This window comes from Stappia indica (assembly GCF_009789575.1).
Taxonomy (GTDB): domain Bacteria; phylum Pseudomonadota; class Alphaproteobacteria; order Rhizobiales; family Stappiaceae; genus Stappia; species Stappia indica_A.
On sequence record NZ_CP046908.1, the window covers coordinates 111,521 to 167,672 of the forward strand.

Genomic DNA, 56,152 nt, shown 5'->3' on the forward strand with positions numbered 1-56,152 from the left:
TCTCCTCCCTCAGAGCCAGTTGATGTCGTCGAAGCCCCGGTCGATGTAACCGCCCTGCGAGTAGCTCTCCCCCTCGTATCCGAACAGCGGCCAGACGGCCTTCTGGTTGTAGAGCCCCGTCACGAGTCCGCCGCGCACGGCCTGGAAGAAGGCGCTGTCTTCCATCCCCCGGAGCAGGTCGACGCGCTCGCGCTCCCAGCCGATAGCGAGGTAGCCGGCATGTCCCTTGCCCTGGGCGGCCGCGTCGAGCGCGGCGACGCCTGCCTCGACCATCGCTGCCTTCTCCGCTGTGTCGTATCCCTTGACCGCGACGACGTAGTGCTCGTCGGGAATGCGGTCGTGCGGATAGATGTCGCGCGCCATCTGCACGAGCGTCGCCAAGGTCTGGGGCTTCAGATGGGCGACCTCCATTGCCCATGCCGCATTGCTGGCGGCGAAGAAGCCTGGTCCGATGACGAACGCCGCGCTTGCTGCCGCGCTGCGCGCCAGCAATTGCCGTCTGGTCATGTTCCTGTGGGTCAGTGTTTCGGTCATTTTTCCTCCCTCCCGAAACGGTTGCCCCGTTCAGCGGTAGCGGCCGTGGCGCTGCAGCACCTCGATCTGGTAGCCGTCCGGATCCTGAACGAAGAAGAAACGGGCCAGCAGCGCGCCGTCGCGGTTGAACTCCACGATCTTGCGCGGAGCGAGCCCCGCCTGTTCGAAGCGGGCGTGTTCCGCATCGAGGTCGTCGACACAGAAGGCGAGGTGCCCATAGCCGTTTCCGAGGTCGTAGGGCTCGGTGCGTCCCTTGTTGACCGTCAGCTCGACCTCGAAATCCGCGTCGTCGTTTCTGAGATAGATGAGAGTGAAGTCGTCGAACTCGAACCGGTCGGCGATGTCGAGCCCGAAAGCGGTTCTGTAAAAGCCGATGGAACGTGCTTCATCGATCACGCGGATCATCGCGTGTATGCATTTCGCCACGAGTGTTCTCCCGGATCAGTCCTGACGGCAGTGCCGGCAGGTTTCTTCAATCGGACAGCGCAGGCCGCAAGACCGCGGCCAGCAGGCTGGCGCCCAGTTCTTCCGATGGAGAAAGGATGCGTCCGGGATTCACTTCGCGGGTAGTAAAGTTTTACTACAGGCGATTTTTTACTCTGCCGCCTCCAGATGCAGCTGGGGCAAGGTCTGCCGAAGCCGCACAAGGCAGGCGCACCGCAGCAGGGAGGTGAAGTTGCGCGTTTCGCCGCGCAGCTCCAGCACCTCGGAATGAAGCTTCGAGATGAAGGCCGGCGTGCTGACGCCCTCGCTCTGCGCGATCTCGTCGATGATTTCCCAGAACGAGCGTTCGAGCCGGATGCTGGTGCTTTGGCCGTTGAGTCGCAGGCGCCGCGTTTCGGGCTCGTAGTCGCCCGGATCCTGTCCGGCAAAGAGATGGCACATGTGCAGTCCTCCCACATGACGGCCGGACTTGAGTTTTCCCGGTCCTTGGCAAACATGGTAGCGCCGTTCGCGCCCTGCACAAGTAGACCTCAGCACAAGCTGCGAGGCGCTCAGTGGACCGGGCCGCCTGTGGGGAGGTCGAGGTCGTCGCGCTCGGGGCGGGTGATTTCCGCACCGAGCAGATAAGAGAAGGCCGTCACCCCCATCAGGTCGCTCGCAACCTCGCAGCGGAACGCCAGGTCGTACCAGCGCTCGCGCCCCTGGATGGCGGCTCCCTTGGCCTCGAGTTCGAGCCCGGACAGCGTCGCCTCTTCGCGCGCTTCGGCGATGGCATATTCGAATCGCAGCTCGGGGTGTTCCCGCCGCAACTGCTCGACGGCTTCATAGGTGCACAGCTGGAAGATCCGCTCCTCGGGATCGGCAAGGGCCAGGTCGGCCAGCGAGGCGCGGCCGAGCGCAGTGTCACGAAGTCGCGAGGTGTAGAGCGTCCGGGCCTCGATCAGGTTCCGCTCGCGTGAAGGCGCCTGGGAAAGCCGGTCGGTCGCTTTGCCGGACGGACTGGCGGGCACACGGGGCTCGGGCAAGGTCTCGGGGCGCGCCGCCGGCTCCGGCTGAGCACGGGGCGACGCAGGGGCGGGAGCAGATGGTTCGTTGGTGGAAGCATCTGTTTGGGGCAGGGGCTCTTGCGGCACTTCGGGCGCGCGCTGCTGCGGCACAGGGCGCGTGTTGGGTGGTACCAGAACGACGTCCATCGCCTCGTCGCCGGCAACGCCATAGGGCTCCGGCGGATCGGCGAACAGGATCAGAATGAGCGCAGCAGCAACGTGAAGCGCCAGCGACAATGCCAGGCCGACCGGATGACGGTGGCTCTCCAGCGGGCTGTCTGCGTCCGCAAGAGCGCTTGCCGGGAGAGCCTCGGTGCCGTCCGTCAGACCGCGGGACGGTGCTGAATTATCGGGAGATCCTGGAATATTTGGCTTCACACCGCGCGCTCGCCAGGATCCCGGCCGCTGCAGGCATGTCGTGCAATCGGCTGGATTGCAAAAAAATGGTCGGGCAGGCCGGATTTGAACCGACGACCCCTTCACCCCCAGTGAAGTGCGCTACCAGGCTGCGCTACTGCCCGACTGCCCGCTGTCGCGAGCCCGTTCTCTCTATCCGCTTCGCAAGAGGCGCGCAAGCGCTTAAGGCCACGCACTCACTGCTGATGCCCGACCCTTGCGCCGGCTGTGGAGAGACGCCGGCCGGCCGAGCTTCTCCAGGCGTATTCGCAGGCGATGAGCCCCCAGGCGAGGCCGTAGAGCAAGTAGAGGTGACGCCAGCGGTCGGTGTCGATGATCGCGGACATCAACATGTGGCCGAGCAGGACGACGAACACGCATTGGGCCGCCCAGGTCCAGGGGCGCCGCTGGAACACCAGCGGAAACAGACGGATGGCGGTGAAGACGACAAGCGACAGATAGGCGACGCCGCCGAGCCAGCCATAGGTGGTGAAGGCCTTCAGATAGGTGTTGTGCTCGTCTTCCGGAAAGAAATTGCGGAACTGCAGAGGCCCGAGACCGAAGGGATTGTCGAGCACCATCTGGAAGCCGAGAGAGTAGCGCGCGAAGCGTCCGAGGCGCGCGGTGTCGTAGTCCTGCACGAGCTTGGCGCGCTGCAGGAGCATGCCGGAGATCGAATCCACCGACAGCGCGATGGCGATCATGGCAAGGAGCGCAAGGGTGCCGGCGATACCGAACAGGATGAGCCGGCTACGCTCGCCCCGATCCTGCGTCATGCAGAACAGGATGGCGTAGAGCCCGGCTCCGGAAAACGCGGCGAGGCCCCAGGCCGCACGCGAGAAGCTGAGCAGGATGCCGAAGCTGAGCACCGCAAGGACGGCAATGGCGATGAGCGCGCGGCCAAGCGGGCGGGTCAGGACCGCATGCAGGGCGACCGCCCAGGGCAGCACCAGAAAGGGGCCGAAGACGTTCGGGTCCTGGAAGGTACCCTTGGCACGGCCGTACAGCGTGAAGAGGCTCAAGGGCAGCACACCGAAATAACCGCCGATGCCGAGAATGGCGACGATCACCGCACTCGCCGTATAGGCGTTGGCGATGGTCGCAAGGCGCGTGGGGTCGCTGGCGGTGACAGCCGCGAAAAACACGGCGGTAAGCGCCAGAAAGCCGGTCACGGCGATGTACATGATCGCTTCGCTGAAATCGTCCGACATCAGCGTCGCCATCAGGCCGCCGCAGATGAACAGGACGATCAGCAGAAGGAGTGGGCCGACGGCCGGGGAGAATCGCGGACCGGCGAGCAACCAGCCGGAGAGCACCACCACCATCGCCAGCTCATACGGCGCCGGCTCGCGAAGCACGAAGCCGCCGAGAAACGTCACCACCCACAGCGCGATCGTGCCGATGACGCGCGCGTCGATGCGCAGGCCCGCGCCGCCGGCAAGACCGGTATGGGCGGCCGTGTTCAATAGGCGTTCTCCGACTTGAACAGGGCCAAGGGCGTGGCCAGCAGAATTTTGATATCGAACAGGATCGACCAGTTCTCGATGTAGTAGACGTCGTACTCGACGCGTTTCTGGATCTTCTCGGGCGTGTCCACTTCGCCCCGCCAGCCGTTGATCTGGGCCCAGCCGGTCACGCCCGGCTTGACCTTGTGGCGGGCGAAGTAGCCGTCGACCACCTCGTCCCAGAGCTTCTCGTTGGTGTGGGCATTGACCGCATGCGGACGCGGCCCGACAAGCGACAGATCGCCCTTCAGCACGTTGAAGAGCTGAGGCAGCTCGTCGAGCGACGAACGACGGATGAAGCGGCCGACACGGGTGACGCGCGGGTCGTTGCGGGTCACGACCTTCTTGGCCGCCGGATCCGCCATCTCGTGATACATCGAGCGGAACTTCAGGACCTCGATCACCTCGTTGTTGAAGCCATAGCGCTTCTGTCGGAACAGGGCCGGTCCCTTGCTCTCCAGCTTCACTGCAAGCGCGGTCGCGATCATCACCGGCGACAGAAGCACGATCATCAGGCTGGCGACTGACAGGTCGAAGGCGCGCTTGGCGATGCTGTCCCAATCGGCCAGCGGCTTGTGCACCACGTCGACGATCGGCACGGTGCCAATGAAGGACGAGGCACGATCGCGGAAGGTGAGCTTGTCGGTATGGGCCGACAGGCGGATATCCACCGGTAGCACCCACAAGGTCTTCAGGAACTCGAGCAGCCGCTTTTCGGCCCGCAGCGGGATTGTCACGATCAGCATGTCGATGCGCGCGATACGGGCGAATTCGACAAGGTCGCTGACGGTTCCGAGCTTCGGATAGCCCGCGACGATCTCGGGCGAGCGGTCGCCCTTGCGGTCGTCGAACAGGCCGCAGATGCGGATGTCGTTGTTGGGCTGGCGCTCAATCTCGTGAATGAAGTCGGCCGCCACCTGACCGCCGCCCACGATGACCGCACGGCGCTCCAGCCGGCCTTCCCGCGTCCATTTGCGCACGAAGATCGTGACCAGCGTGCGGGTCGTCAGCAGCGTCGCGAGGCCAAATCCGTACCAGATGATCAGCAGATCTCCCGGCAGTCCGCGCATGACATTGCCGAACGTCTTGGCCATGAACAGGGTGACGAAGACCAAAGTCCAGGCGATGGTGATGCGTGCGGCCTGCGCGACCATGTTGCGCATCAAGGGGATCTGGTAGCAGTCCGAAGCCTGGAAGAAGGCCGAGGCCAGCAACAGCGCGGTGCCCACAGGCAGCAGCGCCGTCGAGGACGCCAGCGGTATGCCTCCGGAATGCAGCGACGCGAAGCCGAAGGCTGTCACGATGGCGAGGTCAGCAAGGCGCACGGTGCCGCCAAGCACGCTCGGCGAGATGACCGAGGTCTGCAGGCCGTTGGCAATCTTGACGGCAAGCGGCGACAGCTTGCTGTTGCTGTGCTGCGCGGCGTTTTCAGCCTCCATCTCGGCGCTGCTGGGCATGACGTTGTGCAGCAGTTGTGCTGTGTGGTGCGGCGGCACGTCCTTTGCCTCCTTCATTCATGCCTGCCCGGCGAGCCGGCTTCCCGGTTCGCCAGCGCGCTGGCAGAAACCAGCGTCGACGTCTCCGGGCTCCGTCCAGCCTTGTCTGTCCGCTTCACGCCTCGGGTCTCCAGATAGAGCGAGGTGATGCGGTCGTTCATCAGTTCGACATTGAAGGTTTCCGAAAGGCACTTGCGCTGCCCCTCTGCCCGTCGGCGCATGGCATCGGGATCGCTGAAGGCGGCGGCCATGGCGGCGGCCAGTTCTTCGGCATTTCCCGGTGTCACCAGCTTATCGGAAAACCGTCCGAAGATCTCGGGAATGCCACCGACTCGCGTTGCGATCAGGGGTACTTTCGCAGCCACCGTCTCCAGGACGATATAGGGCATGGCCTCGGCGCGGGAAGGCACCACGACGCAGCGCGCCTGGCGGAAGGCGACACGCGCGGGCATCGCCCCGAGGAACGTGACGCGCTGGTCCAGACCGAATTCGCGCACCATCGCCTCGTAGCGCGGGCGATCCTCGCCTTCGCCGACGATATGTGCACGTGCGGTCATCCCGTAGGTTCGTTCCAGCTGTGCCAGCGCCTGGATGAAAAGATCCGGCCCTTTCAGGTCGCGGAGCATGCCGATGAACATGAAGTCGGCCGCATCCGCCTGGGGTGGCACCTCGGAGAACTCTTCCGGCGCAAGCCCGTTATAGACGACGCGCGCGGCAACCTTCGGCTGCGCGACCTTCGATTCGTATGCGGAATATTCGTAATCCGATACGAAGACGAGACCGTCGGTGAAGCGCTCCTGCAGCCGTTCCAGCGCAAAATAGATGCGCCCTTCGAGTCGCTGCGGATCGTAGTGAAGGCTGCCGCCGTGCGGGCAATAGATTCGCGTGACCTTGCGTCCGCGCAGCCGCAGCAGAGTTCCGATCGAACGCGCAAACACCCCGCCCTTGGCGCCGTGGCCGTGCAGGACATCCGGCTGCAGGTCGCGCACATGGCGGAAGAGAGAGAGGGCAGCTCCGATGTCTGCGGCCGTAACATGCCGGCGCATCGGGAAGCGTGCGATGCCGAGCGCGAGTTGCGGGGCGAGGCGGGCAATGGCCTCCGCCTCGAAAGCGCCACCGGTGGAGGCATCGCAGATCACCCCTACCTGGTGTCCGGCACGGGTCTGGGCCAGCGCGAGGTCCGAGATGTGGCGAAAGATGCCGCCGATCGGGGCGCGGACGATGTGAACGATGCGCAAGGGCGCGGCGGTCATCTGGAAACTCCCTGGCTCAACGCTTCGGCATGCCTGGATTATCTTCCAGGTCACGCTCGAAGAACGTTAGCAGACAGGGATGAGTCGCTGGTTAATCCATCGGCCGGGAGAAAGCCGTGGGATGATTAGAAGAATCGCTCTCGGACGTAGATCGTGTCGCCCGGCCGAACGGGGTCGGTGATCGGAACGCGGCCGCTGATCACTTCGCCGTTGATCTGGCGCGTGATGTCGACCGAGTTTTGCTGCCCGCGAGGCGTGAAGCCGCCGGCGGTTGCGATCGCGTTCTGGGCCGTCATGCCCGCCACATACGGATACTGCCCGGCATTCGTGACCTCGCCCATGACGAAAACAGGGCGGTAGGTCGCAACCTCCACGGACACGTCCGGGTCACGCAAATAGCCGTTTTTCAAGCGGTTCGTGATCTGCGCTTCGAGTTCGCGGACCGTCAGGCCGCGCGCCGCGACGCTGCCGATGAGCGGCATCGCGATATAACCGGCCTGATCCACCGTGTAGGTGTTGTTGAGGTCCTGCTGGCCGAAGACGATGACCCTCAGCACATCGCTTGAATCGAGGCGATACGGCTTGGTGAGGATGTCGTGGAATGCCGTGGGAGGCTGGCGGTATCCGCTGCAGGCGGCGACCGTCAGAGCCAGGCAGAGGACGGCGATGAGGCGCGTGAACATTCCGATCTCCTGAAGCGATTGCACCATTCTTTTCCGCAACGTGGTTAACTTGCGGTGAATCCCGGCGCCGTCGGCATCGTCTTGCAGGGGTATGATATCGATCGGAGGTTAACTCTACGCTTACCATGAATCGTCATCATCCTCGCAGATACCCTTCCGGAGTAGCGAGCATGAATCAGCCGCACGCACCTGACGTCCGCCCGCCCGGCGTCGACGAGCGCGTCGAGATCGACCTTTCGGCGATCCTTTCGGCACTGCGTCGTTCTCTGCGCTGGATCGTGCCGCTCGTGGCCGCGGTGGTGATCCTCACCTTTCTCATTCTCCAATTTGTTCCTGCGCGCTATCGCGCCGAATCGAAGGTGCTGATCGAGACTTCGAACATCGTCTATCCCGGCGACGTGCGCGGCGCGGAAGAGGAAAGGGCACTGCTGGACACCGAGGGTGTCGCCAGTCAGGTCGAGCTGCTGCAGTCTCGCGACCTGATGCGGCGTGTCGCCCAGCGACTGGATCTTGCCAGCGTTGCCGAGTTCGAGGCCGGCTCCAGCAGCCTGGTCCGCGACATGTTCGTGGCGCTGGGGCTCATGCGCGACGCCGGCAGCAACACCCGCGAGGAGCGGGTGCTCAAGGTCTTCTACGACAATCTCGAGGTTTTCCGCGTCGACGGCTCGCGCGTCATCTCCGTTCGCTATGTCTCCCGCGATCCGGAGCTCGCTGCCCGGATCGCAAATGCGGTCGTCGAGGAATATCTGGACCTGCAGTCGTCGGTGAAGCGTGAGACGACCGACATTGCGGCCGCCTCCCTGGAGCCGCAGATCGAGCGGCTGCGCGAGGAGGTCCAGGCGGCCCAGAAGCGGGTCGAGGAGTTCCGGTCGCAGAACGATCTGCTGCTCGGTGCCGACAACCAGACGCTGGATCGCCAGCAACTCGGGGAGATCGGCACTCAGCTGTCCGACGCGCGCGCTGCCCAGTCGCAGGCCGAAGCTCGGGCCAAGCTGATCCGCAGCCAGCTTGCCGGCGGCGGCTCGCTCGACGGCATGCAGGACGTGCTGAACTCGCAGCTCATTCAGCGCCTGCGCGAGCGTCAGGTGGAGCTGCAGGCCCGCATCGCCGAACTGTCGACGACGCTGCTACCCAACCATCCGCAGATTCGTGCGTTGCGATCGCAGCTCGACGATTTCGAGCGCCAGATCCGCCAGGAGGCGGGGCGTGTGGCTGCCGGCCTGGAAAACGAGGCAGGCATCCAGCAGGAGCGAGTCGCCTCTCTGCAGGCGACTCTGGAACAGCTGAAGACACGTGCAGCCCAGTCCAACGACGACCAGGTTCGGCTGCGTGACCTGGAGCGGGAAGCGGCGGTCAAGACGACCCAGCTGGACCAGCTGATGACCCGCTATCGCGAAGCGGATACGCGGCGCAACGCCACAGCCATCGGCGCCGATGCCCGCGTCATCTCTCGCGCCACAGTGCCCGTGGAGCCATTCTCTCCCAAGGTGCCGCAGACGGTCGCCATCGCTGCATTCGTGGCGCTCATGCTCTCCGCCATTGCCGTCATTCTCGGCGTGTTCGTTTCTGGCCGGGCGTTCGTCACCCGCGTCATCGAATCGGGCGAAGGCACAGGTTCGCCATATGCAGGGGCCGACACACAGGCGGTGGCCCAGACCGGGGCCGTGCCGTCATACGGCGCCGGTGCCTCGACCTTCTCCTATGGCTGGTCTGCCGCTGCTCCTGCTTCGGCACAGCCGGCTGCCGCGACCTCGGCAGAAGACGATGTCGACGAGGGACCGCAGGACGCCGCCGGGGCGCCTGCAACTGTGTCCGGGCTGGACGGCCCTGTCGCGCCTGTCTCCTCCGTACGTCCGCGCCGTGTCGCGGTGCTCAGTGTCGATAGCGACGAGATCTCGCAGAGCGTCACTTTCCGCCTGGTCCGCACAGCGGCAGAGGAGGGCGTGATGCCGCTGTTTCTCGAGGTGCGGCCCGATCTCGCCGACCCGGAGGCCGTTCCCGGTTTTGCTGAGCTGCTCGACGGCACGGCTTCCTTTGCCGGCGTCATCTACCGCGATGCGGCGTCTCGCGCTCACGTGATCGAGGCGGGGCGTCGTGCGATCGATGACGAACTTGCGCAGAACGAGCGGTTCGAGATGCTGATGGAAGCGATCGACCACACCTATGACCAGGTGTTCTTCGATCTCGGCCTGATCGACGACTCTCTCATCAGCGCCCAGATCCTGGCCATGGCAGACCAGGTCGTGGTCGCGTCGGGTGGATCGCCCGCCGATCCGGAGATGGAAGACGCCATGCGGATGCTCGAAGACCAGACCGGCGCGCCGGTGATCGTCGAGACGGTGAACGACGGAACCAGGGCGAGGGCAGGGCGGACCGACATGGCCGCCTGACCCTACCGAAGAAAAGCCGACTTGAAACGAAGAAGGCCAGGCGAAATGCCTGGCCTTTTTTTGTTGGGCAGTCGATTGGGTGGCTGCTCAGCCCTTCAGCTTGCGCATGGCGCGAACCACCTGCCAGAGCGCCGGCGTGTTGCGAATCCGGCGCTTGAGATTTCGCACCTGCTTGATCCCGCGTTGAGCAAGGTGCCCCTTGAGCGTCACGGGAATCTCGACATCCATCAGCACTTCCTTGTCGGCCCAGGCCGTCTTGTAGCGCTCTGCACCAAGGCCGAAGTCGAACGTATGGGCACCAAGCCGGCAGGCATCCGCAATCACATGATTGAGCAGGATGTCGCCAGGGCTGCAGGCCGCGACGTCCTCGTCGATGCTGTTGGTGTAGGCGTGGTAGCGGCCGTATTGCACACCGCAAAGGTAGGTCGCGCGGATCCGCCCTCCCGCTTCGAGCGCGTGGATGGTGACGTGCTCCGAGTGATCGCGGATCGCGCCCTTCAACTGGTCGGCAAGAAAGCCGCGCACGTCCGCCGGCTCGAACACGTTGGGAATGCCCTGCGAGGCCTGGCGTGCGCTGCGCTGCGTCACGAGCGTGTCGAGAAAATGCATGGCCGTTTCCTCGTCCGCCGCCTTGCGCCAGACGAGACCGCCGAGTTCTGCGAGCTTCTTTTCCTTCACCCGCAGCTTCTTGCGGGCGCTGGCGCTGCGGCGTTGCTTGTAGAGGGCGTCGAAATCAGGCCCGAGCGCAAAGGCGTGGACCGCGTTCAGGCTTTCGGTCGCATGGCGGTCGATCAGCGGGTGCACGCGCTCGTCCATGGTCGCCGGAACGTATTTGAGGTCGAAAAGGTCGATCCGGTGTTCGCGCCCGATGCGCAGCAAGGCCTTCCGCAGGCTCTTGCCGTGGATGCCGGCGAACACGTCCCGCCGCCAGAGGCCGCTGTTCTGGTTGCCGTGAAAATCACCCAGGAAGCGGCCGAGCCGCAATGTGCCGCCGCCTGCCTTCATCACGGCAAGGGGCAGCAGAAATGCGGGTTCGCCGTCGATTTCTCCAACGACGATGACTGCCTCGATGCCACGGGGCCGTCCTACATGTTCGTACCAGGAAGCGAGCCACTCGTAGCTGGTGAACAGCGTGCCGAAGGCGTTCTCCTCCAGATGGCGCCAGGCACAAGCTGCATCCGCCGGATCTCGATGCGTATGCACGGCGAATTCGCCATTTTCGAGCATGGCATCCAGCCTCATCGCTTCAATGTCCATCGTATCCCAGTCATCAGACTGGAACAATCCGACCGACCTGATCATTGCGTTCCCCATCCGCCATGTTCTCGTCGTTGTTGACCTGATTGCCACTCGTTCGATTACCGTTCTGACTAGCAAGGAGTTCTAAAGAAAACGTCGATATGCTCCCGCCAGTTGAAAAACCGGTGAGTGTTCGCCGGAAAGGGGCGTTTGGCGAAGATGGATCTGCGGCGTCACCTGCTGGCTGGAGGCTGCAAGCTCCTGCACTGGAGCGGGGTGGGCCGTCTTTTGTCGCCATTGACCGGCGGTCGGGGCGTCATCTTCACGCTGCACAGCGTGTGGCCGGCAGAGGCCCCTAAGGGCTTTGCTCCCAACGCCCATCTTACTGTGACGCCCGAATTCCTTGATCGCACGATACGGCAGATCCGCGCGTCGGGGCTGGAGATCGTCTCGCTGGAAACGGCCGTGACGCGCATGCGCGAGCCGAATTACGACGGCAAACGCTTCGCAGCGCTGACCTTCGACGACGGCTATCGCGACAATCTCATCCACGCCTTGCCGGTGCTGAAACGCCATTCTGCGCCTTTCACCATCTTCGTGACGTCCGGGTTTGCCGATCGCAGTTCGGAAATCTGGTGGGAAGCGCTGGAAAGGATCGTCGCGACGGCGGATGAGGTGGAGGTTCCTGTCGGTGCCAGCATGCGCCGCTTCTCGGCCCGCAGCGACGCCGACAAGGAGAAGGTCTTCTGCCATCTCCTGCACTGGTTCACCCGGGAACTGGGCGAGGATTCGCAGCGCCTCGAATTGCGCCGGCTGGCGGCCATCCACGGTATCGACCTGCCTGGTCTTGCCGAAGAGCTGATCCTGAGCTGGGACGAGTTGCGCGAAATGCTGCGCGACCCGCTTTTTTCGGTCGGGGCGCACACCCACGATCACTATGCGCTGGCGCGGCTGACGCGCGAGCGGATGCGACGGGATGTCGCCAAAGGGCTGGAGCGGCTGGAGCAGGAGCTCGGTGTTCGGCCCTGCGTCTTCGCCTATCCCTATGGCTACGAGGCTGCCGTCAACGTGCAGTCTATGGAAGTGATCCGCGAACTCGGCTTTTCTGCCGCCGTCACGACGCGTCCGGGGGTCCTGTCACCGGGCCTGGAGCCGATGGCGCTGCCGCGCATCTCGCTGAACGGCTATTTCCAGAACGAGGCGATTGTGTCGCAATACCTCACTGGCGCGCCGTTTCCCGTCTACAATGCGGCGCGCCGCCTGCGAGATACGATCAATCCGCATCCTGCCTGCGGCTGATCCGGAAACCGTGCTCCATCCACCAGATGATGGCGCCTGCCGGGATCGTCCAGGCGATGCCGGCGATGCCGAAATACAGCATCTGCACCACGCGGGACGACTGCTGCAAAGTCATGTCGCCGATGACCATCGCCGTGAAGGCGTAGGAGATCACGAAGATGACCAGCACCAACATGCCGATGAATTTGCGCAGCGGATTTCGCATCTCGTCTCCGGATCGGTAGGGGCAGGGGCGTCCGGCCCGCTGACTGAAGCTGAGCAACTGGAACCGGCCCTTGCCAGGGTCGCATGTGTGCATGTGTCACAGCGCCCCCGCTCGTCAAGTCCTTGTCTTCCGATGCCGGTGCCTATAACCCCGCTCAGGCTTGCGGCACGCCCCGTGCCGCCTTCACGTAACATGGCACGGTAACTCCCCATGTCCGACACGACGGCAGCCCCGCTCTCAGCTCCGCTGGATGATGCCACCGCTCGTATCGCGTCCGACCGCAAGGCGATCCGCCTGTGGCTCTACGCCATCTGCGTCCTGATCTTCGCCATGATCGTCGTCGGCGGCGCAACGCGGCTGACCGACAGCGGTCTTTCCATCACCGAGTGGAAACCGATCCACGGCGTCATCCCTCCGCTTTCCGTTGCGGAGTGGGAGGAGGAACTGGAAAAATACCGCCAGATCCCCGAATACCAGCTCATCAACAAGGGCATGTCGCTGGAGGAGTTCAAGTTCATCTTCTGGTGGGAGTGGGGACACCGCCTGCTCGGCCGCGTCATCGGTCTTGCCTTCTTTGTTCCGCTTGTCTGGTTCTGGTGGCGCGGGCGGATCGAAAAGTGGCTGCTGCCCTGGCTCGTCGGCGGGTTCGTGCTCGGCGGCATGCAGGGCGTTGTCGGCTGGTGGATGGTCGTGTCCGGTCTTGCCGAGCGGGTCGACGTAAGCCAGTACCGGCTGGCAACCCATCTGACGCTCGCCTGCCTGATCTTCATCTACCTCTTCGCCTTGGCGCGCTATCTCGCGTTGATCCCGGCGGCCCGTACCTCGGCACGCCCGCAGGCCTCTCGGCCGTTTTCCGGGGCTGCCAAGCTTCTGCTCGGCCTTCTGGTGCTGCAGATCTTTCTCGGCGGGCTCGTCGCGGGCCTCAAGGCGGGCCTCTCCTTCAACACATGGCCGTTGATGGACGGGGAATTCATCCCGTCCGGGCTGTGGACCATGGCGCCGGCCTGGATCAATCACTTCGAGAACGTTCTGACGGTCCAGTTCCAGCACCGCATGACTGCCTATCTGATCGTCGGCTTTGCGCTGTGGGCGATGTGGGCGGTCTATCGGAGCGACGCCGCGCGCCATCTGCGCGGAGCCGCCCATGCCGTGGTCGCTGTCCTCTTCGTGCAGATGGTGATCGGCATCGGCACGCTGCTCGGTCACGTGCCTTTCTGGCTGGCGCTCTCCCATCAGGGCTTCATCGTGATCGTGATGATGGCGGTCGTTGAGTTCTGGGCGCGGGCGCGCTTTGCCGAGCCCGTTCGCACCTGAACCACACCACGATGAAACAAAAAAAGCCGGGCAATTCGCCCGGCTTTTTCGTTTCTAGGAACCGCGGTTCAATCAGACCGAGGCCAGTGCCTGGTCGAGATCGGCGATGATGTCTTCCGCGTCCTCCAGGCCGATCGACAGGCGCACCACGTCCGGGCCGGCTCCCGCCGCCGTCTTCTGCTCGTCGGTGAGCTGGCGGTGGGTGGTGGAGGCCGGGTGGATGATAAGCGAACGGGTGTCGCCGATATTGGCGAGATGCGACAGGATCTGGCAGTTCGAGACGAGCGCAACGCCGGCGTCATAGCCGCCCTTCACACCGAAGGTGAAGACCGCGCCCGCACCCTTCGGCATGTACTTCTGCTGCTTGGCGTGGTTTGCATCGCCCGGAAGGCCGGCATAGGACACCCACGCCACCTTGTCGTGACCGGCCAGGTGCTGCGCCACCTTCAGCGCGTTGTCGCTGTGGCGCTGCATGCGCAGTGGCAGCGTTTCGATGCCGGTCAGGATCATGAACGAATTCATCGGCGAGATCGCAGGGCCGAGGTCGCGCAGGCCGAGCACGCGGCAGGCGATGGCGAAGGCGAAGTTGCCGAAGGTCTCGTGCAGCACCATGCCGGAATATTCCGGACGCGGCTTCGACAGCATCGGATAGCGGTCGGTCGACGACCAGTCGTAGCTTCCTCCGTCGACGATCACGCCGCCCATCGAGTTGCCGTGCCCGCCCATGAATTTGGTCAGCGAGTGCAGCACGATGTCGGCGCCATGCTCGATCGGCCGGCACAGGTACGGCGTGGCCAGGGTGTTGTCGACGACGAGCGGGACGTTGTGGGCCTTTGCGACCTTCGAGATGGCCTCGAGATCGACCACGACACCGCCCGGATTCGCCAGGCTCTCGACGAAGATCGCCCGGGTGCGGTCGTCGATCAGCGCGGCGAAGCTCTCCGGATCCTGCGCGTCGGCCCACTTCACTTCCCAGCCGAAGCTCTTGAACGAGTGGTTGAGCTGGTTGATCGAGCCGCCATAGAGCTTGTTGGCAGCGACGATGTTGTCGCCCGGCGTCATCATCGTGTGGAAGGTGAGGAGCTGCGCCGAGTGGCCCGAAGCCACGGCAAGCGCTGCTGTGCCGCCTTCCAGGGCCGCAACGCGCTCTTCGAGCACCGCTGTCGTAGGGTTGGTGATGCGGGTGTAGATGTTGCCGAAGGCCTGCAGCCCGAACAGCGACGCCGCGTGATCGACATCGTCGAAGACGAAGGACGTGGTCTGGTAGATCGGCGTCACCCGCGCGCCGGTGGACGGATCGGGCTGTGCGCCGGCATGAATGGCCAGCGTCGAAAAACCGGGAATGCGGTCGCTCATGAATTCCTCCTGGACTGCAAATCGGCGGCATACTGGCCGATGCCCGCAGACAGGTCAAAGGAAAGCGATTTCGTTTAAGGGGACTGAGGGGAATGGGTTTTGCATTCCCGTGGTGCAGTTCCTGATTTGGCCTGCCGGTCTCCACCGCGGCGACCCCCTGCGCTTCCGAACGAAGAGAGTTCAGGCCGTTTCGAGCGGCCGGATCTGCTCTATCTCGTCAGCCAATGTCTCACGTGCTGTCTGCAGATCGAATTGAGTCTGCAAGTTCAGCCAGAATTCGGCACTGGTACCGAAGAACCGTGAGAGACGCATGGCCGTGTCGATCGTGACTGGAGTTTCCTCCCGAACGATACGCTCCAGTCGCGTACGCGGGACGCCGAGTGCCTTGGCAAGGGCGTAAGGCGACAACCCGTACTCCGACAGAAACTCCTCTCGGAGAATTTCTCCGGGATGGACCGGGGCGAGCATAGTGACGCTCCTCAATGATAGTCGGTTATTTCCACATTCTCTGCTCCATCATTCCAGATAAAGCAGATCCTGTACTGGTCGTTGATCCGGATCGAGTGTTGACCGGCTCTGTTTCCTTTAAGTGCCTCCAAGCGGTTTCCAGGAGGAATGCGCAAATCAACAAGAGAAATCGCAGCGTTCAGCATGGCAATCTTGCGTTGCGCGATCCTTAAAATTTCGGTTGGAAATTTTTTAGGTACGTTTCCTTGAAAAATAATTCGAGCGCGCTCGTCCTTGAAGCTCTTGATCATGCGTCAAAGCCTGACAATCAATATAATATACTGAGTTGGTATCATGGCGAGATACCAAATGTCAAGTCTCGGGGTAGCTTCAGTCCTTCCGCAGTCCGCGGTGCTGGAAGCCGCCTTTCAGCGCCGGGCGCTTGGCCGAAAGCGTGCGCGAGTTGACGCCCGTCCAGCCGATTTCGCCCGACAGGCGGCCGTACTCGATCTTCGGGCAGCGGTTCATGATGACGCGCACGCCGGCAGCCTCTGCGAGCCTGGCCGCTTCGTCGTTCTTCACCGAAAGCTGCATCCAGATGACCTTGGGAAGCGGTGAAAGCTGCAATGCTTCCTGCGTCACGGCCAGCGCGGCGTCCGAATTGCGGAAGACGTCGACCATGTCGATGGGCGAGCGCACGTCCGCGAGGCTGGCATAGACCGTCTGGCCGAGGATCTCCTTGCCGGCGTGACCCGGATTGATCGGGAAGACCTCGTAGCCCTTCGACAGCATGTATTTCAGGACGAAATAGGAAGGGCGGACGGCATTCGGGCTCGCGCCGACCATGGCGATGGTCTTCACGTCGTCGAGGATCGCCCGGATATAGCTATCCGGATAGGTGTCGTGCTGGGTCTCGCTCACGGCTTTCTCACTCACCGGTCCACTCGGGCGTGCGCTTCTCGATGAAGGCGCCGATGCCTTCCTCCGCGTCGCGCGCCAGCATGTTCTCCACCATCACCTGCGCGCAATGACGATAGGCATCGGCGAGCGACATCTCCGCCTGCGCGTAGAAGGCTTCCTTGCCGTACTTCAGCGTCAGCGGCGACTTGGAGGCGATGGTCTCGGCATATTTCGCCGTCACCTGGGCAAGGTAGTCCGCCGGCACGACCCGGTTGACGAGGCCGAACTCGCGCGCCGTCGAGGCATCGATGATCTCGCCGGTGAGCAGCATCTCCATCGCCTGCTTGCGCGAGACGTTGCGCGACAGGGCCACCATCGGCGTCGAACAGAACAGTCCGATATTGACGCCGGGAGTGCAGAAGCGGGCGCGGTCGCTGGCGATCGCAAGGTCGCACGAGGCGACGAGCTGGAGCCCGGCCGCGGTCGCCATGCCGTCGACCTCGGCGATCACCGGCTTGGGATGCGTGACGATGGTCTGCATCAGCCGGGCGCAGCGGTTCATCACCTCGGTGAAATAGATGCGCCCGCGGTCCGAATGGCTGCGGGCTGCGGTCATCTCCTTGAGATCGTGCCCGGCGCAGAACACATTTCCGTCGGCTCGCAGCACGATCACCCGGACCGCGGCATTCTCGGCTGCGGCGTCGAGCGCGTCCTGTAGCGCAGCCATCATCTCTTCGGAGAGCGAGTTGCGCCGCTCGGGGCGATTGAGCGTCAGTCGCAACACTCCAAAGGACAGGTCCTGGGCGATCGGCCCGCTCTCTCTGGTCGCCGCGGCTTTTGCCGCTGTTGCATCGGTCATGGCGCTGTCTCCCTGTTTGACCTCGTTATAGGGCAAGCCGCAGGCCCGACAAAGCGGACCTTCGTTCCCCCTTGGGACTTGTCGGTTTTTCCAGCTTACGTTAACGAAAGCGTCAAAAGAGAAAGACCACCAGGGAAGGAACCGGATCCGTGCAGCCCATCATGACCGTCGCCGAGCTCAATGCCTTTCTGGATCGCGAGTTTCCGCAGATCCATGTGGATGGACGCATTTACGAAATCGAGTCGGTGGCGCCGGGAGAGGCTGTGCTGTCGGTCAAGGCGTCCGAGAAGCACCTGCGTCCTGGCGGGACGATCTCCGGGCCGACGATGATGGCGCTCGCGGATCTCGCCGCCTACGCGGCAATCCTGGCGCATATCGGGCCGGTGGCGCTGGCCGTCACCACCAATCTCAACATGAACTTCCTGCGCAAGCCCGAGCCGGGCGATCTCGTCGGCACATGCCGGTTGCTCAAGCTTGGCAAGCGTCTCGCCGTCACCGAATGCGGTATTACCGGCCGGGCAGGGGGCGATCTGGTGGCTCATGCAACCGCCACCTACTCGATCCCGCCCCGCTGACGAGGCGAAAAACACCTGTTTGTGTGTGGTATATATATACCGTTTTTGTAACATACTGTTTTTGAAGAACAATTTTAGACAATGTGGTTTTCAAATGCGTTGACAGTGCGTGCGAAGGCGCGTACATCCTGCGCCGACAGGAAGCGGGCCCGTTTCGGGGCCCGTTTTGCTTGACCTCGGGTGTTCCGCAATGATCGCGGCGCCCGCGACCAAAAACGGACCACAGCCATGAAGACCTATTCTGCCAAGACGGCCGAGGTCGAGAAGAAGTGGATCTTGATCGACGCAGAAGGCGTTGTCGTCGGCCGCCTGGCCGCCTTCATCGCCAACACGCTGCGCGGCAAGACCAAGCCGACCTTCACGCCTCACATCGACTGCGGTGACAACGTCATCGTGATCAACGCCGACAAGGCGGTGCTGACCGGCAAGAAGTACTACGACAAGAAGTACTACTGGCACACCGGCTTCCCCGGCGGCATCAAGGAGCGCACCGCCCGCGCCATTCTCGAGGGTCGCTTCCCCGAGCGTGTGCTTGAGCAGGCCGTGAAGCGCATGATGCCGGGTGGCCCGCTGAGCCGCGCCCAGCTCAAGAATCTCCGGATCTATTCCGGTGCCACGCATCCGCATGAGGCCCAGTCGCCGGTTTCCGTCGACTTCAAGGCCTTCAACGCGAAGAACGACGGAAAGAGGGCCTAATCCATGGCTGAGCTCCAGTCCCTCGAAGAACTCGGCGGCGCCATGGGCACTGCCCAGGCCGAAGCCCCGGTGCATGTCCAGAAGCTGGACTCCCTTGGCCGCGCCTACGCCACCGGCAAGCGCAAGGACGCCATCGCGCGCGTCTGGATCAAGCCGGGCACCGGCAAGATCACGATCAACAAGAAGGACTACTCCGCGTATTTCGCGCGTCCGGTCCTTCAGATGATCCTGCGTCAGCCGATCGTTCTGACCGACCGCGATGGCCAGTACGATGTGATCGCTACCGTTTCCGGTGGCGGTCTCTCCGGCCAGGCCGGCGCGCTGCGCCACGGCATCTCCAAGGCTCTGACCCACTATGAGCCGGAGCTGCGCGGCATCCTCAAGAAGGAAGGCTTCCTGACGCGCGACAGCCGCGTCGTGGAGCGTAAGAAGTACGGCCGCCGGAAGGCTCGCCGGAGCTTCCAGTTCTCCAAGCGCTGATCGTCACCGATCACCTTGCGACACTCTGCGGCCCGCCTCTGGCGGGCCGTTTTGCGTTCGGGGCTATCCCTTGCGCGACGACAACAGGATGCTGGTTTCCGAGCCGGCGATCCCATCGAGCAGGCGGACGGTGGAAAGCAGCCGGTCGAACGCTTCCAGCGTGTCGGTCTCCAGTTCGGCGACCACATCCCAGCGACCGTTGGTCGTGTGCAGGGCTCGCACCTCCGGGAACCCCTGAAGCCGCCGCACGACGGTCTCCGCCCGGTGCCCCTCGACCTCGATCATCATGATCGCACGCACCCGTCCGCCCGCCTCGTGGCTGCGCAGGCGTATGGTGAACCCCTGGATGACGCCTGTTTCCGTCAGCCTGTCGATCCGCGCTTTCACCGTTGCCCGCGACACGCCGAGATCGGCCGCAAGCGAGGCGACGGGCAGCCGCGCGTCGTGGCGCAGCAGGGCGATGAGTCGGCGGTCCAGGTCGTCCATCTTGTCACTTTGCTAAATTCTGCTTTTCAGACTGGCGGATCATATCGACAAACTGACGAATTATCACCTGTTCGCTCACTCTTCATCCGGACATCATCCGTCCTGAGCTACGCTGTTGCCGGCGGCCGCCGGATCCATTTTCCCGACGGATCGTTGATGGATGAGACAGCAAGGCAGGAGACAGACGCATGTCGACGGACAGGACCCAACCGATTGCACTTCTCGGCGTACCGCTCGAGGCTGGTACTGGACGACGCGGCGCGGCCATGGGGCCGGCGGCACTGCGTGTCGCGGGTCTTGCCGAGCGGCTCGAAGCGCTCGGCTGGTCGGTCAGCGACTTCGGCGACGTGACGCAGCTTCCCCTGGAGACGATTGCCCCGCTGCACCTGCCGGGTAGGGCGCATGTGCCGGAGGTCGTCGCTTCCTGGGTGCGCCCTCTGGCGCGCGAGGCGCGGCGCCTGTGCGACGAGGGCTATCTGCCGGTGTTCATGGGCGGCGACCATTCGCTCTCCATGGGGTCGCTCTCCGGCGTTGCCAGCCATTGGCAGGAGAAGGGTCGTCCCCTGTATGTGCTCTGGCTGGATGCCCATGCCGACTTCAACACGCCGTCCATCTCGCCCTCCGGCAACCTGCATGGCATGTCGCTGGCGCTCGCCGCGGGTGAAGAGGAGCTCTTTCCCGTGATGGCGGACGCGCCCCGCGTCGTTGTAGATCCGTCTCGCATGTGCGTCTTCGGTGCCCGGTCCATCGACCCGCAGGAGCGCGAACTTCTGCGCCGCCGCGGCGTTACCGTCTGCGACATGCGGCAGATCGATGAGAATGGCGTGTCGCTTCTCATGCGCGACTTTCTCAAGAAAGTCAGGCGAGACGGCGGCGTCCTTCATGTATCGCTTGATGTGGATTTCCTCGATCCCGGCATTGCACCGGGCGTGGGAACCACCGTGCCCGGCGGGGCCACCTACCGCGAGGCCCATCTGGTGATGGAGCTGCTGGAGGACGCCGGCGTTACCGTTTCGCTCGATATCGTCGAGCTCAACCCCTTCCTGGACGAACGCGGCCGCAGCGCCATCGCTCTTGCCGAGCTGGTTGCCAGCCTCTTCGGCCAGGATGTCATGGACCGCCCGACCCAGGCCTTTGCCTGACGGGCCCCGATCAATGGAGATGGATGTGACCCGCCTGCCCGAAGACTATATCGCCGCCGAACACGAGCTCGGTGCGCACAACTATAAGCCGATCGACGTCGTTCTGACCCGCGGCGAGGGCGTCTGGCTGTGGGATGTCGACGGCAACCGCTACATGGATTGCCTCGCGGCCTATTCGGCGGTCAATCAGGGTCACTGCCATCCCAAGATCCTCGCGGCGATGACCGAGCAGGCAGCGAAGCTGACGCTGACCTCCCGCGCCTTCCGCAACGATCAGCTGGCGCTTCTTTACGAAGATCTCGCAAGGCTCACCGGAGCCCACAAGATCCTGCCGATGAATTCCGGCGCGGAGGCAGTGGAGAGCGCCGTCAAGGCGGTGCGCAAGTGGGGCTACGAGGTCAAGGGCGTGCCGGCCGGCAAGGCCGAGATCATCGTCTGCGCCAACAATTTCCACGGACGTACCCTCGGCATCGTCGGTTTCTCGACCGATCCCGTGGCCCGGACCGGTTTCGGCCCCTTCGCTCCGGGCTTTCGGGTTGTGCCCTTCGGCGACATCGACGCGCTCGAACAGGCCATCACTCCGAACACCGTCGCCTTCCTCGTTGAGCCGATCCAGGGCGAGGCCGGCATCCTGATCCCGCCGGCCGGCTATTTCGCCCGGGTCCGCGAGCTTTGCACGCAGCACAACGTCACGCTGATCCTCGATGAGATCCAGACGGGCCTGGGGCGGACCGGCAAGCTGCTTGCCGAGGAGCACGAGGGCATCGAGGCCGATGTCACGCTGGTCGGCAAGGCGCTTTCGGGGGGCTTCTATCCCGTCTCCGCGGTGCTCTCGAATTCCGAGGTGCTGGGCGTTTTGCAGCCCGGCGAGCACGGCTCGACCTTCGGCGGCAACCCTCTGGCCTGCGCGGTGGCACGGGCGGCGCTCAAGGCGCTGATCGAGGAGGGAATGATCGAAAATGCCGAACGGCAGGGACAGCGGTTCATCGAGGGCCTGCGTTCGATCCGTTCGAACGCGGTGCGCGACGTGCGCGGGCGCGGCTTGATGCTCGCTGTCGAGCTGCATCCCGAGGCCGGCGGCGCCCGTGCCTATTGCGAAGCGCTGAGGGAGCAGGGGATCCTTGCGAAGGATACCCACGACCACACGATCCGCATCGCCCCGCCGCTGGTCATCAAGGCGGATGAGGTCGATTGGGCGCTCGAGCGCTTCGACAAGGTGCTGACCCGCACGGCTCACTGACCGGCGGCACGGCCGCCACGGCAATCGCAATGGGGGGGTCGGCTCCCCCATTGCGGTTGACCGGCCCGGTGCCCGGAAATCAGGACGCCGTACGGCGGTCGAGTTCGTGGCGGGAGGTGTTGTCGTTGTCGGGAACGACGGTCCAGGAGCGGTAGACAGGATGTGCATCGCGCATCCGGTCGTAGAGCACCACCATGCCGGCCAGAAACGCCATCTTAGCCGCGTAGGTGACCACCGTGCCGACGATGACCAGCGAGAGGTTCAGTGTCAGCGCCCCCCACATGCCCAGCGCAAAGCCCACGGAAGTGGCAAGAGACAGTGCGATGGCCCGGCGGTTGTCTTCCGAGGGGATCGGTACGATGGCGCGGTTGAGCCAGACACGCTCGCCGAAGGTGGCGCGCGCATGCCAGGTGTCCAGGCGTCGGGGCGGAGGGAAGATGCGGGGATTGAGCCAGAGCCAGAGGCACACAGTGGCAATGGAGAGGCCGGCCAGCGGCCAGCCGAACCAGCCGTGCGACCACACTGCCAGATAGAGAAAGGGCAGCGTTGCGAAGCGTGTCCACACGCTCCAGCCGCTCGCGTGGCGGTGCCATACATCCGCATCCATGCCGAGCATGCGCAAGCGGCCGGCATTCATCGGCCGGTAGACCGAATAGCGCGCAGGTCTCGGCCGAGACGTGACCTTTTGCTGTTGCATCTCTCGCATCTCTTGCGAAGTCCGGGGCGACGCTCCCTCTTGCAGGGGGCTGGCACGATCCGGCAGGCGTTTCCTCAAGCCAGACAGTTTAGCCTAGCCGCCGGTTCCTCGCCACCCGAGATGCCTGACATGGTTTGCAGGCGGTATGCGATCAGGAGGTCGCCTTGACGTAGCTGCCCGGCGCGTCCTCGACGATCTTCATCCGGTTGGCACCGGGCTTGCGCGGCTTTGCCGTGGTGCCCTCGTGCTTGCGGATCCAGCTGTCCCAGTGCGGCCACCAGGACCCGGGATGCTCTTTCGCCTTGGCAAGCCACGCTTCGTACTCGCCCTTGGGGCGCGGGCCGGTCCAGTACTGGTATTTGTTCCGAGCCGGGGGATTGACGACGCCGGCGATATGGCCGGACCCCGACAGAACGTAGTCGACGGGTCCGCCGAAGAACTGCGAGCCGAGGAACACCGACTGGGGCGGGGCGATGTGATCCTCGCGGGTCGCAAGGTTGTAGATCGGGATCGTCACCTTACCGAGATCGAGCTTCTCGCCGCCGATTTCCATCGAGCCCTTGCTGAGCCGGTTCTCCAGGTAGCAATTTCGCAGATAGAACGAGTGGTTTGCCGCGGGCATGCGGGTGGAGTCGGAATTCCAGTAGAGGAGGTCGAAGGGGAAGGGTTCCCGCCCCTTGAGGTAGTTGTTGACCACATAGGGCCAGATGAGATCGTTCGAGCGCAGCAGGTTGAAGGCGGAGGCCATCTTCGAACCGTCGAGATAGCCTTTCTCGCCCATCCGCCGCTCGATGGCCTGGATCTGCTCCTCGTCCACGAAGACCTTCAGGTCGCCCGCATGGGTGAAGTCGACCTGCGTGGTGAAGAAGGTCGCGCTGGCAATGCGCTCGTCGCCCTTGGCCGCCATGTAGGCGAGCGTCACGCCCAGCAGTGTTCCGCCGACGCAATAGCCGATGGCGTTGACCTGCTCCTCCCGTGTCGCCTTCCGGATCACGTCCAGCGATTCCAGAATGCCTTCGCGCATGTAGTGCTCGAAGCCCTTTTGCGCCTGCCGCTCGTCCGGGTTCGCCCAGGAGATGACGAAGACCGTGTGTCCCTGATCCACCGCCCATTTGATGAACGACTTCTCCGGCGTCAGGTCGAGAATATAGTACTTGTTGATCCAGGGCGGGACGATCAGCAGCGGCCGCTTCAGCACGGTTTCCGTCGTCGGCTCGTACTGGATCAGTTGGCGCACGTCGTTCTGGGCGATCACCTTGCCGGGGGTCAGGGCGAGGTTGGTGCCGACGCGGAACTTGGTCGGGTCGGACTGGCGGATCTTCAGGTCGCCCTTGCCGGCCTCGATGTCCTCGGCAAGCAGCTTCATGCCGCGCACCAGGTTCTCGCCGTTGGATTCCAGCGTCTCGCGCAGCAGCTCGGGATTGGTCAGCACGAAGTTGGAGGGCGACAGCGCGTTGGCGATCTGCTTGACGTAGAAATCCGCCTTGTGGCGGGTGTGCTCGTCGAGATCGGCCGCCTCCACCACCATCTGCTCGGCCCATTGCGAGGTGATGAGGTAGAGCTGCTTCACGAAGTCGAAGAACTGGTTCTCGCTCCATTCCGGATCGCCGAAGCGCTTGTCGCGCGGATCGGGGCTGGCGGCGGGAAGCGACTGCTCGCCCATCATGCGCTTCAGCGACGAGTTCCACAGGTCGATATATTTGCCCCAGAGCCGTGTCTGCGCTTCGAGCGCGCGCTGCGGGTCGGACATCCAGTACTCGCCGACCTGGGCCAGCGTCTTCAAGATCACCGTAAGCTCGTCGCTCGTCTCCGGCTTGATCTCGCCTTTCTCGCGCGGCTCCACATAAGCCGCCATGGCGCGCCCGGCATTTTCGATGATGCGGCCGAAATTCTGAGCAAACGCCTCTGGATTCTTGACGATATACTGCAACAGCGGACTGGTTTTTTCGTCAGTCATCCCTGGCGTATCCTCCACTCTCGTACCCGGTTGCCGTCAGCGACCGCACCCTCGCGCGGATCGTTTGCGGCGACCATTTCAGACCCCCGTTTGCACACCTTGTCCGCTTGACGCCATAATAGGGCTTGATGACGACCAACTGACAAGTTGGACAAAGCGCTTACAATGTCGTACGTCCCCATCAGCTTGCAAGCGGTGACGTTCGGGAAATTCGTGCAGGACCACGGTTACATGCGTGCAACGGTCTTCACCACCTTTTTGGTCTCGACGCTGGTCGCCGGGTGCGCCTATGCGCCCTCCGGCACGCTGATCGACGCGCTGGAGCCGGAAGGTTCTCCGCGCGCGGCAGCGACGTCCCCCGTGAAGTCCCAGACAGGGACGGCTCAGCCGGCAACTCCATCCTCCACGACGGCCGAGGCTGCAGCGCCCCTGACACCGCCCGTCGCTTATGGGCCGACCGGCGTGCCCGCCATGTCGGGACCGGTCGCAGCGCAGGGAATCGCGGCGACACCTTCTGTGCGCGATCCCGACGGGTTGCTCACCGAGGATGCGGCAGCGGCCACGCGCAGCCGTCTTCAGGAGATTGCACGCTCGCGCGGCGGCGCAAGGCCTGCCGTGGCCAGCAGCGTTTCCCAGCTGAAGAAGCTCGGAGAGAGCCATGGCGCCCGTGCCATTTCAGAGATCGAGGCGGACGGCGCGAGCCAGTGATCTCCTTGTGCCGTTTCAGGCGCGGATATTTTGGCCTCAACGCCTTTTTGCCGATGCGCGGCGGCCCGGCCACTGGTATGTAGCCGCCGTTTGGCATCGCGCCTCGGCCGATGCTTGTATGCGCCTGGATACGAGGCGCGCGCAGACCACGCTTTGCGGGTGAGGATTGGACCATGGAAGAGTTCTACCAGACGCGGCGCTTGCCGCCCTATGTCTTCGAACAGGTCAACCGGCTCAAGGCAAAGGCGCGCGCGGCAGGCGCAGACATCATCGATCTCGGCATGGGCAATCCCGATCTGCCGACCCCCAAGCATATCGTCGACAAGCTGACGGAGACCGTCCAGAACCCCAGGACCCATCGCTATTCGGCGTCCAAGGGCATTCCGGGCCTGCGCCGGGCGCAGGCGGCCTATTACGAGCGCCGGTTCGGCGTGAAGCTCAACCCGGAGACGGAGGTCGTTGCGACCCTCGGTTCCAAGGAAGGCTTCGCCAACATGGCGCAGGCCATTTCTGCGCCGGGCGATGTGGTGCTGGTGCCCAACCCCAGCTATCCGATTCACGCCTTCGGCTTCCTGATGGCCGGTGCGGTGCTGCGCTCGATTCCCTCCGAGCCGGGACCGGAGGTGTTTCACGCGCTGGAGCGTGCGCTCATCCATTCGGTGCCGAAGCCGATCGCGATGATCCTGTGCTATCCGGCCAACCCGACCGCCTATGTCGCCGACATCGAGTTCTACCGGGACATCATTGCCTTCGCGAAGAAGCACGACATTTTCGTGCTGTCCGATCTCGCCTATTCCGAGATCTATTTCGGCTCCACGCCGCCGCCCTCCGTGCTGCAGGTACCGGGAGCCATCGATGTCGCGGTCGAGTTCACCTCGCTCTCCAAGACCTTCTCCATGCCCGGCTGGCGCATGGGCTTCGCCGTCGGCAACGAGCGGCTGATCGCGGCGCTGGCGCGCGTGAAGTCCTACCTCGACTACGGTGCCTTCACGCCGATCCAGGTGGCCGCCTCCGCCGCGCTGAACGGCCCGGACGACTGCATCGTCGCGGCGCGTGAGACCTACCGCAAGCGGCGCGACATCCTGGTCGAATCCTTCGGCCGGGCCGGCTGGGACGTGCCGGCACCGGAAGCGTCCATGTTCGCCTGGGCGCCGATCCCGGAGAAGTTCCGCCATCTCGGTTCGCTGGAATTCTCCAAGCTCCTGATCGAGCATGCGGACGTCGCCGTGGCTCCCGGCCTCGGCTTTGGCGAGTATGGCGACACCCATGTGCGCATCGCCCTGGTGGAAAACGAGCAGCGCATCCGTCAGGCAGCGAGAAGCCTGCGCCGCTTCCTTGAAACCGCGGACGAAAAATTGCACAACGTCATCCCCATCGGAGCCTCGGGTTAAGGGCGTGCCGCCTCGCGCGGCGCGTCACTCCTCAAACGGATCGCGATCTTCATGAAATCTGAATTGCGCGTCGGCGTTGCCGGCCTCGGAACGGTTGGTGCCTCCCTCGTTCGCCTGCTTCGCCGCAAGGCGGACAGTTTTGCCGCTCGTTGCGGCCGCCCCGTCACCGTCACCGGCGTTTCGGCGCGCGATCGCTCCCGTGATCGCGGTGTCGATCTTTCAGGGATCACCTGGCATGACCGGGCCGAAGATCTTGCCGTCTCTCCGGATATCGACGTCTTCGTCGAACTGATCGGCGGAGACAACGGCCCGGCGGAGGCGAGCGTGCGTGCAGCCCTTGCCGCCGGCAAGCACGTGGTGACCGCCAACAAGGCGCTGCTCGCCCGCCACGGTGTCGAGCTCGCCCGCCTTGCCGAGGAAAACGGCGTCAGTCTCGCCTTCGAGGCCGCCGCCGCGGGCGGTATCCCCGTCATCAAGGCGGTGCGCGAGTCCCTGGCCGGCAACGATATCTCGCGGATCTACGGCATCCTCAACGGCACCTGCAATTACATCCTGACCCGGATGGAGCAGGAGGGACTGGACTTTTCCGAGTGCCTCGCCGACGCCCAGCGACTGGGCTATGCAGAGGCCGACCCGACCTTCGATATCGAAGGCTTCGACACCGCCCACAAGCTGGCGCTGCTGACGTCGCTCGCCTTCGGCAACGAGATCGACGCCGACGCGATCTACATCGAGGGCATCTCCTCGATCACCCGCGCCGATATCGAGGCGGCGACCGAGCTCGGCTACCGCATCAAGCTGCTGGGTGTTGCCCAGAAGACCGACAGCGGTATCGAGCAGCGCGTGCACCCGACCATGGTGCCTCGCGCCTCGGCTATCGCCCGGATCGACGGTGTGCTGAACGCGGTCGCCATCGATGGTGACGCGGTCGGCGAGGTCGTACTTGTCGGCCCCGGTGCCGGTGGCAACGCCACTGCCTCGGCCGTTCTGGGAGACCTCGCCGATATTGCGCGTGGCCTTGCCATTCCAGCCCTCGGCCGTCCGGTCGACAAGCTCACCCCCTATAAGGCCGCGCGCATGCGCATGCATGAGGGCGGCTACTATATCCGCCTCGCGGTCTACGACCGTCCCGGCGCCTTTGCAGAGATCGCACGGATCATGGCCGGCGAGGGCATCTCGCTGGAATCCATCGTCCAGCGCGACCGGACCCGCCGCGTCGGCGACCAGGCCCCGCATGGCGACACGCCGCAACCGGTGATCCTGATCACCTACGAAACCACCGAGGCCGCGGTGAAGCGGGCCCTTGCGACGATTTCCGCACAGAACGTCGTCGCCGGGACCCCGCAGCTCATCCGTATCGAGAAACTCGGCTGACCCGATCCGCCCCTGTCACGCGCCCTTCGAGGAACCCTGATGCCCAGCAACGCAGACCTTCATAGCGAAGCACTCGACCGTATTCTGACCCTGGAGCTCGCCCGCGTCACCGAGCGTGCCGCCGTTGGCGCCGCCCGCCTGCGCGGCCGCGGCGACGAGAAGGCTGCCGATCAGGCCGCAGTCGACGCCATGCGCCGTGAACTGAACCGCCTGCCGATCGACGGCACGGTCACCATCGGCGAAGGCGAGCGCGACGAAGCGCCGATGCTCTATATCGGCGAGAAGGTCGGCACGGGCGAGGGGCCGGAGGTCGATATCGCGCTCGATCCGCTCGAGGGCACCACGATCTGCGCCAAGAACCTGCCGAATTCGCTGGCCGTCATTGCCCTGGCCCCGAAGGGCGGCCTGCTCAATGCGCCGGACAGCTACATGGAAAAGATCGCCATCGGTCCGGGCTATCCGGCCGGTCTGGTCGATCTCGATGCGCCCGTGGCCGACAACATCAACGCGCTGGCCAAGGCCAAGGGCGTTCCGGTTGCCGAGATCACCGCTTGCGTGCTCGACCGTCCGCGCCACGCCCGCCTGATCGAGGACCTGCGCGCCACCGGCGTCGCGGTGCGTCTGATCGGCGACGGCGATGTGGCAGGCATCATTCATACGACCGATCCGGACGAGACCGGCATCGACATCTACATGGGTATCGGCGGTGCGCCGGAAGGCGTGCTGGCCGCGGCGGCGCTGCGCTGCATCGGCGGCCAGATGCAGGGCCGCCTCGTGATCACCCGCGACGAGCAGGTCGAGCGCGCCGGCCGCATGGGCATCGACGACATCCATCGCAAGTACACGATGGAAGAGATGGCGCGGGGCGAGGACGTCCTGTTCGCCGCCACCGGCGTTACCGATGGCAACTTCCTGCAGGGCGTGCGCTTCGGGCGCGGCGAGATCACCACCCACACGGTGGTGATGCGCGCGGCAACCGGCACGGTACGCTATATCAAGGCGCGCCACACCCAGCTCGACAAGTTCCACCTCGGCTGAAGGATGGAGGCCGATCGCGCCAGATGACCGGCATCGACCAGACTGCTTCGACGGATGACGGGCGCCGCCGTGTTCTCGGCGTCGTCCGCTCCGCCGGCGAGCGGACCTGGCGGGAGCGGCTGACGCAGCCGCAGGCCGCAACGGCGCTGGCGATGGCACAGCGCCTCGGCGTGCCGGAGGTCGTCGCCCGGGTGATGGCCGCTCGCGATGTCCAGCTGGAAGCGGCCGAGCGGTTTCTCGATCCCGCCATCAAGGACCTGATGCCGGATCCTTCGTCGCTGCGCGACATGGATCCGGCCGTTGCCCGGGTCGCTGATGCCGTGGCCGCTGGCGCACGAATCGCGATCTTCGGCGACTATGACGTGGACGGCGCCACGTCCTCCGCGCTGCTGTCGCGCTATCTCTCTTCCCTCGGCATCGCCAGCCGCATCCACATTCCCGACCGCATCATCGAAGGCTACGGGCCCAACGGGCCGGCCATCCGCATGCTGCGGGAGGAGGGGGCGGGGCTCCTCGTCTGCGTCGATTGCGGAAGCGTCTCCTTCGAGGCCTTCGCCGAGGCCCGCGCCGTCGGCCTTGATGTCGTGGTGCTCGACCATCACCAGGTGGGCGAGGAACTGCCCGCCACCGCTGCCCTGGTCAATCCCAACCGGCAGGACGACCTTTCCGGTCTTGGCCATCTCGCTGCCGTGGGTGTCACCTTTGTCTTCCTCGTCGGGCTGAACCGAGAGCTTCGCCGCCGCGGGCTGTTCCGCGGCAGGCGGGAGCCGGACCTGCTGGCGCTGCTCGATCTTGTTGCCGTCGGCACGGTCTGCGACGTGGTGCCGCTGAAAGGGCTGAACCGGGCTTTCGTGCGGAAGGGCCTGCTCGCCATGCACGGCCGTGCCAATGCCGGCCTTGCCGCGCTCGGCGACGTGTCGCGCGTCCACGGCCGGGCAACGCCCTATCATCTCGGTTTCATGATCGGCCCGCGCATCAATGCAGGCGGACGCATCGGCGATGCCGCGCTCGGCGCGCGGCTTCTCACCACCGACGACATGGACGAGGCGCGCACCATCGCAGAACGGCTCGACGGACTGAATACCGAGCGCCAGGCCATCGAGGCCGAAATGCTGCTGGAGGGCGATGCCCAGGCACTGGTCGCCACGCAGCAGGACGACCCGGCTGTGCTCTTCACCGGCTCGCCCGGGTGGCATCCCGGCGTTGTCGGTCTTGTCGCGTCCCGCCTGAAAGAGCGGTACCGCCGTCCGGCCTTCGCCATCGCCTATGACGTCGACGGCAAGGGGACAGGCTCCGGGCGCTCGATCCCCGGTGTCGACCTCGGCGCTGCCGTGCGGCGGGCCGTTGACGAAAAGATCCTGGAGAAGGGCGGCGGACATGCCATGGCCGCAGGCCTTACCGTGCGCCGCGAGCGGCTGGACGATCTTGCCGCCTTCATGCAGGCGACGCTTTCCGATGCCGTTACGGCGGCCCGATCGGCGACCGAGCTGAAGATCGACGGCGCCATGACTGCAGGTGCGGCAAGTGCCGAGCTGCTGCACATGCTGGAGACGGCCGGCCCGTTCGGTGCGGGCCACCCGGAGCCGGTCTTCGCCTTTCCCAGCCACCGCGTGACCTTCGCCGATACGGTCGGCAAGGGGCATGTCCGCCTGACGCTGGCCGATGGCGGCGGAAGCACGCTCAAGGCCATCGCCTTCAAGGCTGCCGACACCCCGCTCGGCCAGGCGATCCTTGGAGCCCGGGGTAGCGCCCTGCATGTTGCCGGGGCGCTGTCCCTCGATACATGGCAAGGGCAGGAGCGCGTGCAACTGAGGGTGATCGATGTTGCCGATCCGCAGCGTTCCCGCCTCTAGGCGCGGATCGGACGCCCCGGAATCTTCTGCCCATCGGCATTTCCTGCCTCGTTAAGGAAGGCGAAACTCCGCCCGCACTACTGTGTTCCCGGATGGAATTGCGGGATGGAATCATGACTCCTCGGGCCCAGTTGCGTCATTTGATGGCCGAAGTCGACACTGCTGCGGACAATGCAGAGCGCGCCTTGCGCCGCCTGCAGGCGCAGGGCGTTTCCGCCGCTGTTCCCGAGCGCGCTCCCGCCGTCACGCCACTGCGGGCCGGGCTGGTGCTCGCCAGCCTGCTGATGGCGGCCAAGGTCATCGTCTCCAACGATTGACGAGTTCGCGGCACCAACCTCGCTTCGCTGCGGCGCTTTTTGGTTGGTCGCGCGATTTGTCGCCTTGATTGTGGCGGTCGATGGGGCCAGCATCCGGCCTCATGAACATCTCTTCCTCTCCCGAAACCTTTCGCTTGGCGCTATGCGCCTTCAACCTCGGCATGGGCGGACGCAGCCGCGAGGCATTCCTCGCCGGCATCTCGCAGCGTCTCGCCCGCGCCCATGCCCAGGGCGCCGAGCTCCTGGTCCTTCCCGAATATCTCAGCGAGGCGTTTCTCGCCTGGAAGCCGAAGGGCCTGAAGCCGACGGCGGAACTTGCCTTCATGGCGGCAGAGGCGGAAGCCTTGCTGCCGGAAATGGCGGCTCTCGTCGCCGAACACGGGGTCTCGCTCGTTGCCGGCTCCGTACCTTGGGCCGACGGCAAGGGCGGCTTCGTCAACCGCGCCGTCGCCATGCTGCCCGATGGACGCAGTATCGCCCATGACAAGCTGGCCCTGACGCCGTTCGAGCTCGACCGCGAGAGCTGGTATCTCACCCCGGGCGACAAGGTGATCCGCTTCGAGTTCGCCGGCCTGTCCATGATGATGCTGATCTGCCTCGATATCGAGATGCCGGCGCTCTCCAGCCTTATCGCTCGCGATGCACCCGACCTGCTGATCGTGCCGTCGATGACCTCGAGCCTTGCCGGCTATCACCGGGTCTTCGGCTGTGCCAAGGCGCGTGCCGTCGAGCTCATGTGCTCGGTCGCCGTCTGCGGCGTCGTGGGGGCGGCGCCCGGCACCACGCAGAACGACAGCAACGTGTCCGGCGCCGCGCTCTACATCCCGTGCGAGCCCGCACTCGGTTATCGCGGCGTAGCGGCCGAGATGCCCCCCGTCGACGGCACGAAGGGCCAGGAGCCGTTCCTGGTGACCGATGTTCCGGTCGCAGCCATTCGCGCGTTGCGCGCCGGCGGTGCCGAGGTATGGCCGGGCGCGTGGTCGGCAGAACATGTCACGTTGTCGAGCGGGTGACACGATGAGCGTTCCCGATGTTTCCGAGACCCTTGGCAGCGACCGCGCCTGTGGTGCGGTGGTCCTTCTCGGTGGCCTCAGCGGCGGGCTGGGCGTTGCACTTTCGGCGATGGCGGCTCATCTGCCGGGAGGCGAGTTGCTGGCTAATGCGGCCAACATGCTGCTGTTCCATGCGCCGGCCTTCCTGGCATTGGCGGCGCTGAGGGGCACCGGCCCGCGCGGTGTCCTGGCGTTTGCGACGCTGGCCCTCGCCATCGGCCTGGCGCTTTTTGCCGGCGACCTTGCTTCGCGGGTCATGCTGGGAGACCGCCTGTTCGCAATGGCGGCGCCCACTGGCGGCAGCCTGATGATCCTCGGCTGGGCCGGCATCCTCGTGGCTGGTGTCGCACGGTTGATGCGCCGGGCTTGAAGCCCGCCTTTGCCGTGGCCGTCGCAGGTGCGACGCAAAGCCTCGACGGAATGTCGTTTTTCGGCAAGACCGGTCGTGGGATCGGTAGCACAACGGGAGAGAAGGCGTTCGAAAGGTCGGCCCCATGTATGGGGCTGCCTCCCGTCCGCGAGAACGCCGTCGGCAAGAGGATCGCATGACACGTTTCTCCTTCTGGGACCTGGCCTTGAAGGCCGTCAACGCCCATCAGGACTGGGGTCACCAGTGGCGCAAACCCGATCCGAAGCCCGAATATGATGTGATCATCATCGGTGCCGGCGGCCACGGTCTTGCCACGGCCTATTATCTCGCGAGCGAACACGGCATCACCAATGTCGCCGTGCTGGAAAAGGGTTGGCTTGGCGGCGGCAATACGGGCCGCAACACCACCATCGTGCGATCCAATTATCTCTGGGAGGAGAGCGAGGCGCTCTACGACCACGCGATGGACCTGTGGCAGGACCTGTCGCAGGAGCTGAACTACAACGTCATGTACTCCGCCCGCGGCGTGATGATGCTCGCCCATACGGTGCACGACATCCAGGTCTTCAAGCGGCACGTTCATGCCAACCGGCTGGCCGGCGTCCAGAACGAGTGGCTGAGCGCGGAGGAGGCCAAGGAGTTCTGCCCTCCGCTTAATATCGGCCGTAACATCCGCTATCCCGTGCTCGGCGCCGCGCTCCAGCGCAAGGGCGGCGTAGCCCGTCATGACGCAGTGGCCTGGGGCTACGCGCGCGGCGCTGACCGGCGCGGCGTCGACATCATCCAGAATTGCGCCGTCACGGGTATTCGCCGCCATGCCGACGGATCTGTGGCCGGGGTCGAGACCTCGCGCGGTTTCATCGGCGCGAAGAAGGTCGGCGTTGTCGCGGCCGGTCACACCTCGGTCGTGATGGACATGGCCGGCGTTCGCATGCCGCTGGAGTCCAACCCGCTTCAGGCGCTGGTGTCCGAGCCCGTGAAGCCGTGTTTCCCCTGCGTGGTGATGTCCAACACGGTGCACGCCTATATCTCGCAGTCGGACAAGGGCGAGCTGGTGATCGGTGCGGGCACCGACCAGTATGTCTCCTACAGCCAGACCGGCGGACTGCAGATCACCACGCACACGGTCGATGCCATCTGCGAGCTGTTCCCGATGTTCCGCCGCATGCGCATGCTGCGCAACTGGGGCGGCATCGTCGACGTGACGCCGGACCGCTCGCCCATCATCGGCAAGACCCCGGTGCCGGGCCTTTACGTCAATTGCGGCTGGGGCACGGGCGGGTTCAAGGCAACGCCCGGCTCGGGCCATGTCTTCGCCCACACCATCGCGCGGGACGAACCGCATCCGATCAACGCGCCGTTCACGCTGGACCGGTTCCGCACCGGCCGGCTCATCGACGAGGCGGCAGCCGCCGCCGTCGCGCATTGAGGCCCGACATGACGCATCAGCCTGTGAACCTTGCCGGCAAGCTCGCTCTGTTCTCCGACCACTGGTCGCCGAAGATTGTCGGCTCGTTCAACGGTCACGATCTTATGGTGGTGAAGGTCAAGGGAGAGTTCACCTGGCATTCGCACCCCGACACGGACGACTTCTTTCAAGTCCTGTCCGGTAGGTTGACCATCCGCATGCGTGATGGCGACGTTACGCTCGGGCCCGGCGAACTGTTTGTCGTTCCCAAAGGCGTGGAGCATTGCCCGGTTGCCGAGGTCGAAACCCACCTGTTGCTGATCGAGCCTTCCGGGACGCCGAACACCGGCGACCCGGATACCGCCGCACGCAAGATCGAGATCTAGGGGCAAGCCGATGCTGTTGATCCACTGCCCCTGCTGCGGCGTCGACCGCCCGGAGATCGAATTCCGCTATGGCGGCGAGGCGCATATCGCCCGTCCCGCGCAGCCGGCGGATCTCGACGATCATCAATGGGCCGAGTTTCTCTACATGCGAACCAACCCCAAGGGCGTGATGGCCGAGCGCTGGCGCCACGTCCATGGCTGCGGCCGCTTCTTCAATGCGCTGCGCGACACGGTCAGCGACCGCTTCATCGCCGTCTACAAGACCGGCGAGCCGCGCCCGGATAGTGCCGCCGCCAGCGGGGAGGGCGCCCGATGACCGCCTCCTTCCGCACTTCGAAGGGCGGGCGCATCGACCGCGCGAAATCCGTCACATTCACCTTCGACGGCAAGACGCTCACCGGCCGGGCCGGCGACACGCTGGCCTCGGCGCTGCTCGCCAACGGCATTCATCTCGTCGGCCGCTCGTTCAAGTACCACCGCCCGCGCGGCATCGTGACCGCCGGCTCAGAGGAGCCGAATGCGTTGGTCGGGGTGGCGAAGTCCGCGGCGGCCGCCGCCGGCCAGAGCGTGCCGAACCTGCGGGCCACCCAGGTCGAGATTCACGACGGGATGGTCGTCGTCAGCCAGAACCGCTGGCCTTCGCTCGACTTCGACATCGGCGCGGTCAACGACCGCCTGTCCCCGTTCTTCGTTGCCGGCTTCTATTACAAGACCTTCATGTGGCCGAAGAGCTTCTGGAACCGGGTCTACGAGCCGTTCATCCGCGCCGCCGCCGGTCTCGGAAAGGCGCCGACCGCGCCGGATCCGGACCGCTATGCCAATCGCTATACCCACTGCGACGTGCTCGTGGCTGGCAGTGGCCCGGCGGGTCTTGCTGCCGCGCTTGCGGCGTCGCGCGCTGGCGCCCGGGTGATCCTTGCCGACGAGCAGGGGGAGCCCGGCGGCTCGCTGCTGCACGAGGCAGGTGCCGAGATCGACGGCCGTCCCGCGACCGCGTGGGTCGCCGCGGCGATTGCCGAGCTTGCCGGCAACGACCGTGTCACGCTCCTGCCGCGCACCACCGTCTTCGGCTACTTCAACCAGAACTTCGTCGCGCTTGCCGAGCGGGTCACCGACCACCTCGCCGATCCGGACCCGTCGCTGCCGCGCGAGCGTCTGTGGCAAGTTCGCGCGCGCCAGGTGGTGCTTGCCACCGGCGCCATCGAGCGTCCGCTGGTCTTCCCCGAGAACGACCGTCCGGGCGTGATGATGGCCGAGGCAGGACGCATCTACGCCAACCGCTTCGGTGTCCTGCCGGGCCGGGCGATTGCGGTCGCCACGGCCTGCGACAGCGCCTGGCATGCGGCCTTCGACATCAAGGCGCTCGGCGGCAACGTGGTCGCCATCCTCGACATGCGCAGCGAGGTTGACCCGGCGCTGAAGGAGCGCGCCCGCGCGCTTTCGATCCGGGTGGAAACCGGCTGCACAGTCACCGGCGTCAAGGGGTCGAAGCGCGTCCAGGGCGTCATGATTGGCCGGCTGGCAGGCGACAAGGTTTCGCCGGCTGGCAGTCTCGCCTGCGATTGCCTGCTGATGTCGGGCGGCTGGACGCCCAATGTCAGCCTGCATTCGCAGGCGCGCGGCAAGCTCGACTGGAACCCGGACAAGGGCGCTTTCCTGCCCGGCGACCCGGTACAGGCGCAGCGCTCGGCCGGCAGCTGCCGCGGCATCGACGGACTGGCGCAGGTGCTGGCCGACGGTGCCCGTGCCGGCGCGGAAGCGGCGGAAGCCGCAACCGGGACTCCGGCCGATATTCCGGCCTTTTCCGCAAGCGGCGGCGAGGTCTCATCCGGCTGGTGGCTGGGGGCCGTGCCGCATGACCGCGATGCATCCCGCGTGCGCGCCTTTGTCGACTTCCAGAACGATGTCACGGCAAAGGATGTGAAGCTTGCCGTGCGCGAGGGCATGCATTCCATCGAGCATATCAAGCGCTACACCACGACCGGCATGGCGACCGATCAGGGGCGCCTCTCCAACATGAATGCGCTCTCCATCGCCTCCACGGCACTCGCCAACGAGGTTCCGCAGGTCGGTCTCACCACCTTCCGCCAGCCCTATACGCCGGTGACCTTCGGCACGCTGGCGACGACCTCGCGCGGCGATCTGTTCGATCCCGTCCGCCGAACGCCGATCCACGACTGGGCGGCGGCGCAAGGCGCGGCGTTCGAGGATGTGAGCCTGTGGAAGCGCGCCTGGTACTTCCCGAAAGGCGGCGAAGACATGCACGCGGCGGTGCTGCGCGAATGCCGGACCGTGCGCGAGAGCGTCGGCATCTTCGATGCCTCGACCCTCGGCAAGATCGAGGTGGTCGGACCGGATGCGGCAGAGTTCCTCGAGCGGATCTACACCAACCCCTGGAAGAAGCTCGGCATCGGGCGGCTGCGTTACGGGCTGATGCTCAACGAGGCCGGGTTCATCATGGATGACGGCGTCGTCGGCCGTATAGCCGAGGACCGCTTCCACGTCACCACCACGACCGGCGGCGCCCCGCGCGTCCTCGCCCATATGGAGGACTATCTCCAGACCGAATGGCCGGACCTCAAGGTCTGGCTGACCTCCACCACCGAACAATGGGCGGTGATCGCCGTGCAGGGACCGAAGGCACGCGAGGCGATTGCTCCTCTTGTCGATGACATCGATCTTGCGACCGAGGTCATGCCGCACATGTCGGTGCGCGAGGGGCATGTCATGGGCGGCATCCCCTGCCGGCTGTTCCGCATGAGCTTCACCGGCGAGTCGGGCTACGAGATCAACGTCCCGCCATCGCGGGCGCGTCAGGTCTGGGACGCAGTCTTCGCCAATGTCGAGCGGCTCGGCGGCTGCGCCTACGGCACGGAGACGATGCATGTCCTGCGCGCCGAAAAGGGCTACATCATCGTCGGTCAGGAAACCGACGGTACAGTGACGCCGGACGATGTCGGCATGTCCTGGGCCATCGGCAAGAACAAGCCGGACTTCGTCGGCAAGCGTTCGCTCGCCCGCCCGGATCTTGTGGCGCCGGGGCGCAAGCAGCTCGTCGGCCTGCTGACGAAAGACGGCAAGGCGCTGGTGGAGGAGGGGGCACAGGTCACCGCCGAGGCTGACCCTGCACCGCGCACGCCCGCACTCGGCCACGTCACCTCGTCTTACATGTCCGCCGCTGCCGGCCGGCCGATTGCGCTGGCGATGATCGCCAACGGCCGTGCCCGCCTCGGCGAGATCCTCCACGTCCCGATGCCGAATGGCGCGATTGCCGTCGAGGTCGTCGCGCCGCTCTTCGTCGATCCGGAAGGAAGCCGGCTCAATGCCTGACGCCCTGTTTCACACGCCCGCCGAGACGCTGGCACTGCCGCGGCTCGCCGGCACCGGAACCACGCTCCACCGCGCTGCGCCGCTGGTGCGCTTCGTGTTTCGGGGCGATGCCGCCGCCGCGGAGAAAGCGGGAGCCGCGTTCGGTGTGCCCCTGCCGCAATCGCCGCTCGCCGCCGAGACGTCCGGCGAACGCGCCGCACTCTGGCAGGGGCCGGACGAGTGGCTTCTGCTTGCCCGGCCGGCCGGCGATGGGCCGCAGGCGGTCGATGCACTCGCTCGCAGCCTCGCCGGCGAGATCGCCGCGGCACTCGGCGATACACCGCATTCGCTGGTCGACGTGTCGGAGCGCAATGTCGCGCTGCTGATTGAAGGGCCGGGCGCTTCCGACCTCCTCAACACGCATGTCTTTCTGGATCTCGACCCCGCCGCTTTCCCGGTCGGCATGGTGACGCGCACGCTCTTCACCAAGGCGGAGATCGTGCTCTGGCGCACGGGTGGCGACGCCTTCGCGCTGGAATGCTGGTCGAGCTTCGCGCCCTATGTCGAGGCGCACCTCGCCGAGGCGTGATCCGGGTAACGCGTCCGCTCATCAAAAAAGAGCAGGGAAAACGGCGGCGACGCGGCCGCCGCCGTTGTTTGTTTCTGGAGCGGCTCTTGCGCGGCGGCAGCGGTCGTGGTGAATGTGCAGGTCGTCGCCCCTGACCGATGGGAGGGGCCGGCAAGCCGTCTGGAGCTGGTTGCTGAAGGGACGGTTTCCGGGAAACGGCGCGCTATGGCGACGGGTGAACACCGTTCAGGACAAGTGATCCGCCATGGTGTTGGTAGGCTGTTCGGCCTGCCCAGGAATCCTGCTGGTTCCGACCCTTCGGCCATTCCAGTGCTATTGTCGTCAGCTCGGCTCGCCAGCGAGCGATGATCCCCGCAAACTATCGCTGCCCAATGTGCACACGCTATGATATTCGGCAGCTCGCAAAGATGGTGACCATGACGCCGAATATCGATCCCGACTCCGCATCCCCGATCTCCGGGATACATCCGGCCCTTGCATCCGCCCTGGACGCCAAGGGATACAACCAGCTGACGCCGGTCCAGCTGGAGATGACGAACGAGAAGTACGGCCAAGCGGACCTGCTCGTCTCGGCACAGACCGGGTCGGGAAAGACGATCGCCTTCGGTATTGCCATCGCGTCGACCTTGCTCGGCAGCGCAACACGCTTTGACGTCGCTGCCGCGCCGCTGGGGCTGATCATCGCTCCGACGCGCGAGCTTGCCATTCAGGTTCAGCGGGAACTCGCCTGGCTCTATGCGGAGACGCAGATCAGAATCGCGACCTGCGTGGGCGGCATGGACATCCGCAACGAGCGCCGCGCGCTCGAACGCGGCGCCCATCTCGTCGTCGGCACGCCCGGGCGCCTGCGCGATCACATCACGCGCGGGGCGCTGGATCTTGGCGGCATTCGCGCGGTGGTGCTCGATGAAGCCGACGAGATGCTGGATCTCGGTTTTCGAGACGACCTGGAATTCATCCTCGGCGCGTCACCCAAGGAGCGCCGGACACTGCTGTTCTCGGCGACCGTGAGGCGAGGCATTGCCGAGCTGGCCAAGACGGTGCAGACCGACGCGGTGCGTGTCGCGACAATCGCGACCACCGAACAACATGCCGACATCGAATATCAGCTCATGCTGGTGCGGCGCGACGAGCGCGAACACGCCATCATCAACACGTTGCTGGAGTCCGACAGCAAGAGCGCCCTGGTGTTCTGCCACACGCGCGAAGCGGTTCGCCACCTCACGGCGCGCCTCGTCAATCGCGGCTTCTCAGTGGTGTCGCTGTCCGGTGAGATGGCGCAATCGGAGCGGTCGAATGCGCTGCAGGCCATGCGCGACGGACGCGCGCGCGTCTGCGTGGCGACCGATGTGGCGGCACGCGGCATCGACCTTCCGAACCTCGACCTCGTGGTCCATGCCGACTTGCCGAGCAAGCCGGAGACCCTGCTGCATCGTTCCGGACGCACCGGGCGCGCCGGCCGCAAGGGCGTCTGCGTGCTCATCGTTCCGGAAAACAGGCGCGGTGCCGCTCAGCGCGTGCTGGCATTTGCGCAGCTGACAGCGACCATGCGCTCGGCTCCCGGCATTGCGGAGATCGAGGCGCGCTACCGCCGGCAGATCCTCGATGCTGCCGGCTCGGCGGCGCTTCCCGATGACCTGGAGGCAGATTTCGTGGCCGAGTTGCTGGAGCGGGCCGGGCCGCAGCGCATTGCGGCCGCCTTCCTCCGCCAGAATTTGGCCGCGCATCCGGTTCCTGAAGACCTCTTGCCGCTGCCTGTCGAAGCACTGCAGAGCCGTGGCCCCAGCCGTGCCCATCGGTCTGGCGAGGACCGTGCACCGACCCGCGAGCCGCGCGGCCCGAGCATGGAGAACGGCGTCTGGTTCACCATTTCGCTCGGGCGCAGGCACCGCGCCGACCCGAAATTCCTGTTGCCGATGATCTGCAACGCCGGCGGTGTGACAAAACGCGATGTCGGCGCGATCAGGATCGACGAAAGCGAAACCCGTTTCGAGATTTCCGGCGACAAGGCCGGCAGTTATGCTTGGCAGATCATGCAGCCTGGCAGCCTCGAGAAGGGCATCAGGATCGCCCCGGTCGGCGAGGTACGCATGGCACCGAGGCAATTCAAGCCGAAATTCAAGCAGGATGACAAGCCTGCCCGCAAGGGCCGGCCCGCGGCGGCCGAACGCGGCAAGCCGCCCAAGCACAAGGGCCGCAAGCCGAAGCGCCCTGATTGATCGGGGCGCGCCGCAGCGCTCGCTTGTCGAATGGCCGGGCGCTGCCGATCCCTTGAACGCTGATGTCTTCCAAGATCCGCCGGCCTTTCCGGTCGGCAGGATGACGCGCGCGCTTTTCACCAAGGCCGAGTGTCGGCGCCCTGAGTGAAGGGCTGGCTGGCATAGGGGGCATCCGGCACGCGCGTTGTCGCAGGCGGATCCGTGTCTCAGCCATTTCCGGCAACACGTTGATGCGACTTTGCATTGTATTGTTTGTGCGGTGTTTATCTTTCGTTGAGGGACTTCGTGCGTAGGTGCTGCGGTTGAACCGGCAGCCCCGGCGCGGCCCCGTTCGGGGGCATGCATCGGAAGGGCCCGGGGGGAGGCCTGCCGATGCGGCAGGCCAGAAAGAAGGATGCCGGAATGTGCAAGGACCATGACTATGCCGTGTCGCGGCGCGGCCTGCTCGGGCTCGGTGCGGCGGCGGCTACGACCGCCTTTGCAGGCGGGTTCGCGCTGCCGGGCAAGGCAAGCGCCCAGCAGGCGGCCAGCGCACCCAACGACATTTCTCCCGACGAGGCGCTGGCGCGGCTTGTCGAAGGCAACGCGCGTTATGTCGCCGATTCCGGCTGCAACGGGGACTTCTCCGTCGGACGTGCCGCCCGGGCCGGGGTGCAGTATCCCTTTGCCGGAATCCTGTCCTGCGCCGATTCGCGCGTCGCACCGGAATTGCTTTTCGACCACGGGCCGGGCGAACTTTTCGTCATGCGCGTCGCGGGCAATTTCGTCGATGTCAGCGGTCTTGCCAGCATCGAGTATGGCGTTGCCGTTCTGGGCATCCCGCTTCTCGTCGTGATGGGGCACACCAATTGCGGTGCCGTCTCCGCCACCATCAATGTGGTGGAGGAGGGAACGGTGCTGCCGGGGCACCTGCCGGATCTCGTCGGCATGCTGAAGCCGGGCGTTGAGGCAGCGCTGGCCGAAAAGCCGGCCGATCCGCTCGCCGCCGCGACCCGTGCCAACGTCGTCCACAATGTCGAGAAGTTGAAGGCGGCCGGACCGATCGTTGCCGAGGCGGTTGCTGCGGGCAAGGTGCGTGTCGTCGGGGCGATCTATGACATTGCCACCGGCAAGGTCGAGTTCATCTGACCTTTGCATTGGCGGCGCGAGGAACCTCGCGCCGCCATCGCCTGTCCCGGCCGGCAGCAGCGCTTACGCGAAGCCGCGCTTCTTCAGCAGCGGACCGGCATCGGGTAGTGCGCCTCGGAAGGCGACATAGGCATCCTTCGGATCCTGCCTGCCGCCGGCGGAATAGATCGCCTCGCGCAGGCGCCGGGCGAGCTCGGCGTTGAAGATATCGCCGGTTTCCTCGAACGCGGTAAAGGCGTCCGCGTCCATCACTTCCGACCACATGTAGCTGTAGTAGCCGGCCGAATAGCCGTCGCCCGAGAACACATGGGCGAAATGGGTCGGCCGGTGGCGCATGGTGATTTCCGCCGGCATGCCGATGCGGGTCAAGGTCTCGTGCTCCAGTGCCGCGATGTCCGCCTCGCCATCCGCCCGGCGGGTGTGCACGTCGAGGTCGAAGAGCGCGGAGGAGAGATACTCGACCGTTGAAAAGCCCTGGTTGAAGTTGCGTGCTGCCAGCACGCGCTCCATCAGCTCGGCCGGCATCGGCTCGCCCGTCTCCACATGCACGGCAAAGCGCGACAGCACCTCGGGTTCGGACAGCCAGTGCTCGTAAAGCTGCGAGGGCAGTTCCACGAAGTCCCGCGCCACCGAGGTTCCGGAGATCATCGGATAGGTCACATCCGACAGCAGCCCGTGCAAGGCATGGCCGAACTCGTGGAACAGCGTGCGCGCGTCGTCGAAGGTCAGCAGCGTCGGCTGGCCCTTCGGCGCCTTGGCGAAGTTCATCACGTTGACGATGATCGGGCGGATGTTGCCGGCGAGCTTCTCCTGGCGGCGATACGCGCTCATCCAGGCACCGCTGCGCTTGGTCGAGCGGTTGAAATAGTCGCCGAGGAACAGGCCGACATGACCGCCATCCGCGTCCAGCACCTCGAAGGCGCGCACGTCCGGATGGTAGAGTTTCAGCCCCTCCACCTCACGGAAAGTGAGGCCGAACAGCCGCCCGGCAGTGTGGAACGCCGCCTCGATCATCTTCTCCAGCTGGAAGTATGGCTTGAGCTCGGCCTCGTCGAGCGCATGGTCGCGCTGGCGCAGCTTTTCCGCATAGAAGCGCCAGTCCCAGGGCGAGATGGCGATATTGTCGCCACTCTCGGCCGCAAGCTTTTGCAGTGCTTCCGCTTCGGTGCGTGCCTGTGCCACGGCCGGGGTCCACACGGTCTCCAGCAGCTCACGCACCGCATCCGGGGTGCCGGCCATCGTGTCGTCCAGCTTGTAGGCGGCAAAACTGTCGAAGCCCAGCAGGCGGGCCCGTTCGTCCCGCAGCTTCAGGATCTCGGCGATGATCACGCGGTTGTCCGTGTCGCCGCCCGTCTCGCCGCGCGAGATCCAGGCCTTGAACGCCGTCTCGCGCAAATCGCGACGGGTCGAGAACTGCAGGAAGGGCTCGATCAGCGAGCGCGACAGGGTGATGACATGCTTGCCCGGATGACCGCGCTCGCTGGCGGCCTCCGCCGCCGCCTGGCGCAGGAACCCCGGCAGGCCGGCAAGATCCTCCTCGCTTTCCAGCAGCAGCTGATAACCGGCCTCGTCCGCCAGCACATTCTGGGAAAACTGCGTGCCCAGTACGGCGAGGCGCTGGGTGATTTCCGCCATGCGAGTACGGCCGTCTTCATCGAGGTCAGCGCCGGCCCGGGTGAACATGCGGTGGTAGCGTTCCAGGACGCGGGCTTGCTCCTCGTCAAGGCCGAGGCTGTCGCGCGTCTCCCAAAGGGCGGCGACACGCGCGAACAGGGCCTGGTTGAGCAGCGTCTCGCTGGAATGACGCGCAAGCTTCGGCGCGATATCGCGCTCGATCCGCTGCAACTCCTCGGACGTATGGCTGCCCGCAAGGTTGAAGAACACGGAAGCAACCCGTGTCAGCTCGCGGCCCGAGAGCTCCATCGCCTCGATCGTATTGGCAAAGCTCGGCGCCTGCGGATCCGCCGCGATGCCATCCACTGCCTGCCGCGCCAGCTTCAGCGCCGCGTCGAAGGCCGTTTCGTAATGCCACGGCTCGATCTCGCCGAACGGCGGCAACCCGAACGGGGCGGTCCACTCGGCGAGCAGCGGGTTGCGGTCGGCGACGGGGGCGTCGGTCATGAACTGATCCTTGAAAACATGGTCCGAGGAGAGGGCAGCGCCGGTAGGATCCGGCAGCTTCACCTTGCAATATGGGTTCGCTCCGGTCGCCTGTCAGCCCCCGCCGTGGCGTGTGTGAGCTACAATCCCGCCCATGTCAGCGCCAGCGAGACCGTGATCACGCCGGCGGTGGTCGACAGCAGGATGGCGGCCGAAAGCTGCTGGAGGAAGATGCCGTAGCGCTCGGCAACGACGAAGACATTGCCGGCGATGGGGAGCGAGGCGACAACGACCAGCACGGCGGTATTCGCCGCGTCGAGGCCAAGCAACAGTGCTGCGGTGAAAACGGCGAGCGGATGCACGAACAGCTTCATCACGATCATCAGCGAAATCGCGCCCACCTCGCCTTCGACCCGCCGGGAGGCAAGCTGCACGCCGAGAGAGAACAGCGCTGTCGCGCCGGCTGCGTCACCGAGGAAGTTGAGGAGATTGTCGCCGGCCGGCGGCAGTTTTCCGCCGGCAAGTGACAGGATCGTGCCGCCGACGATCGCCAGCACGAACGGGTTGAAGATGACGCCTTTCGCCACGGTGGCGACCAGCCGGACGCTGGCGCCCTTGCCCGAGGCCCATTCCAGAAGACCGATGCAGAGCGGGATGAAGATCGTCAGGTCCAGGACCAGCACCACCGCCATCGGCGCGGCTGCCCGGTCGCCGAACGCCGCAAGCATCAACGGCAGTCCGAGAAAGCCGATATTGCCGATGGTCGCAGCCTGGCCGCTGACAGCCATTTGGGCCAGGCCGCCGCCGCACAGGAGACGCATCGCCAACATGGCCAGGGCAAAGGTGACACCGCCCGCCAGAACCCAGACCGGCACCATCGGCCCGGTCAGGGCGGCGATGATGTCCTGCCCGGCGAGCGCGCGGATGACCAGCGCCGGCATGGCGAAGTTGAAGACGAAGACATTCAGGCTGCGCACCGCTCCGTCCGGCATCCAGCCGCGCTTTGCTGCGAAAAATCCGAATGCGATGACGGCGAAAAAGGGTCCCGTGATCGAGAGCGTCAACAGCATGGCATTGCAATCCTTGGTTGAAATGACAGTGGAGGCTCCGGCACGCCTGGCTTGAATGCGAGGGATTGGACTCAGGATTCGTTAAGAGGGGACGCGGATACTGTGCAGATCATGTCGGCCCTGTCCATCTCCCTTTCCGGCCTCCAGGCCGCAGGTCAGCGTTTCGAGGCTTCCGCGCGCCGCATCGTTGCGGCTGGCGCCGAGGCAGGCAACGCCCTGGTTGCTGCGAACAGTAGCGGGGCAGGGGATGCCGGGCCGCAGGGACCTCCTCCTGCAACGGGCGCACCGGGGATCGGCTTTTCGCCCGATATGGCGGGCGCGATGGTCGACATGATGCAGGCGGAAAATGCCTTCAAGGCGAACGCAAAGGTCGCAGGCCGCATCAGCGACATGCAGAAGGCCTATCTCGACATGATGGCCGAGCGACCCGACCGCTGAGCCGCCCTACGGCACCAGCCAACGGCCTTTCCATTCAGGTGCTTCACCCAGTTCATTGAACGAAAAGGCTGCCCGCCTATGGCCCTCATGAGCAAGGTGCAGCCACTCGATGCGATGGATGCGGGCGAGCAGGACGCAGAACTGGCTGCGCCCCTCGTCGGCGGCGTCATGATCGAACGCGACCTCATCCGGGTGCTCCACCTCGGCTCCCGGCGCTGCCGTGACCCGGTAACAGATCCTGCTCAAGGACCGCGAGGCAGTCCAGGCCGCCTCGACCTCGTCGCCGTCGGTCTCAATGGACAGGCTGGCGGCAAGGCGCAGCTGGATGCCGGAAGGCTTGTCGTAGATATGGATGGCGCCGGAGGGCACCCGCGCCACTTGCGCGATCTTGGCGCTGCGGCGGTCGGTGTGAAAGCGCAGCAACCGGCGTTCCGGCTCAGCGGCGCGCAGCACAATGGTGCGCAACTCGGGCAAGCCCTGCTCGTCGAGCGTTGCAACGGTCGGCACATGGAAGGCCGAGTGGCGCGATGTGGCCCCCTCCTGCAGAAGCCGCCAGCATTCGGCCAGCGTCAGATCGAGATCGTCGCGAAAGGCGGGAAGCGGCTCGCCGGTCATCTCGCCCAGCCTCAGACCTTGTAGAAGTCGCGATACCACTCGACGAAGGCACGCACGCCGTCTTCCACCGAGGTGCGGGGGCGGAAGCCCGTCGCCTGCGTCAGGTCGTCGACATCCGCCCAGGTGGCCAGAACGTCGCCCGGCTGCAACGGCATGTAGTTGCGGGTCGCCTTGACGCCGCAGGCCGCCTCGATGGCATCGACGTAGCGCAGCAGCTTCACCGGCTCGGAATTGCCGATATTGTGGATGCGATAGGGAGCGGAGCTGGTCGCCGGGTCGGCGGCCGCCGCATCCCAATCCTCGTTGACCGCCGGTGGCCGGTCGGCGATGCGCACGATGCCCTCGACGATGTCGTCGACATAGGTGAAGTCGCGCAGCATCTCGCCATTGTTGTAGATATCGATCGGCTCGCCCGACAGGATCGCGCGGGTGAACTTGTAGAGCGCCATGTCCGGCCGCGCCCAGGGACCGTAGACGGTGAAGAAACGCAGGCCCGTCAGCGGGATGCGGAAGAGGTGGGCATAGCTGTGCGCCATCGCCTCGTTCGCCTTCTTCGTCGCCGCATAAAGCGAGATCGGATGGTTGCCGCCGCGATGGGGCGACAGCGGCATCGTCTCGTCGAGTCCGTAGATGGAGGAGGTGGAGGCGAAGACCACATGGTCGACCGGATGGGCGCGCGCCGCCTCCAGCACGGTCAGGAAGCCGGTGACATTGGCATCCACATAGGCCTGGGGTGCCTCCAGCGAGTAGCGCACGCCCGGCTGGGCCGCCAGATGGACGATGCGCTGCGGCGCGTGCTCGGCCATCAGCGCCATCACTGCATCGCGGTCCTCCAGCGAGATCCTTGCCTCGGTGAAGTTCGGATGCCGGCACAGAATCTCCACCCGCGCTTCCTTCAGCGCCGGATCGTAATAGGGGCTGACGCAGTCGAGGCCGATCACATGCCATCCGTCGGCCAGCAGGCGGCTGGCCAGATGGAAGCCGATGAAACCGGCCGAGCCCGTGACGAGGATCTTGCGCATGGGCGGGATCAGCCGTTCAGCAGCGACTGCAGCAGCGGCCGCAACTCGCGGGCCAGCTCCTCGTCCTCCAGCGCGAAGGCGATGTTGGCGGCAAGGAAGCCGGACTTGGAGCCGCAGTCGTAGGTCTCGCCCTCGAAGCGCAGGCCGGTGAAGGGCTGCATGCCCATCAGCGAGATCATCGCGTCGGTAAGCTGGATCTCGCCGCCGGCGCCCGTCTCCTGGCTGCCCAGTAGCTGGAAGATCTCCGGCTGCAGGATGTAGCGGCCGTTGATGAAGAGGTTCGTCGGTGCGGTGCCCGGCGCGGGCTTTTCGACCATGCCGGTGATGGAGAAGGTGCGCGCGCTTGCATCGCCGTCGACCTCGACGATCCCGTAATTCTGGGTCTGGTCCTCCGGCACGGCCTCGACCGAGATGACGTTGCCGCCGCTCTCGTTATAGACCTCGACCATCTGCGACAGGCAGCCCGGCTCGGACTTCATCAGCATGTCGGGCAGCAGGATCGCGAAAGGCTCGTTGCCGATGATGTCGCGGGCGCACCAGATGGCGTGGCCGAGGCCCAACGGCTCCTGCTGGCGGGTGAAGCTGGTGGTGCCGGGGGCCGGGCGGATCGCCTCGAGCAGCTTCAGCGCCGACGCCTTGGAGCGAGACCGCAGCGTGTCCTCCAGCTCGTAGGCGATGTCGAAGTGATCCTCGATCACGTGCTTGTTGCGCCCGGTGACGAAGACGATGTGCTCGATGCCGGCGTTGCGCGCCTCGTCGACCACATACTGGATGATCGGCCGGTCGACGATGGTCAGCATCTCCTTGGGGAGGGCCTTCGTCGCGGGCAGGAAACGGGTGCCGAGGCCTGCCACCGGAAGGACTGCCTTGCGGATCTTCTTGTTCTGCATGAAGCGCGTTTTCCGTGTCTGGTGGAATCGGGAGGCGGCACGGGCCGCAACGTAACCTGAAAGGATGACGGAACCAAGTTGGCGAAAAGAATGGCGGCACAACGGCTTCGCGTCATACCCGCCGAACGATGACACGAGGATTGCGGCAAGGATCGGGCAGCCGTGATGGCATCTCCGGCGCGCGAGGTGCTTGCACCCGCTCGCCATGCGGACTACTGACGGGCGGAACGCGCCAGCGGGCGGGGCAGCCCACGCATTCGGGCAGGCCCAGCAGGAGAGACGAGCTGCCATGAACCAGACATGCAATCGAACCGTGACCGTCGGGAATGTCGCCTTCTCGCAGGATGCGCCGCTGTCGCTGATCGCCGGACCCTGCCAGATGGAAAGCCGGGCGCATGTGCTGGAATGCGCCGCCGCGGTGAAGGAAATCGCCGACGACCTCGGCATTTCCGTCGTCTTCAAGGCCTCGTTCGACAAGGCCAACCGCACCTCCATCGCCGCCTCGCGCGGCGTCGGCCTCAATGAAGCTTTGCCAGTCTTCGCCGAGATCCGCGAGACTTACGGCATGCCGGTGCTGACCGACATTCACTCCGCCGACCAGTGCGCCCCGGTGGCCGAGGTCGTCGACGTGCTGCAGATCCCGGCCTTCCTCTGCCGCCAGACCGACCTGCTGGTCGCCGCCGCGAAGACCGGCGCGATCATCAACGTCAAGAAGGGCCAGTTCCTCGCCCCCTGGGACATGAAGAACGTGCTCGCCAAGATCGTCGAGACCGGCAATCCCAACGTGCTCCTGACCGAGCGCGGCGCCTCCTTCGGCTACAACACCCTTGTGTCCGACATGCGCGCGCTGCCGATCATGGCGCAGACCGGCGCGCCGGTCGTCTTCGACGCGACCCACTCGGTGCAGCAGCCGGGCGGGCAGGGCACTTCCTCGGGCGGCGACCGCACCATGGTGGCGGTGCTGGCGCGCGCGGCCGTGGCCGTCGGCGTTGCCGGCGTCTTCATCGAGACTCACCCGGACCCGGACAACACCATTTCCTCCGACGGGCCGAACATGATCGCGCTCAAGGACCTGAAGGAGCTGCTCGCCGACCTGATGGCCTTCGACCGCATTGCCAAGTCGCGCCCGCGCGGCATCTGACACTGCCTTTTCCTTGTCGCCCGGCTCGGCTAGGAACAGCCGGACGGGGACAAGTCTGACCACCCTTTTGGAAAGTCCCACCCGCAGGGAGACGAGAATGACCGCAATTGTCGACATCACCGCCCGCGAGATCCTCGACAGCCGGGGCAACCCGACCGTCGAGGTCGACGTGTATCTGGAAGACGGCGCCTTCGGGCGGGCCGCCGTGCCCTCCGGCGCCTCGACCGGCGCGCATGAGGCGGTGGAGCTGCGCGACGGCGGCGCCCGCTACCTCGGCAAGGGCGTGCAGAAGGCGGTCGACGCGGTCAACACCGAGATCTTCGACGCCATCGGCGGCCTGGATGCGGAAGACCAGATCAAGATCGACGAGGCGATGATCGCCCTCGACGGCACGCCGAACAAGGCGCGCCTCGGAGCCAACGCCATCCTCGGCGTGTCGCTGGCCGTCGCCCGCGCCGCGGCCCAGTCGGCCGGCCTGCCGCTCTACCGCTATGTGGGCGGGGCCGGCGCGCGCCTGCTGCCCGTGCCGATGATGAACATCATCAACGGCGGCGCCCATGCGGACAACCCGATCGACGTGCAGGAATTCATGATCATGCCGGTCGGCGCCGACACGCTGGCCGATGCCGTGCGCATGGGCGCGGAGGTCTTCCACACCCTGAAGAAGGGCCTGAAGGACGCCGGCCACAACACCAATGTCGGCGACGAGGGTGGCTTTGCCCCGAACCTCGCCTCGACCGAGGACGCACTCGGCTTCATCATGAAGTCCATCGAGAAGGCCGGCTACCGCCCGGGCGAGGACATCTGCCTCGCGCTCGACGCCGCCTCCACGGAGTTCTTCAAGGACGGCAAGTATCACCTCGACGGCGAGGGCAAGGTGCTCGGCCCGGACGAGATGGCCGCCTATCTCGCCGATTTCGTCGGCCGCTACCCGATCATCTCCATCGAGGACGGCATGGCCGAGGACGACTGGGCCGGCTGGAAGGCGCTGACCGATCTGGTCGGCTCCAAGTGCCAGCTCGTCGGCGACGATCTCTTCGTCACCAATTCGGTGCGCCTGCGCGAAGGCATCAAGAAGGGCGTCGCCAACTCGATCCTGGTCAAGGTCAACCAGATCGGCACCCTGACGGAGACGCTGGACGCGGTCGACACCGCGCACAAGGCGGCCTACACCGCCGTCATGTCGCACCGTTCGGGCGAGACCGAGGACAGCACCATCGCCGACCTCGCCGTCGCCACCAATTGCGGGCAGATCAAGACCGGCTCGCTGGCCCGTTCCGACCGGCTCGCCAAGTACAACCAGCTCATCCGCATCGAGGAAGAACTGGGCGAGCAGGCCCGCTACGCCGGCCGCAGCATCCTGAAGGGCTGATCGGGCCCTTACGCCTCAACGCCTGAAACAATGAAACCCGGTGCGCTCCCCGCGCACCGGATTTTGTTTGAGGGTAACTTAAGATAATTGCTAGAACATCAAAATAACCCAGTTTTCTAGCTAGCCGATTGTATCATTCTCTTGGCTATGGCGCGATCTATAACGGCCCTTATTGAACTATCGACGTTCTGAAATTTAATTCTTGACATAAATGTGAGCGGTCCGAGTAAGACAAACAACCTGCCAAATACCTCATCGGCAAAGCTGCTTGATATTATAGTTATATCTGTAAAATCTACAAGTATTTCTTTATCATTTTCTGATCTTATTAGATTTTCTATATGCAGTCTCGCGCCAATTCCCGCTTCGCGAGATCCAAAATATTTGCACTCTCGTGACATGGAAAAGATATAAGCCTCCCTATCCCCTAATTCATGCTGCCTCTCAAGGTAATCAAATCCTGGTTCATGAATTTTCTCTTTGAACATAAGTGCGTTCTCGATCAGCTTTTCATCTCCGCATTCAACGCGGCAAATTACTGCTGTGCCGGGGTACAGTCTTGTTCCGGATACAGTCTTGACACGGCCAGTTCCCTCAGCACTTAATATCGCTTTGCCAGATATTAGTTCAAATTTTCCGTGGGAGAGCGTAGCGACACGAAAAGCGCCATAAAGTCCATTACCTTGATTTGTTGCGGGATTCCTAGTCACGCCCTCCTTAATTGCTCTCTCCAGAGCTTTTCTGTCGTCTTTTTCTCCCAGTGATCTTTTGATGCCAATTCCTGCGTCTGCCACTACAAACTCGATAATCTCACGGTTCTCGGATTTGATGGTACTTGCTTGTATAACTCCTCCAGTAGGGGAGTTGGCGTGATTTAATACATTATCTGTAATCTCGTTTACAGACCATTCCAAGGCAGCTATTTGTCGCCTCTTAAGCGGAACCGTCTTTAATATCATAGACATTATGCGATCAATTGACTCAGTAAGTTCGTCCGAATTTAAAAATCTTGAGGCTGGAAGGTGGTGATCATCTTCAAAGGTAGACGCTTCATTTTCAGTTTCATTTATCAGGTATGCCCAATTTGCGTTGTGAAAAATATTTCTTGCAGCTGCGTTTTCTGGTCTCACGATTGAAAAATCTATTCCATCGCGACGATAATGACGAATTAGCGCTATTGCCGGAATCATAAAAGATTCCCGAACAGGATATGCTTCTGTGAAGTTTAAGGATATATCTTTGTATCCTCGCGCGATTATTGTTTGATGAAGCGCGCTCGAGAAATGGAATACACTTCTGGATGCGAGTGTTCCTTTAAGGTTAATGGTATTATTTTCCCATCTAATTGAAGTTGGAACTTTCATTTTTCCTCACTGAAAATCAGGCTCCTATCCCGCTTTCGTCTCATAGGCATGCTTGATCGCGGCGGCGAGGGTTTCCGGCTTCTCCGCACCCATGACGATGAAGCGCTCGTCGATGATGAAGGCGGGGACGCCGGTGACGCCGATGCGGTGGGCCTGTTCGACGGCGGCGGTGATCTTGTTGCGGTCGGAATCCGTCGGCAGCAGCTCGGCGACGAGATCCGACATCATGCCGACATCTGCGGCGGCCGAGACCAGCGTCTGCGGGTCGCTGAGGTCCGCGCCTTCCAGGAAATAAAGGCGGAACAGGCGCTCGGCCATCTCGCTCTGCAGCCCGTCGGCGCGCGACCACAGCAGCAGGCGGTGGCAGTCCAGCGTGTTGGGCGAGGTGCGGATGCGCTCGAAAGCGAAGGGGATGCCTTCCTGCAGGCCGGCGGCGGCGATCTGTTCGTGCAGCGCATCGATGCGCGCCTGGCTGCCGAACTTCTCCATCAGGTAGTGCTGGCGGTCCTTGCCCTGCGGCGGAATGGTCGCGTCCAGCTGGTAGGGCTGCCAGCGCAGGGCAACCGGAACGTCCGGCAGGCTCGCCAGCGCCTTTTCCAGCCGCCGCTTGCCGATATAGCACCAGGGGCAGACCACGTCGGAAATGACGTCGATGGGCATTGCGGCCTGATCGGGCGAGGCTGCCTGCTGCCTGTTTGCGGTATCCGTCTCGGCTGGCATGGGCAGTCCTTTCAAGGGTTGCGCAAGAAGCGTGAAATGGGCGCGTCAGGCGAAGGCGGTGCTGGTGACGATGGCGCCGATCCGCCGGCGGATGCGCTCCTGCGCCTCCGCATCCCGCAGCACGGCGATATCGCCCAGCCCCTCGACCGTAGCAACAAAATCCTCGTCGCGCGATGCGGCAAGCGTCGCCGAAAGGACGGGGTTGACAGAAGAAACGGCGAAAGGACCGTCGTTGGCGGCAAGGGAGGCGAGCGGCGGCGGCGCGATATGCGCCAGATTGAGGGTCAGCGGCTCCAACCCGCGCAAGGCCAGCGCGCCGCCCAGGGCCGCAAGATAGCGCTCGAACGCCGCCCGCGGCAGCGCCGGCAAACCCTTGCCCGAACGATGACGCGGGCGATAGCCGGCCAGCACCCGATCGGCAAGAGCCCGGCGCGCGCCGGCCCGCAACAGGCACAGGAGATGCCGGGCGAGGATCTGCGGCGCGACCGCGCGGGGCACGCAGTCGCTGGCGCCACTCGTCAGCAGGGCGGCAGCCTCCGCCTCGTCCGCGCACAGCGCCAGCACGGGCAGGGCGATATGGCGCGGATCGGCGCGAAGGCGGCCGAGAAGCTCGGCCGCGCGGGAGGCGGGCAGGTCGGCCACCATCAGCCGGGCAGGGGCGTCCTCCAGTGCGGCGAGCGCGGCCTCCGCCGTGAGGCAGCCTCGCAGGTCGAGCGCCGCAAGGTGGGCGCCGAGCGCCATGCCGATACGGGCACTGTCGCCGGCGACCAGCACCGGAATGCCGCGGGAGAGGTCCTGGGTTGGGGCTGCTGTCGGCAAGGCGCCTGCGGCCAGAGGGCCGAAGGTAGCCCGGCGCAGCCGCGCTTCCTCCATCCGCCGCGCCTGGCGCACGGTCTCGGCCAGCCGCTCCAGCGCAAGCTCCGGCGGGCAGGCGGCAGACAGGGTCGCGTCCGGCAGGGCCGCCTCGTCGCTTTCGGGTGCGGAGACGGGATCGGTACACAGCACGACGCGCGGCACGTGCACGCCTTTGGCGCGCGCCTCCGGGAACCTGCAGGCGGTTTTGCCGGCAAGGCTCACCACCGCGTCGGGCAAGTGGGAGCCATGCTCGCCGGCCCATGAGATATCGGCGCGTTCGCCCCAGGCAAGGGCAAGACGCGCAAGCGGACCGTCCGGGCGCTGCGCGGGCCCGTCCAGCAGCACCGACAGGCGGCGGGCGGCCTCCCGGCTCATGCGACCTGCGAGTGGCCGAAGCCGGCGCGGGTGGCCAGCGCCTCGCGGTCGACCTTGCCGGCCGCATTGCGCGGCAGGGCGGCGACGGGCAGCACCCGGTGCGGCACCTCGGCAAGGCTGGCGTGCTCGGCCTCCAGATAGGCGTAGAAGCCCTCCACATCGAACAGCAGGCCGTTCTGCGGCACCAGGGCGGCATAGAGCCGGGCGCCGAGAATACCGTCTTCCACGAGGAAGGCGGCCGCCTCTCGGATGCCGGGGAAGGCGGCATAGAGCGCGTCCAGCGTCGGCAACGAACCGACGCCCGGCGCCATCTGCCCCGGAATGCCGAAGCCGGTGATGCCGTGCTCGGTCTGGCGCAGCGGCAGCAAGGTGTCGACGAAGCCGGCCTTGTCGGTCGGCATGCGCACCTTGCAGGCGGGCCAGGCCGAATCCGGCACCATGGCGCCGCGCACCTTCAGCGTCGCCGGGCTGACTTCGGTGTCGATGGCGATTTCCAGCAGCGCCGGCGCCTGCGGGGCGGAGGAGGGCGAGCCGACGCGCCCGCTCGGCAGCGGGCGGGGCAGGGCGCTGCCCTCGCGCATGCGGGCGACCATGGCGAATTCGTCGGCGATGTGCAGGTCGACCATCTCGCGGTTGCTGGCATGGGGGGCGGGTGCGGGCGAATGCGCCTGCCAGACCGGCACGATGCGGCAGTCGGGCCGCTCGATCCGCCGGTCGAGCGCCGGCACCAGGGCGCCGGGGCACAGCACGATGTCGGCCTTGACCGCATCCGCATGGGCGGCGAGCCGGCGCAGCGAGGCGGGATGGTGCAGATGCAGCGTGCCGCCCGACAGCAGCCAGGGCACCAGGCCGGCGCCGATGCCGGTCATGCCGGTGAGCGCGTAAGGGAGCAGGAAGCTCGGTGCCTGCGGCAGGGAGAGCTCGAGATAAGGCATCAGGCCGCAGGCGACCCACTGGTTGTGGCTGCGGGCGATGGGCAGCGGCTCGCCGCTGGTGGAGCGGGTCCAGGTCAGCGTCGCGACATGGTCGGCGGCGTTCTGGTCGCGGCGGATCGGCGCGGGCTCCATGTCCTCGGGCAGCTCGTTCAGGATCTGCTCCACCTCCATCAGGCCATCGGCGACATCGCGCCCCAGGCCGAAGACGAAGCGCAGCGCGAAGAGATCGGCAGCGGTGTCGCGCGCCTCCAGCCCGATGGAGCGCCCGCCGAAGCTCTCGCCGGCGACCAGCGCCTTGGCGCCGGCACGGGTCAGGGCCTCCAGCACGTTCTTCTGGCGCCAGTGCAGCGGCAGCGGCGCGACGACCAGCCCGGCGCGCAGGGCCGCCAGCAGGGCGATGACCGCATCCACCGTGCCGGCGCTCTGCAGGCCGATGACGTTGTCGTGCTTCAGCCCGACGGCGGCGAAAAAGGCTGCCAGCCGGCTGATCTCCGCATCGGCCTCGGCATAGGTGAGGCGGCGCGGCACCTCGCGAAAGCCGCCTGCGGCCTCGTCCGGATCGCACAGGGCGAGCCGCTCGGGATGGGCGGCGGCCGTCTTGCGGAACAGCGCATCCAGCGTGACACGGCCCCAGATGCCGCTCTGCCGGTGTGCCTCGATTGTCTTCAGCGGGGTCAGGATCATCTCGTCATTCCCAAGCCACTCAGCGCCTTGCGGCGGCCGACCACCAGGTTTCGAAGCGCGGTCCGGTAATGGACTGTACCTCGGGGCGGCCGATCGCGGTCCAGCGCGCCACCCATTTTTCAGGAAGATGGAACAGGGGCACCACATAGGCACCCGAAATCAGCGCGCGGTCGAAGGCGCGCACGGCAGCGGTGAAGCCTTCCGCATCGCGTGCGGCCAGCATGGCATCGATCGTCGCATCGACCGCCGGGCTTTTCACCCCGGCGTAGTTGAACGAGCCGTCCTGCCCGGCCGCATCGCTGCCCCAGCGGTAGCGCTGCTCGTTGCCGGGAGAGAGCGAGACCAGCCAGGTATTCATCACCAGGTCGTAGTCGAAGGTCTGGCGACGGCGCTGGTACTGCGCGCTGTCGACGGACCGGATCCGCGCCTCGATGCCGATCAGCTTCAGCGCGCGCTGATAGGCCAACGCCAGGCGCTCCTGGTCCTGGGACGCGACGAGGATCTCGAAGGAAAGCGGCGCGCCGCCGGGGTCGCGCAGTGTGCCGCCATCGATGCGGTAGCCGGCCGCGCCGAGCTGTTCCACCGCCGCGCGCAGCACCTTGCGGTCGCGGCCCGATCCGTCGGCATGGGTCGGCTGCCAGGTGCCGGCAAGCACGTCCGGGGCGATCTCGTCCGCGAACGGGGCAAGCAGCGCGCGCTCCGCCTCGCTGGCCGGACGGCCGAGCGAGGAAAGGACGGAATTGTCGAAATAGCCGCCGGTGCGGGCAAAAAGGCCGTGATAGAGGGTGCG

Annotated in this window: 54 protein-coding genes and 1 tRNA gene (1 of these 55 only partly in view); 26 read left to right on the top strand and 29 right to left on the bottom strand. The window is 65.1% G+C overall.

Translation table 11 applies throughout. From position 1 onward, the window contains the following. Positions 1-9: 9 nt before the first annotated feature. From GH266_RS00565 to GH266_RS00605, 9 genes are all read right to left on the bottom strand, one after another. Complete coding sequence (locus GH266_RS00565; RefSeq protein WP_158192159.1) at positions 10-534, bottom strand: Twin-arginine translocation pathway signal; 525 nt, start codon at positions 532-534, stop codon at positions 10-12. Between the two features lie 30 nt (positions 535-564). Further along, on the bottom strand, positions 565-960 hold the full coding sequence (locus tag GH266_RS00570; protein WP_158192160.1) for a VOC family protein: 396 nt from the start codon (positions 958-960) through the stop codon (positions 565-567). 168 nt (positions 961-1,128) lie between these two features. Next, a complete protein-coding gene (locus tag GH266_RS00575; RefSeq protein ID WP_120268050.1) occupies positions 1,129-1,419 on the bottom strand; it encodes a ribbon-helix-helix domain-containing protein in 291 nt (96 codons plus the stop codon). Positions 1,420-1,529: 110 nt separating this feature from the next. Further along, on the bottom strand, positions 1,530-2,261 hold the full coding sequence (locus tag GH266_RS00580; RefSeq protein WP_158192161.1) for a DUF930 domain-containing protein: 732 nt from the start codon (positions 2,259-2,261) through the stop codon (positions 1,530-1,532). 207 nt (positions 2,262-2,468) lie between these two features. Then, positions 2,469-2,545 (bottom strand) — tRNA-Pro (locus GH266_RS00585). A 72-nt stretch (positions 2,546-2,617) separates the two neighbouring features. After that, complete coding sequence (locus tag GH266_RS00590) at positions 2,618-3,886, bottom strand: O-antigen ligase family protein (protein WP_158192162.1); 1,269 nt, start codon at positions 3,884-3,886, stop codon at positions 2,618-2,620. After that, complete coding sequence (locus tag GH266_RS00595; protein ID WP_244953750.1) at positions 3,883-5,439, bottom strand: undecaprenyl-phosphate glucose phosphotransferase; 1,557 nt, start codon at positions 5,437-5,439, stop codon at positions 3,883-3,885. The genes GH266_RS00590 and GH266_RS00595 overlap by 4 nt, the downstream gene beginning before the upstream one ends. Further along, a complete protein-coding gene (locus GH266_RS00600) occupies positions 5,436-6,674 on the bottom strand; it encodes a glycosyltransferase (protein WP_158192163.1) in 1,239 nt (412 codons plus the stop codon). The genes GH266_RS00595 and GH266_RS00600 overlap by 4 nt, the downstream gene beginning before the upstream one ends. A gap of 125 nt (positions 6,675-6,799) precedes the next feature. Beyond that, on the bottom strand, positions 6,800-7,357 hold the full coding sequence (locus GH266_RS00605) for a polysaccharide biosynthesis/export family protein (RefSeq protein ID WP_158192164.1): 558 nt from the start codon (positions 7,355-7,357) through the stop codon (positions 6,800-6,802). Positions 7,358-7,527: 170 nt separating this feature from the next. Between GH266_RS00605 and GH266_RS00610 the strand changes: the two genes are divergently transcribed. Continuing rightward, positions 7,528-9,747, top strand: a complete 2,220-nt coding sequence (locus GH266_RS00610; RefSeq protein WP_158192165.1) for an exopolysaccharide transport family protein — start codon at positions 7,528-7,530, stop codon at positions 9,745-9,747. A gap of 87 nt (positions 9,748-9,834) precedes the next feature. On the opposite strand, the gene GH266_RS00615 is transcribed toward GH266_RS00610, so the two are convergent. Beyond that, on the bottom strand, positions 9,835-11,049 hold the full coding sequence (locus tag GH266_RS00615) for a GNAT family N-acetyltransferase (protein WP_158192166.1): 1,215 nt from the start codon (positions 11,047-11,049) through the stop codon (positions 9,835-9,837). 156 nt (positions 11,050-11,205) lie between these two features. On the opposite strand from GH266_RS00615, the gene GH266_RS00620 reads away from it, so the two are divergent. After that, positions 11,206-12,285, top strand: a complete 1,080-nt coding sequence (locus tag GH266_RS00620) for a polysaccharide deacetylase family protein (protein ID WP_158195976.1) — start codon at positions 11,206-11,208, stop codon at positions 12,283-12,285. Here GH266_RS00620 and GH266_RS00625 read toward each other — a convergent pair. Continuing rightward, positions 12,260-12,490, bottom strand: a complete 231-nt coding sequence (locus GH266_RS00625; RefSeq protein WP_209001517.1) for a DUF2842 domain-containing protein — start codon at positions 12,488-12,490, stop codon at positions 12,260-12,262. The two genes, GH266_RS00620 and GH266_RS00625, sit on opposite strands and share 26 nt — an antisense overlap. 210 nt (positions 12,491-12,700) lie before the next feature. On the opposite strand from GH266_RS00625, the gene GH266_RS00630 reads away from it, so the two are divergent. Further along, the gene (locus tag GH266_RS00630; RefSeq protein ID WP_158192167.1) at positions 12,701-13,804 is read left to right on the top strand and encodes a COX15/CtaA family protein; all 1,104 of its coding nucleotides are present in this window, start codon (positions 12,701-12,703) and stop codon (positions 13,802-13,804) included. 72 nt (positions 13,805-13,876) lie between these two features. Here the strand turns inward: GH266_RS00630 and GH266_RS00635 are convergent, their stop codons facing one another. From GH266_RS00635 to GH266_RS00655, 5 genes are all read right to left on the bottom strand, one after another. Beyond that, entirely contained in the window at positions 13,877-15,160 is a 1,284-nt protein-coding gene (locus GH266_RS00635; protein WP_158192168.1) for an O-acetylhomoserine aminocarboxypropyltransferase, read from the bottom strand. A gap of 180 nt (positions 15,161-15,340) precedes the next feature. After that, positions 15,341-15,628: a HigA family addiction module antitoxin gene (locus GH266_RS00640; protein ID WP_158192169.1), complete on the bottom strand. Its 288-nt coding sequence runs from the start codon at positions 15,626-15,628 to the stop codon at positions 15,341-15,343. 11 nt (positions 15,629-15,639) lie between these two features. Next, positions 15,640-15,918 carry a type II toxin-antitoxin system RelE/ParE family toxin gene (locus GH266_RS00645; RefSeq protein WP_158192170.1) on the bottom strand — a complete coding sequence of 93 codons (279 nt, stop codon included), beginning with the start codon at positions 15,916-15,918 and terminating at the stop codon, positions 15,640-15,642. 79 nt (positions 15,919-15,997) lie between these two features. Continuing rightward, a complete protein-coding gene (locus tag GH266_RS00650) occupies positions 15,998-16,528 on the bottom strand; it encodes a CoA-binding protein (protein WP_244953751.1) in 531 nt (176 codons plus the stop codon). 7 nt (positions 16,529-16,535) lie between these two features. After that, positions 16,536-17,366, bottom strand: a complete 831-nt coding sequence (locus tag GH266_RS00655) for an enoyl-CoA hydratase (protein ID WP_158192171.1) — start codon at positions 17,364-17,366, stop codon at positions 16,536-16,538. Positions 17,367-17,527: 161 nt separating this feature from the next. Here GH266_RS00655 and GH266_RS00660 point away from each other — a divergent pair, with 161 nt between their 5' ends. The 3 genes from GH266_RS00660 to rpsI all read left to right on the top strand — a co-directional run bounded on the left by GH266_RS00660 (position 17,528) and on the right by rpsI (position 19,117). Beyond that, the gene (locus tag GH266_RS00660; RefSeq protein WP_158195979.1) at positions 17,528-17,941 is read left to right on the top strand and encodes a PaaI family thioesterase; all 414 of its coding nucleotides are present in this window, start codon (positions 17,528-17,530) and stop codon (positions 17,939-17,941) included. A gap of 228 nt (positions 17,942-18,169) precedes the next feature. Then, positions 18,170-18,637: a 50S ribosomal protein L13 gene (gene rplM, locus GH266_RS00665; protein ID WP_067214860.1), complete on the top strand. Its 468-nt coding sequence runs from the start codon at positions 18,170-18,172 to the stop codon at positions 18,635-18,637. A gap of 3 nt (positions 18,638-18,640) precedes the next feature. Next, positions 18,641-19,117 (top strand): 30S ribosomal protein S9, encoded by a 477-nt coding sequence (gene rpsI, locus GH266_RS00670; RefSeq protein ID WP_120268038.1) that lies wholly within the window; start codon positions 18,641-18,643, stop codon positions 19,115-19,117. A 63-nt stretch (positions 19,118-19,180) separates the two neighbouring features. On the opposite strand, the gene GH266_RS00675 is transcribed toward rpsI, so the two are convergent. Next, positions 19,181-19,603, bottom strand: a complete 423-nt coding sequence (locus GH266_RS00675; RefSeq protein ID WP_067333342.1) for an Lrp/AsnC family transcriptional regulator — start codon at positions 19,601-19,603, stop codon at positions 19,181-19,183. A gap of 188 nt (positions 19,604-19,791) precedes the next feature. On the opposite strand from GH266_RS00675, the gene rocF reads away from it, so the two are divergent. After that, positions 19,792-20,745 carry an arginase gene (rocF, locus tag GH266_RS00680; RefSeq protein WP_158192172.1) on the top strand — a complete coding sequence of 318 codons (954 nt, stop codon included), beginning with the start codon at positions 19,792-19,794 and terminating at the stop codon, positions 20,743-20,745. Positions 20,746-20,770: 25 nt separating this feature from the next. Next, entirely contained in the window at positions 20,771-21,985 is a 1,215-nt protein-coding gene (gene rocD / locus GH266_RS00685; RefSeq protein ID WP_425329555.1) for an ornithine--oxo-acid transaminase, read from the top strand. A gap of 79 nt (positions 21,986-22,064) precedes the next feature. On the opposite strand, the gene GH266_RS00690 is transcribed toward rocD, so the two are convergent. Further along, entirely contained in the window at positions 22,065-22,682 is a 618-nt protein-coding gene (locus tag GH266_RS00690) for a DUF6653 family protein (protein ID WP_199270414.1), read from the bottom strand. Positions 22,683-22,833: 151 nt separating this feature from the next. Beyond that, positions 22,834-24,639, bottom strand: coding sequence for a PHA/PHB synthase family protein (locus GH266_RS00695; protein WP_158192173.1), 1,806 nt, complete (start codon positions 24,637-24,639; stop codon positions 22,834-22,836). 231 nt (positions 24,640-24,870) lie between these two features. Between GH266_RS00695 and GH266_RS00700 the strand changes: the two genes are divergently transcribed. The 15 genes from GH266_RS00700 to GH266_RS00770 all read left to right on the top strand — a co-directional run bounded on the left by GH266_RS00700 (position 24,871) and on the right by GH266_RS00770 (position 41,781). After that, positions 24,871-25,347: a hypothetical protein gene (locus GH266_RS00700; protein WP_158192174.1), complete on the top strand. Its 477-nt coding sequence runs from the start codon at positions 24,871-24,873 to the stop codon at positions 25,345-25,347. A gap of 173 nt (positions 25,348-25,520) precedes the next feature. After that, a complete protein-coding gene (locus tag GH266_RS00705; RefSeq protein ID WP_158192175.1) occupies positions 25,521-26,738 on the top strand; it encodes an LL-diaminopimelate aminotransferase in 1,218 nt (405 codons plus the stop codon). A 51-nt stretch (positions 26,739-26,789) separates the two neighbouring features. Further along, complete coding sequence (locus GH266_RS00710) at positions 26,790-28,112, top strand: homoserine dehydrogenase (protein ID WP_158192176.1); 1,323 nt, start codon at positions 26,790-26,792, stop codon at positions 28,110-28,112. Between the two features lie 39 nt (positions 28,113-28,151). Continuing rightward, positions 28,152-29,150, top strand: a complete 999-nt coding sequence (gene glpX, locus GH266_RS00715) for a class II fructose-bisphosphatase (RefSeq protein WP_158192177.1) — start codon at positions 28,152-28,154, stop codon at positions 29,148-29,150. Between the two features lie 23 nt (positions 29,151-29,173). Then, positions 29,174-31,003 (top strand): single-stranded-DNA-specific exonuclease RecJ, encoded by a 1,830-nt coding sequence (recJ, locus tag GH266_RS00720; protein ID WP_158192178.1) that lies wholly within the window; start codon positions 29,174-29,176, stop codon positions 31,001-31,003. 113 nt (positions 31,004-31,116) lie between these two features. Then, on the top strand, positions 31,117-31,320 hold the full coding sequence (locus GH266_RS00725; protein ID WP_158192179.1) for a hypothetical protein: 204 nt from the start codon (positions 31,117-31,119) through the stop codon (positions 31,318-31,320). Between the two features lie 101 nt (positions 31,321-31,421). Beyond that, positions 31,422-32,333 carry a nitrilase-related carbon-nitrogen hydrolase gene (locus tag GH266_RS00730; protein ID WP_158192180.1) on the top strand — a complete coding sequence of 304 codons (912 nt, stop codon included), beginning with the start codon at positions 31,422-31,424 and terminating at the stop codon, positions 32,331-32,333. A gap of 4 nt (positions 32,334-32,337) precedes the next feature. Next, a complete protein-coding gene (locus tag GH266_RS00735) occupies positions 32,338-32,742 on the top strand; it encodes a DUF423 domain-containing protein (RefSeq protein WP_158192181.1) in 405 nt (134 codons plus the stop codon). Between the two features lie 175 nt (positions 32,743-32,917). Further along, on the top strand, positions 32,918-34,171 hold the full coding sequence (locus tag GH266_RS00740) for a sarcosine oxidase subunit beta family protein (protein WP_158192182.1): 1,254 nt from the start codon (positions 32,918-32,920) through the stop codon (positions 34,169-34,171). An 8-nt stretch (positions 34,172-34,179) separates the two neighbouring features. Continuing rightward, complete coding sequence (locus tag GH266_RS00745) at positions 34,180-34,536, top strand: cupin domain-containing protein (RefSeq protein ID WP_158192183.1); 357 nt, start codon at positions 34,180-34,182, stop codon at positions 34,534-34,536. 10 nt (positions 34,537-34,546) lie between these two features. Next, entirely contained in the window at positions 34,547-34,852 is a 306-nt protein-coding gene (locus GH266_RS00750) for a sarcosine oxidase subunit delta (RefSeq protein ID WP_158192184.1), read from the top strand. Next, entirely contained in the window at positions 34,849-37,866 is a 3,018-nt protein-coding gene (locus GH266_RS00755; protein WP_158192185.1) for a sarcosine oxidase subunit alpha family protein, read from the top strand. The genes GH266_RS00750 and GH266_RS00755 overlap by 4 nt, the downstream gene beginning before the upstream one ends. Beyond that, positions 37,859-38,434 (top strand): sarcosine oxidase subunit gamma, encoded by a 576-nt coding sequence (locus GH266_RS00760; protein WP_158192186.1) that lies wholly within the window; start codon positions 37,859-37,861, stop codon positions 38,432-38,434. Before GH266_RS00755 ends, GH266_RS00760 begins: the two co-directional genes overlap by 8 nt. A gap of 416 nt (positions 38,435-38,850) precedes the next feature. Then, the gene (locus tag GH266_RS00765; RefSeq protein WP_158192187.1) at positions 38,851-40,653 is read left to right on the top strand and encodes a DEAD/DEAH box helicase; all 1,803 of its coding nucleotides are present in this window, start codon (positions 38,851-38,853) and stop codon (positions 40,651-40,653) included. 402 nt (positions 40,654-41,055) lie between these two features. Beyond that, a complete protein-coding gene (locus tag GH266_RS00770) occupies positions 41,056-41,781 on the top strand; it encodes a carbonic anhydrase (protein WP_158192188.1) in 726 nt (241 codons plus the stop codon). Between the two features lie 63 nt (positions 41,782-41,844). Here the strand turns inward: GH266_RS00770 and GH266_RS00775 are convergent, their stop codons facing one another. Then, the gene (locus tag GH266_RS00775; RefSeq protein WP_158192189.1) at positions 41,845-43,902 is read right to left on the bottom strand and encodes a M3 family metallopeptidase; all 2,058 of its coding nucleotides are present in this window, start codon (positions 43,900-43,902) and stop codon (positions 41,845-41,847) included. A 119-nt stretch (positions 43,903-44,021) separates the two neighbouring features. After that, positions 44,022-44,951 carry an AEC family transporter gene (locus tag GH266_RS00780; RefSeq protein ID WP_158192190.1) on the bottom strand — a complete coding sequence of 310 codons (930 nt, stop codon included), beginning with the start codon at positions 44,949-44,951 and terminating at the stop codon, positions 44,022-44,024. Positions 44,952-45,062: 111 nt separating this feature from the next. Between GH266_RS00780 and GH266_RS00785 the strand changes: the two genes are divergently transcribed. Next, positions 45,063-45,389, top strand: a complete 327-nt coding sequence (locus tag GH266_RS00785; RefSeq protein WP_158192191.1) for a flagellar basal body rod C-terminal domain-containing protein — start codon at positions 45,063-45,065, stop codon at positions 45,387-45,389. 6 nt (positions 45,390-45,395) lie between these two features. Here GH266_RS00785 and GH266_RS00790 read toward each other — a convergent pair whose 3' ends face one another. The 3 genes from GH266_RS00790 to galU are packed head-to-tail and all read right to left on the bottom strand — an operon-like array spanning position 45,396 to position 47,916. Then, a complete protein-coding gene (locus GH266_RS00790) occupies positions 45,396-46,004 on the bottom strand; it encodes a pyridoxamine 5'-phosphate oxidase family protein (RefSeq protein WP_158192192.1) in 609 nt (202 codons plus the stop codon). Positions 46,005-46,015: 11 nt separating this feature from the next. Next, a complete protein-coding gene (locus GH266_RS00795; RefSeq protein WP_158192193.1) occupies positions 46,016-47,026 on the bottom strand; it encodes an NAD-dependent epimerase/dehydratase family protein in 1,011 nt (336 codons plus the stop codon). Positions 47,027-47,034: 8 nt separating this feature from the next. Beyond that, entirely contained in the window at positions 47,035-47,916 is an 882-nt protein-coding gene (gene galU / locus GH266_RS00800) for a UTP--glucose-1-phosphate uridylyltransferase GalU (protein ID WP_158192194.1), read from the bottom strand. 289 nt (positions 47,917-48,205) lie between these two features. Here galU and kdsA point away from each other — a divergent pair, with 289 nt between their 5' ends. After that, the gene (kdsA, locus tag GH266_RS00805; protein ID WP_158192195.1) at positions 48,206-49,057 is read left to right on the top strand and encodes a 3-deoxy-8-phosphooctulonate synthase; all 852 of its coding nucleotides are present in this window, start codon (positions 48,206-48,208) and stop codon (positions 49,055-49,057) included. A gap of 97 nt (positions 49,058-49,154) precedes the next feature. After that, complete coding sequence (eno, locus tag GH266_RS00810) at positions 49,155-50,429, top strand: phosphopyruvate hydratase (RefSeq protein WP_158192196.1); 1,275 nt, start codon at positions 49,155-49,157, stop codon at positions 50,427-50,429. A 116-nt stretch (positions 50,430-50,545) separates the two neighbouring features. Here the strand turns inward: eno and GH266_RS00815 are convergent, their stop codons facing one another. The 5 genes in view from GH266_RS00815 to GH266_RS00835 are tightly spaced (at most 45 nt apart) and all read right to left on the bottom strand, a layout consistent with a single transcriptional unit that may run on beyond the window. Continuing rightward, positions 50,546-51,793 (bottom strand): STAS-like domain-containing protein, encoded by a 1,248-nt coding sequence (locus GH266_RS00815; RefSeq protein WP_158192197.1) that lies wholly within the window; start codon positions 51,791-51,793, stop codon positions 50,546-50,548. A 24-nt stretch (positions 51,794-51,817) separates the two neighbouring features. Continuing rightward, positions 51,818-52,513, bottom strand: coding sequence for a DsbA family oxidoreductase (locus tag GH266_RS00820; RefSeq protein WP_158192198.1), 696 nt, complete (start codon positions 52,511-52,513; stop codon positions 51,818-51,820). 45 nt (positions 52,514-52,558) lie between these two features. Next, on the bottom strand, positions 52,559-53,743 hold the full coding sequence (locus GH266_RS00825; RefSeq protein WP_158192199.1) for a hypothetical protein: 1,185 nt from the start codon (positions 53,741-53,743) through the stop codon (positions 52,559-52,561). Beyond that, positions 53,740-55,362 carry an AMP-binding protein gene (locus GH266_RS00830; protein WP_158192200.1) on the bottom strand — a complete coding sequence of 541 codons (1,623 nt, stop codon included), beginning with the start codon at positions 55,360-55,362 and terminating at the stop codon, positions 53,740-53,742. Before GH266_RS00830 ends, GH266_RS00825 begins: the two co-directional genes overlap by 4 nt. A gap of 19 nt (positions 55,363-55,381) precedes the next feature. Beyond that, a protein-coding gene (locus tag GH266_RS00835) for an extracellular solute-binding protein (RefSeq protein WP_158192201.1) crosses the window boundary here: on the bottom strand, positions 55,382-56,152 show its end. The gene runs 1,083 nt beyond the window's last position; only the last 771 of its 1,854 coding nucleotides appear in the window; the start codon falls outside the window, past its right edge; its stop codon occupies positions 55,382-55,384.

What these genes read in the sequence shown, in the direction of transcription:
- GH266_RS00565 (WP_158192159.1), bottom strand. Translation starts at nt 534, where the DNA reads ATGACCGAAACACTGACCCACAGGAACATGACCAGACGGCAATTGCTG.
- GH266_RS00575 (WP_120268050.1), bottom strand. Translation starts at nt 1,419, where the DNA reads ATGTGCCATCTCTTTGCCGGACAGGATCCGGGCGACTACGAGCCCGAA.
- GH266_RS00595 (WP_244953750.1), bottom strand. Translation starts at nt 5,439, where the DNA reads ATGAAGGAGGCAAAGGACGTGCCGCCGCACCACACAGCACAACTGCTG.
- GH266_RS00600 (WP_158192163.1), bottom strand. Translation starts at nt 6,674, where the DNA reads ATGACCGCCGCGCCCTTGCGCATCGTTCACATCGTCCGCGCCCCGATC.
- GH266_RS00605 (WP_158192164.1), bottom strand. Translation starts at nt 7,357, where the DNA reads ATGTTCACGCGCCTCATCGCCGTCCTCTGCCTGGCTCTGACGGTCGCC.
- GH266_RS00610 (WP_158192165.1), top strand. Translation starts at nt 7,528, where the DNA reads ATGAATCAGCCGCACGCACCTGACGTCCGCCCGCCCGGCGTCGACGAG.
- GH266_RS00615 (WP_158192166.1), bottom strand. Translation starts at nt 11,049, where the DNA reads ATGATCAGGTCGGTCGGATTGTTCCAGTCTGATGACTGGGATACGATG.
- GH266_RS00620 (WP_158195976.1), top strand. Translation starts at nt 11,206, where the DNA reads ATGGATCTGCGGCGTCACCTGCTGGCTGGAGGCTGCAAGCTCCTGCAC.
- GH266_RS00625 (WP_209001517.1), bottom strand. Translation starts at nt 12,490, where the DNA reads ATGCGAAATCCGCTGCGCAAATTCATCGGCATGTTGGTGCTGGTCATC.
- GH266_RS00630 (WP_158192167.1), top strand. Translation starts at nt 12,701, where the DNA reads ATGTCCGACACGACGGCAGCCCCGCTCTCAGCTCCGCTGGATGATGCC.
- GH266_RS00635 (WP_158192168.1), bottom strand. Translation starts at nt 15,160, where the DNA reads ATGAGCGACCGCATTCCCGGTTTTTCGACGCTGGCCATTCATGCCGGC.
- GH266_RS00640 (WP_158192169.1), bottom strand. Translation starts at nt 15,628, where the DNA reads ATGCTCGCCCCGGTCCATCCCGGAGAAATTCTCCGAGAGGAGTTTCTG.
- GH266_RS00645 (WP_158192170.1), bottom strand. Translation starts at nt 15,918, where the DNA reads ATGATCAAGAGCTTCAAGGACGAGCGCGCTCGAATTATTTTTCAAGGA.
- GH266_RS00655 (WP_158192171.1), bottom strand. Translation starts at nt 17,366, where the DNA reads ATGACCGATGCAACAGCGGCAAAAGCCGCGGCGACCAGAGAGAGCGGG.
- GH266_RS00660 (WP_158195979.1), top strand. Translation starts at nt 17,528, where the DNA reads ATGACCGTCGCCGAGCTCAATGCCTTTCTGGATCGCGAGTTTCCGCAG.
- rplM (WP_067214860.1), top strand. Translation starts at nt 18,170, where the DNA reads ATGAAGACCTATTCTGCCAAGACGGCCGAGGTCGAGAAGAAGTGGATC.
- rpsI (WP_120268038.1), top strand. Translation starts at nt 18,641, where the DNA reads ATGGCTGAGCTCCAGTCCCTCGAAGAACTCGGCGGCGCCATGGGCACT.
- GH266_RS00675 (WP_067333342.1), bottom strand. Translation starts at nt 19,603, where the DNA reads ATGGACGACCTGGACCGCCGACTCATCGCCCTGCTGCGCCACGACGCG.
- rocF (WP_158192172.1), top strand. Translation starts at nt 19,792, where the DNA reads ATGTCGACGGACAGGACCCAACCGATTGCACTTCTCGGCGTACCGCTC.
- GH266_RS00690 (WP_199270414.1), bottom strand. Translation starts at nt 22,682, where the DNA reads ATGCAACAGCAAAAGGTCACGTCTCGGCCGAGACCTGCGCGCTATTCG.
- GH266_RS00695 (WP_158192173.1), bottom strand. Translation starts at nt 24,639, where the DNA reads ATGACTGACGAAAAAACCAGTCCGCTGTTGCAGTATATCGTCAAGAAT.
- GH266_RS00700 (WP_158192174.1), top strand. Translation starts at nt 24,871, where the DNA reads ATGCGTGCAACGGTCTTCACCACCTTTTTGGTCTCGACGCTGGTCGCC.
- GH266_RS00705 (WP_158192175.1), top strand. Translation starts at nt 25,521, where the DNA reads ATGGAAGAGTTCTACCAGACGCGGCGCTTGCCGCCCTATGTCTTCGAA.
- GH266_RS00710 (WP_158192176.1), top strand. Translation starts at nt 26,790, where the DNA reads ATGAAATCTGAATTGCGCGTCGGCGTTGCCGGCCTCGGAACGGTTGGT.
- glpX (WP_158192177.1), top strand. Translation starts at nt 28,152, where the DNA reads ATGCCCAGCAACGCAGACCTTCATAGCGAAGCACTCGACCGTATTCTG.
- recJ (WP_158192178.1), top strand. Translation starts at nt 29,174, where the DNA reads ATGACCGGCATCGACCAGACTGCTTCGACGGATGACGGGCGCCGCCGT.
- GH266_RS00725 (WP_158192179.1), top strand. Translation starts at nt 31,117, where the DNA reads ATGACTCCTCGGGCCCAGTTGCGTCATTTGATGGCCGAAGTCGACACT.
- GH266_RS00730 (WP_158192180.1), top strand. Translation starts at nt 31,422, where the DNA reads ATGAACATCTCTTCCTCTCCCGAAACCTTTCGCTTGGCGCTATGCGCC.
- GH266_RS00735 (WP_158192181.1), top strand. Translation starts at nt 32,338, where the DNA reads ATGAGCGTTCCCGATGTTTCCGAGACCCTTGGCAGCGACCGCGCCTGT.
- GH266_RS00740 (WP_158192182.1), top strand. Translation starts at nt 32,918, where the DNA reads ATGACACGTTTCTCCTTCTGGGACCTGGCCTTGAAGGCCGTCAACGCC.
- GH266_RS00745 (WP_158192183.1), top strand. Translation starts at nt 34,180, where the DNA reads ATGACGCATCAGCCTGTGAACCTTGCCGGCAAGCTCGCTCTGTTCTCC.
- GH266_RS00750 (WP_158192184.1), top strand. Translation starts at nt 34,547, where the DNA reads ATGCTGTTGATCCACTGCCCCTGCTGCGGCGTCGACCGCCCGGAGATC.
- GH266_RS00755 (WP_158192185.1), top strand. Translation starts at nt 34,849, where the DNA reads ATGACCGCCTCCTTCCGCACTTCGAAGGGCGGGCGCATCGACCGCGCG.
- GH266_RS00760 (WP_158192186.1), top strand. Translation starts at nt 37,859, where the DNA reads ATGCCTGACGCCCTGTTTCACACGCCCGCCGAGACGCTGGCACTGCCG.
- GH266_RS00765 (WP_158192187.1), top strand. Translation starts at nt 38,851, where the DNA reads ATGACGCCGAATATCGATCCCGACTCCGCATCCCCGATCTCCGGGATA.
- GH266_RS00770 (WP_158192188.1), top strand. Translation starts at nt 41,056, where the DNA reads ATGTGCAAGGACCATGACTATGCCGTGTCGCGGCGCGGCCTGCTCGGG.
- GH266_RS00775 (WP_158192189.1), bottom strand. Translation starts at nt 43,902, where the DNA reads ATGACCGACGCCCCCGTCGCCGACCGCAACCCGCTGCTCGCCGAGTGG.
- GH266_RS00780 (WP_158192190.1), bottom strand. Translation starts at nt 44,951, where the DNA reads ATGCTGTTGACGCTCTCGATCACGGGACCCTTTTTCGCCGTCATCGCA.
- GH266_RS00785 (WP_158192191.1), top strand. Translation starts at nt 45,063, where the DNA reads ATGTCGGCCCTGTCCATCTCCCTTTCCGGCCTCCAGGCCGCAGGTCAG.
- GH266_RS00790 (WP_158192192.1), bottom strand. Translation starts at nt 46,004, where the DNA reads ATGACCGGCGAGCCGCTTCCCGCCTTTCGCGACGATCTCGATCTGACG.
- GH266_RS00795 (WP_158192193.1), bottom strand. Translation starts at nt 47,026, where the DNA reads ATGCGCAAGATCCTCGTCACGGGCTCGGCCGGTTTCATCGGCTTCCAT.
- galU (WP_158192194.1), bottom strand. Translation starts at nt 47,916, where the DNA reads ATGCAGAACAAGAAGATCCGCAAGGCAGTCCTTCCGGTGGCAGGCCTC.
- kdsA (WP_158192195.1), top strand. Translation starts at nt 48,206, where the DNA reads ATGAACCAGACATGCAATCGAACCGTGACCGTCGGGAATGTCGCCTTC.
- eno (WP_158192196.1), top strand. Translation starts at nt 49,155, where the DNA reads ATGACCGCAATTGTCGACATCACCGCCCGCGAGATCCTCGACAGCCGG.
- GH266_RS00815 (WP_158192197.1), bottom strand. Translation starts at nt 51,793, where the DNA reads ATGAAAGTTCCAACTTCAATTAGATGGGAAAATAATACCATTAACCTT.
- GH266_RS00820 (WP_158192198.1), bottom strand. Translation starts at nt 52,513, where the DNA reads ATGCCAGCCGAGACGGATACCGCAAACAGGCAGCAGGCAGCCTCGCCC.
- GH266_RS00825 (WP_158192199.1), bottom strand. Translation starts at nt 53,743, where the DNA reads ATGAGCCGGGAGGCCGCCCGCCGCCTGTCGGTGCTGCTGGACGGGCCC.
- GH266_RS00830 (WP_158192200.1), bottom strand. Translation starts at nt 55,362, where the DNA reads ATGATCCTGACCCCGCTGAAGACAATCGAGGCACACCGGCAGAGCGGC.